Here is a 57671-nt window from a genome sequence, read left to right on the forward strand (position 1 = left end):
TTTTCCTGTCATTTCTGTGATAATAAAACCCGGAGCAATTGCATTGGAACGAATTCCACGGGAACCCAATTCTTTAGCTACTGATTTTGTAAAGCCAATAATACCTGCTTTAGATGCAGAATAATTTGCCTGACCGGCATTTCCGCTAACACCTACAACAGAACTCATGTTGATGATAGAACCGCTGCGTTGCTTCAACATGGTTTTTTGAGCTGCTTTGGTAAAGTTGAATACAGATTTCAAGTTCACGTTGATTACCATATCCCACTGCTCTTCGGTCATACGCATTAACAAAGTATCTTTAGTGATACCAGCGTTGTTAACCAAGATATCAATTGCACCAAATTCTGCTACAATTTCATTAACTACTCTGTCGGTATCAGCAAAATTACTTGCATCCGATGCATATCCTTTGGCTTTTACGCCGTAAGAAGCAATTTCTTTTTCAGTTTCGATTGCCTGCTCATTGTAGAACAAATCAGTAAAAGCAACATTAGCACCTTGCTTTGCAAATTCGATTGCAACTGCTTTACCAATACCACGGGATGCACCGGTAATAATCGCTGTTTTTCCTTCTAATAACTTCATGAAATTCTATTTTGATTTTTTACTTTCAATACAACAACCGGATTATCCGGTTTTTAAAACTAAGATTTCCAACAACTTAAACTGTGATTAATCACACTTGTATTCAAAAATCGAAAACAAATATAAAATATTTTCCCCTATTTTACTTTATGAATTTGGATTTTGAAACTGGCGCAGGTGCTTTTCAACCAATTTTTAATCTTAATTCATCACTTACAAAACTCAACTAATCAAATGGGTAACTTATTAATTCCGCTGAATCAAGTCTTCTAATTCCAACAATATCTCACTGGCTTTTATTGGAAGAAATATTTCCTTATTCCTTATCACAAGATCCCAATTCTATTTTTTTGTGCGATTCTTCCGCTAAATCAATACCTCCAACTCCAGCAACACTTCACTCGCCTTACCCTCCAAATAAATATCCGTAATACGATGGGTATAATTGGATGGTTCGGTATTAATTTCGATAATTGTTGCCCCTGCCCGCTTTGCTTCGGTTGGAATCATTGCTGCAGGCATCACCTCACCTGTGGTTCCAATCACCAAAACAAGATCTGTCATTCTTGCTGCTAAAAGCGATTTACGATAAGCATTTTCAGGTATGCCTTCCCCGAAAAAAACAAAATCGGGTTTTAAAACTTCACCATCATGAATACACCGGGGAGGCAATTTATTCAAATCGACTTCATTGGGTAAGTACAATCGATCACAGACAGGACAAATCATTTTTTGCGAATTCCCATGAAATTCAAGCACATTTTTAGATCCTGCCATCTGATGCAAATTATCGATATTCTGAGTTACAAGAGCCTTTAGCAGTCCTTTTGCCTCAAAATCGGCTAATACTCTGTGAGCCTGATTGAATTCTGCCTTTCCAAAAAAATCATAAAAAATTGCTTTAATGGCTGTCCACGATTCTTTGGGGTGGGAATGAAAGAAATCCAAATCCAGACATTGCGGATCGTATCGGCTCCATAAGCCTTCCGGTCCCCGAAAAGGTGGAATTCCACTCTCTACAGAAATACCGGCTCCGGTAAATGCAATCATCGATCCCGAATTCCGGATTAATTCAGCAGCCTGCCGCACATCAACTTTACTATTTAATTTATTTTTCATTTAAAATGTGAATTTAAAATTGATATAATTTTGCATACTAATCTGTATTGCAACAATTAACCCTTAATATCCCCTAAAGGGGACTTTACCACAATGCATAAAGTTCAGTATTCGTTACTTCATTTCCACCCTCACAAAAAAACTTCTCGTGTAATTATTTAATCCCCTTTAGGAGTTTGGGGTAATCAAACAATACTCTTTTCTGAAACAAAAAAACACCCTGCAAATACCTGTAAACATGCAAATTAAAAGAAGTAACATTTATTTAACATTCTTGTAACATTCCTGTAATGTTAGCTTCATAACATTGTAGTACCAAAAGATGAGGAGTTTGCTTCTCTTCTGTTGTTAAGAGTGAAATATAAATAATTTAATAAATACAAGAACAATAGTTCTAAACTAAAATCTTAAAAAGATGAAAAAATTTCAACTGCTTCTAACCGCTGTTATTGCTGTTGCCCTTATGGCTAGTTGTGGAGGCTCAGGAAAAGAAAAAGCAAAAACTGCTGAGAAAGCGGAAACCATTACCGGTGCCGGTGCAACTTTTCCACAACCATTTTACAACAAAATTTTCAAAAACTACTCATCAGAAAAAGGTTTGCTGGTTACTTATGGAGGAATCGGATCAGGCGGAGGAATTCGCAGTCTGAAAGATGAAATTGTTGATTTTGGTGCAAGTGATGCATTTCTAAACGATGCTAAATTAGCTGAAATGCCGGGTGAAGTTCTTCATATCCCAACTTGTTTAGGTGCTGTTGTTGCAGCATACAACCTTCCTGAAAAACCAGAACTGAAATTCACTCCTGAACTAATGGAAGGTATTTTCATGGGTAAAATTACAAACTGGAAGGATGCTAAAATTGCAGCTGTAAATCCTGGTATTAACTTACCCGATTTAGCCATTACTGTAGTTTATCGTTCTGATGGAAGTGGAACAACTTTCATTTTCAGCGATTACATGAGCAAAGTTAGTGCTGATTGGAAAGAAAAAATTGGTACAGGAAAAGCATTGCAATGGCCTGTTGGAATAGGTGCAAAAGGAAATCCAGGAGTTGCCGGAACCATCAGCCAAACTGTTGGTGCAATTGGTTATATCGGATCGGAATATGCATTTGCTCAAGACATTCCTGTTGCAAGCATTCAAAATTTAGCAGGTAACTTTATTAAGCCTTCTGTTGAATCGGTAAGTGCTTCGGCAAAAGGTGAAATGCCGGCCGATACACGTGTTAGTTTAACAAACACCGATGCTGTTGATGGATATCCTATCTCAAGTTTTACCTGGTTGATCATCTACAAAGAGCAGAATTACAAGAACAGAAGTCTTGATCAGGCTGTTCAAACCATAAAATTGATTGATTGGGCAATTAGTGCTGATGCGCAAAAAGAAACTACAAAAGTTCATTATGCACCACTTCCTGAAACTGCGGTTGCGAAAGCAAAAGCTGTTTTGAGTACTGTTACCTACAATGGCAAGTCTTTAAAATAACAAACTGATTAATTTCAATATTGAACTTGCTTCCAGTTTATTTGTATTCATACAATAAAAAAGTTCTCCAGACTTAACCGGAAGCAAGTTCTTCATTTAACAGGAACCGTTCAAAGCTTATGAACAGCGAAAAAATATTTCGATATCTTTTAATTGGTAGTGGTGTTTTGATAGTACTGATTGCTATAGGAATTGTAACTACCTTATTTATTGGATCAATCCCCTCATTTAAAGAATTTGGTTTTGGTTTTATTTATTCAACAGACTGGAATCCAACCCAAGGAAGAGAATCCTATGGTGCTCTCCCCTTTATTATTGGAACGCTGGTCACTTCAATTCTGGCATTATTAATAACATTTCCATTCGCCTTTTCCATTTCACTGTTTTTAGGCGAATATTTCAAGAATGGTAAATTACCATCTTTTTTACGATCTGTGATCGATCTGTTGGCAGGTATCCCATCCGTTGTATACGGTTTATGGGGATTTTATGCTTTACGACCCATAATTACCGACTTGGGACTAAACGCTCAGGGATTTGGTATTTTCACATCATCCATAGTTCTTGCAATCATGATAATCCCTTACGCATCCTCTCTCGGATCGGAAGTGATCTCAATGGTTCCCGGCAGTTTAAAAGAAGCAGCATATTCTCTTGGTGCTACCCGGTTTGAAGTTGTAAAAACGGTTATCATTCCCAATGCAGGATCAGGAATATTTGCAGGATATATTCTTGCATTAGGAAGAGCAATTGGAGAAACAATGGCAGTAACCATGCTGATTGGTAACTCCAACAAAATTCCAACAGGAATTTTCGATTTAGGAAACACTATGGCAAGTTTAATCGCCAATCAATTTGGCGAAGCCGATGGTTTAAAATACACCTCATTGGTAGAAATAGGATTGCTCTTATTTGTAATCACAGGTATTGTAAACTACATCGGCAAATTAATCATGAAAAAATTATCGGCTTAGCCGTAATAAGATATATAGAATGAATACATCTGCTCAAATATCGAATGCTAAGCTAAACAGGCGGTTGCTTAAGGATAAGCTATTTACCTACGCAATTATATTTTTGGCATTCCTCTCAAGTGTCCCTCTTTTTCTTATACTTTTCGAGTTGATAAAAAAGGGATACAGGCAAATTAACATCAGCTTTTTTTATAAAGTTGCGCCAGATACCATGGAGGCAATGGTTGCTGTTAAAAACAATGAAATTATTCCCGGCGGTATAGCCAACGGAATAGTCGGCACGTTAATTATAGTTGGAATGGCTTCATTGATTGCTATTCCTGTAGGAATTATTTGCGGCATGTATCTGGCCGAAAATTCGAAAGGCAAATTTGCCGGAGTGGTTCGTTTTATAGTAGATATGTTACAAGGAGTTCCATCTATTGTTCTTGGAGTAATTGGGTACATCTGGATTGTAAAACCAATTACCGGCGGTTTTTCAGGCCTGGCTGGTAGTGTTGCCCTTTCTATCATGATGTTGCCCTCCATTGTACGCTCAACAGAGGAAACTTTAAAAATGATACCCGAAACCTTAAAGGAAGCCGCTCTTTCTTTAGGCGTTCCCTATCACAAAACCATGCTAAGAGTCGTGCTTCCATCAGGTATCAGCGGAATTCTTACGGGCGTAATTCTTGGTATATCAAGAATTGCGGGAGAAACGGCTCCATTAATGCTGACAGCTCTGGGAAGTGCTGCAATCAGCACAGATATTACAGAACCATCAAGTGCTATTCCCCTATTGGTTTGGGAGTTTTACAACGATCCAAACCTTGTAGATATGATTTGGAGCGCCTCTTTGTTCCTGTTAATTTTGATTTTATGTTTAAATCTTACCGCTAAAGCAATCGCAAAAAGATGGAAAGTACAGTATTAGAAAAAAAAGAAGTAGAAGCTGAAGTAAAAGCACAACCTTATAAAGTCAACAACATGATGCAAAACCCAATTGAAAAAATAGAATCTCCTATTTTAAACATCGATAAACTTTCCGTTTCCTACGGTGGAGACAAGTATTCGATTAATGAAGTTTCTGCGGGAATTGCAAAAAATAAAATTACAGCAATTATGGGACCTTCGGGTTGTGGTAAAAGCACATTGCTTAGAGCCATTAACCGAATGCACGAATTGTATCCTGATACGCACAACAAAGGTTCTGTTTATCTTGCCGAAGAAGATATTTATAAGATGAATCCTATTTTACTGAGAAGAAAGATTGGAATGGTTTTTCAACGTCCAAACCCTTTCCCGACTATGAGTATTTACGACAATGTAATTGCAGGTTATCTTTTAAACGGAATTAAACTGAAGCGCTCAGAAAAAGACGCAATTGTTGAAAAATCTTTACGTGAAGTAGGTTTGTGGAGCGAGGTAAAAGATTCTCTTCACAACAAGGGAACTTTTTTATCGGGAGGACAGCAGCAACGCCTTTGTATAGCGCGGGCACTTGCCTACACTCCTGAAATTATCCTATTGGATGAACCCACATCTGCATTGGATCCTATTGCAACAGCAAAAATTGAAGATTTGCTGGTAAAACTGAAGAAGGATTTTACCATTGTATTGGTTACGCACAACATGTCGCAGGCTGCAAGAATATCCGACTATTCCATGTTTATGTATTTGGGCGAATTGGTTGAGTATGGTAAAACCAAACAAATGTTTACCATGCCTAAAGACAAGCGAACCGAAGAATACCTAACCGGAAAATTTGGTTGATTTTTCAGCAAAACAGGAATTCTTATACTAACAACACAAATTCGCATACTATGTCAATTAAAAAAGATAAAAAATTCGATAAGCTTGATAATGATTTCGCTAAAATGCAAACACTGCTTTTTCAACAGTTTGATATTTTAGAAGAGGTGGTCAATCATGGCTTGGATCAAATAGAAAAAGGACTGATAGACACGTTTAAAAAAAACGAAAATAAAATTGATCAGTTCGAAATAAAAATGAGTGACAACATTATTGAAACAATTGGTTTGCAGCATCCTATGGCAAGCGATTTGCGCCTTTTAATCTCTTACTTTAGAATGATTGGCCATATTGAAAGAATTGGTGATCAGCTGAATAACATCATGCGCTTTTTTCATAAAATGGAGCCGCCTACAATTCATGAGAATCATAAAGATTCGGTTTTAAACATGCTGTCGATAAGCGCCGAAATGGTTAAAAAAGCATTAATCTCCTTTGAGGACGGGGATCGTGAATATGCTATCTGGACCATTAAAAATGATGAGATCGTTGACGAAATGCAATCGAAAATTTTGAAGCGAATGATTCGAAAAAATTCACCCAAAAGCAGTGATCCCACCGAAATATTCAATCTGCTGAATTTCAACAGCATATTAGGTAATATCGAACGAATAGCAGACAATGCAACAAATATTGCTGAAGCAGCAATTTATTACCAGCAAGGCATTGATTTGCGCCATATGGAATTGCCTGAAGAGGATCAATAAAAAACGATAAAAGTTGGCGAACTACTATTACCAAATTAACATCAAAACATGCCTTATAAAATGTTTCTTTTCAGCTATATCTTCGTTAAAAAAGATGCATCGTAACATGGCTATGCTTTACTTTTTTGCCTCGATACAGCTAAAAATTAATTCATTTTTATTAAAGTCTGTTTTGAAATTAAATTGGTATAAAACTTGAAACTCAACTTTTTTAATTAAAAACCATGAAGGATTTAAAAATATTAGTAGTTGATGACGAAGAGGATTTATGCGAAATCCTCCAGTTCAACCTTAAACAGGAAGGATTTGATGTAGATGTTGCCTATTCTGCAGAACAAGCCTTGAAATTGGAGCTTCAAACGTACGATTTCTTCCTTTTAGACATTATGATGGGTGAAATTTCAGGACTCGATTTGGCAAAAATAATTCGAAGAAATCCTGATCTGGCAGAAAAACCAATACTTTTTATTACAGCAAAAACAAGCGAGGCAGATAAACTTATTGGTTTTAATGCAGGAGCAGATGATTATGTATCCAAACCTTTCTCGGTAAAAGAAATTATTGCAAGAATTAATGTAATTTGCAAACGCGTTTTTTCTGATTCAAAAGAAGATGCTGTTTTCGAATTCGAAGATTTGAAAATGATATCGGAATCGAAAAAAGTGTGTATCGATGGAAAAGACATCGGTTTAACAAAAACCGAGTACGAAATACTTCGATTGCTCATCAGTCATACGGGAAGAATATATTCCAGAGACGAAATAATGAGTATTATCTGGGCGAATGACAGCTCGATTGGCGACAGAACAGTGGATGTTAATGTAAGACGAATAAGAAAAAAAATTGGTGAATATCATAAATTCATTAAAACAAAATCTGGCTATGGTTACTATTTTGAACCTAGAACAAATTGATGACCCTAATCTATAATTTCATGCAAAAACTCATTCAAAAATCCGGTTCAAAATACAAAAAGAGATTGTTCTTCTTCTTCTTTCTTATTGTTTTGATATTCTCTGTGTTAATTGGAGGATTTCAATACAGTCAGGAACGTTTGTATCGAAGAGAGAAACTGGAATATGCTCTTAATATTTATACACAACAGGTACATGAGCTAATTCAAAAAAAAGGACTGAATAAAACTCTTAATTTTTCGGAAGTTGACACATTACGTGCCTTAATGCCTGATAAAGACATAAGAATATCGGTTATCACCGCAAAAGGTAAGGTCGTTTACGACTCGTATGTGGAAAACATTGAAAGACTGGATAACCACATCAACCGACCTGAAGTACAGAAATCATTGCATTCCCAAAAAGGAAGTAATATCCGCTTATCTGGTTCTACCGGACAATCCTATTACTACTATTCCAAAAACTATTACGAATATTTTGTTCGTACTGCTCTTCCAATCAACGAAAGTGTACTCAGCTTTTTAAAGGCCAACACTCTATTTTTCTATTTTCTGTTTGGTTTGTTTGGTGTTACCGTAATTTTTCTGATTTACGCTACAGAGCATTTTGGAAATTCGATTTCAAAACTTCGAAAATTTGCCATTAATGCCGCCCATAACAGAGAAATTGACCCAAATGAGGATTTTGGAAAAACAGAATTGGGTGAAATTAGTCACCAAATTGTAAAAATCTACCGCAAACTAACAAAAACAACCGAGGCTCTTAGTCTGGAGAAAGAAAAGTTGATTATGCACCTTCAGATTGCACAGGAAGGCGTTGCCATATTTGATAAAAAAAAGAACCTGATTCTCTGGAACAGTCATTTTATCGATTACATCAATTATTTGGCTCACATTTCAAGTCATAACTATCAGGAACTGTTCGAGCTTCCGGAATTAAAAGAAATCACTGATTTTATCGATACAAACATCAAAAAACTGGGAACAAACTACATCCCGAACGTTGATATAATCAGTACGAAAAAAACCATTACAATCGGACATAAAGTGTTTCTTTTCCAAGTAGTTGTTTTTACCGACGGTAATTTCGAAATCTCGGTAAACGACATCACCAAAATGGAAAACGAGAAAACCATTAAACAGGAAATGACTTTGAACATAGCGCACGAGCTAAAAACTCCTGTAACTGCCGTTTCCGGATTTTTGGAAACCATTAAGGATAATCCAACTATGGATGAAGACAAAAAAGTACAATTTATTGAACGTTCCTGTCTGCAGATTAATCGTTTATCGAATTTAATTCAGGATATTTCTTTTCTCACAAAAATTGAAGAAGCCAATGAATTGTTTGCCATTGAAGAGGTGAACGTAAAAGAAATGGTTCAGGAGATGCTCACCGATTTTGAATTAAAACTGGCAGAAACAAAAATGGAAATTGAACTGAACTTCCCTTCGGATCTTAAAGTAAAAGGGAATTCGGAATTGTTGGATTCTATTTTCAGAAATTTAATAGACAACTCGATAAAATATGCCGGAGAAGGATGTAAAATTAAACTCACACATTATTTCGAAGATACAAATTACCATTACTTCTCGGTTACCGATAATGGAATTGGAATAAAAGAAGAGCATCTGCCACGTATTTTTGAACGGTTTTACCGCGGAGATCATGGCCGGTCAAGAAAAATGGGTGGTACGGGTTTAGGTTTATCGATCGTGAAAAATGCGGTTGCCTATCACAAAGGGAGAATATTTGTTAAAAAACGAAAAGAAAAGGGGATTGAGTTCTTTTTCTCCTTGAAAAAGACTTTATAAAATACCTATACTATATTTTAAACCACAGAAATTTCTGTGGTTTTTTTTTTGTTTTTGCTTGTTCTCATTGAAATATTCGATTCTGATTCGCTCACATTCGAACATGTTTAAACATTTCTTACTATCTTCACTTTTCGTATAAAATTTAAATAACTATGTACAAAGCATCTGAAAACAGATATGATGATATGCCCTACCGAAGATGTGGGCAAAGTGGTTTATTACTGCCTGCAATTTCTTTGGGATTATGGCATAATTTCGGACATGTAGATGTCTGTAACGAGTTCAGAAAGATTATTTTTCATGCCTTTGACCGGGGAATTACCCATTTCGATTTGGCCAACAATTATGGACCACCTCCAGGTTCTGCTGAAGAAAATTTTGGAAAAATTCTGAAAGAAGATTTAAAGTTATATCGTGACGAAATGATTATTTCGACTAAAGCAGGATATAAAATGTGGTCCGGGCCATATGGTGATTGGGGATCACGAAAATATTTGGTTTCAAGTCTGGATCAAAGCTTGAAAAGAATGGGACTCGATTATGTCGATATCTTCTATTCTCATCGTCCCGATCCCAATACACCTATAGAGGAAACCATGAAGGCACTGGATCATGTTGTCCGTCAGGGTAAGGCATTGTATGCTGGTATTTCAAATTACAGTGCCGATCAAACACGCGAAGCCTCAAGAATATTACGGGAACTGGGAACTCCCTGCCTTATTCATCAGCCAAAATATTCGATGTTCGAGCGTTGGGTTGAAAATGGCTTGTTAGATGTTTTGGAAGAAGATGGAATTGGTGGCATCGCCTTCTCTCCATTGGCACAAGGAATGTTGACCAATAAATATTTGAAAGGAATTCCTGAAGGCTCGAGAGCCGCCAAATCGCATGGTTTTTTGCAAAAAGAGCAGATTACTGAAAAAGTAATAGATAAAGTAAAGGCTCTGAATGTAATTGCCGAAAAACGAGGACAAAGTTTAGCTCAAATGGCAATTGCCTGGCTGCTAAAAGATAAACGAATTACTTCGGTTTTGGTTGGCGCAAGTTCGGTGAATCAACTCGACCAAAACATAAATTCTGTTGCAAATTTACATTTTGAAGCAAGGGAATTGGAAGCTATTCAGAGAATATTGAATTAAATTTAATTGAATACTAACATTTTTTCTTAATGCTCGTAAATGCTTACTTTAAACTAATAATCACAAACGAACATTTACTTATGAAACGTCCATGCCAAGGATATTCTGACACACAGGGAGATGATTATTCCAGCATGGTAAGTTCTCCCGAAACAAGTTCGGGACAGGCTATATGGCAAAAACTTAAAATTAAAAACATATGAAATTATTTAAACCCTTCGTAAACCTTACAAAATCAGCATCAACCGGAGTTTACACTCTGAACTCTGTAGTTTCTTTACCAAAAGACTATGCACTTAGTTCTATAGAACAAGGACTTATAGAAATAGACGGAAAAAAAGTATGGTCAGTAACAGCTACTGTAACCACAAACGGTTCGTTAGAAACGGATATTGTTGAATTTGCCGTTCCTATAAAACAAGGACCTACAGATGAAATCAAGAAAGTGAATATGATGGTTAAGCAAGCTTTATCTGGGGATTCTTCAGTAGGAAATCCTGTTGAAGAAAACAGAACCGATGTTGATTATGATGATGCAGAGGTAGATGTTTAACGATTATCTTAAAAATTGAGTGACACTAAGTAATTGCTATTTATTTGTCACTCATTTTTCATATAATAGATGATTATCATTAATTTATATAAATGCAGAATATTTTACTTTGGATTCCAATTTTGTTTTTAAGTTTTTCTTCAACAGCTCAAATAAATACTGCTTTGGAAGGTAAACTTGATTCCATTTCCGTTTCCACGGAAAAAGTTGATCTAATTGTAGAATGGGCTAACAATAATTACAAAAAATACCCTGACCAAGCATTTGAGTATCTACAAAAATCTCTTCATCTCTCAACAAAAATAAAATACCATAAAGGTATTGGTCTCTCATTAATGAGAATGGGAGTTATTGAAAAGAATAAAGAAAATTTCACCAATGCCAATAAACTTTATTCTGAAGCAATTAAAAACTTTAATTTCATTAACGATTCCCTCGGCACATGTAAAGCTATATTAAATAGAGGGAATGTATATTTGAAGGAAGATCAGTTTAATCTTGCAATAAATGATTTTTTTATTTGCCTAAAATACTTTGAAAAAATTAATGATCAAAAACTCTTATTCGCTATATACAATAACATAGGACTTGTATATAAAAACCTAAAGGATTACGAGAAATCTTATTATTACTATAGTAAATCATTAAACATAGCCCTCAAATCAAATTCATCCCTTTATTATTGTTATAATAATCTTGCAAATATATTTTCCCTGCAAAATAATTACGGTGAAGCTTTATCTTACTACAAAAAGAATCTTGAAATTTTAAACGAGGAACCCAATAAGTACCAGCTTGCCCAAACCTATCACAACATAGGCTCTTGTTTTTTTGAAATGAGGCAATATTCAATGGCCTTGGAATACTTAAATCAGAGCTTATTGCTAAAGAAAGAAATAGGAAATAAAAATTTGACTATCTCAACACTAAACAGTCTTGCTCATGTATTTTATGCGCAAAACAATTATAAAGATGCATTGGAGTATCGCAAAAAGGCTCTTGCTCTTGCAATAGAGACAAAAAATATTGAATATCAAAAAAATTGTAATGAAGAACTTTTCAAGATTTTCACACATTTAAATATGGCTGATAGTGCATTGCACTATTTCTCTGATTATGAACTACTAAAAGACAGTATTTTCAACCTTAAAAACCTGAAACAGATTGCAGAGATTCAGGAAAAATATGAATCGGAAAAAAAAGAAACGCAAATTACTTTATTGGAAAAAGTAAACAAAAGTAGAATGTGGCAACGAAACAGTTTAATAGTATTGTTGATTTTACTAATTGGCTACGCTATTTTTATTGTCCGCTCGTATTATATAAATAAAAAAACGCATCGATTACTTCAATTGCAAAATGAGAGGATTCAATGGCATAAAACTCTTTTAGACCAAAAAAACGTGGCTTTATCAGATTCCAACAAAACCAAAAACAGGTTGTTTCAGATCATTTCGCACGATCTGCGCTCTCCTTTAGCATCTGTATATAATATTGCTCAGTTGATCAAAATTTTTATTCAGCAAAGAAAATATCAATTACTCGAGGAAAGTTGCCACGACATGGAAGAATCCATAAGTAATGTATTGAGTCTAACCGACAATCTTCTATCCTGGTCTTTAAATCAATCAGGTAAACTGCCCTACAAACCTGCTATTCTATCTCTTAAACCACTTTTAGAAAATAATCTTCGAACCTATTCGAGTGTAGCAAAACAAAAAAACATCCATCTACAATTACTACTTGAAGAAACTGTTATGGTTTTTGCCGATCGCCAAATGCTGGATACAGTAATTCGTAACCTAATTAACAACTCACTAAAATTCACGAAGTCAGGAGGAGTTATTGCGATCGGCCTAAATCAAAGTGATAACTTCGTTGAATTGTGGATAAAAGATAGCGGAATAGGAATTTCTGAAGATCAAATTGCGCATCTTTTTGAAATAGACCATTCTCAATCTTATAACGGAACCAATGGCGAAAAAGGAAATGGATTAGGTTTACTCCTTTGTAAGCAATTTATTGAACAAAACAAAGGAGAAATACGGGTTGAGAGCACTTTAAATTTGGGAACAACCTTCCGGATTACAATTCCTGCTGCCGAAAATACAAATGAAATTTCAACCATTCTTTCTTCAAACGCAAATGCAAATTAATCCTGTTTTTTTGCCCAGGTTTCCCTTCTTTAAAAATTACTTAAAAGTTAATCATACAATCGGATTAGATCTAAAATAAAAATCACTAATTTTGCAGCCTTAATAATTAAAGGAAATAAGTGTATGATTTCAGTTTCAAATTTATCTATTCAATTTGGTAAAAAACCTCTTTTTCAGGATGTTAATATAAAATTCACTCCTGGAAACTGCTACGGAGTTATTGGTGCAAATGGTGCCGGTAAGTCTACCCTAATAAAAATCATTTCTGGTGAGTTGGATTCTACAACAGGATCAATATCGATGGAACCTGGTGAAAGAATGGCGGTTTTAAAGCAGAATCACTTTGAATTTGATGAATTTACAGTTCTGGATACTGTAATTATGGGTCACTCAGAATTGTGGGCTGTATTGCAGGAAAAAAATGACATTTACGCAAAACCTGATTTTTCGGAAGCTGATGGAATTAAAGCATCGGAACTGGAAGAACAATTCGCCGAAATGGATGGTTGGAATGCTGAAAGCGGAGCTGCAGAATTATTAAGCGGTTTGGGCATTAAAGAAGCTCTTCATTACAAGCTAATGAAAGAACTGAGTGGTAAGGAAAAAGTTCGTGTATTATTGGCACAGGCACTTTTTGGTAACCCGGACAACCTGCTTCTCGATGAGCCTACCAATGACCTTGACCTTGAAACAGTAATGTGGTTGGAAAATTATCTGGCCAACTTCGAAAATACAGTTATTGTGGTATCGCATGACCGTCACTTTTTAGATTCGGTATGTACCGATATTGTTGATATCGATTTTGGAAAAGTGAAAATGTTCTCTGGTAACTACACCTTCTGGTACGAATCCAGTCAGTTAGCTGCCCGTCAGCAGGCAAATCAGAATAAAAAGGCCGAAGAAAAAAAGAAAGAACTTCAGGAATTTATTGCCCGATTCAGTGCCAATGTAGCCAAATCGAAGCAAACAACTTCCCGAAAAAAGATGATCGAAAAATTGGATATTTCGGATATTCAAGCCTCTACCCGCCGCTATCCTGGTATTATTTTTCAGCAGGAACGTGAGGCCGGAGATAAAATTTTCTCTTGCTCAGGCCTAAGCAAAAGCTTAGATGGAGAAGTTTTGTTTAAAGATGTTGAATTTACAATCGAAAAAGGTGAAAAAGTAGTTTTCCTTTCCAAAGACCCTCGCGCAATGTCTGCTCTTTTCGATATTATTAACGGAATAGAAAAAGCAGACAGTGGTAATTATGAATGGGGAGTTACGATTACACCAGCATATTTACCTCTTGACAATAATGAATTCTTTCAGGAACCAATTACCTTAATCGATTGGTTAGCTCAATATTCAAGCGATACCAGCGAAGTTTATCTGCGGGGATATCTTGGCAAAATGCTTTTCTCTGGTGAAGATATTTACAAAAAAGCAAATGTTCTTTCGGGAGGTGAAAAAGTTCGTTGTATGGTTTCCAGAATGATGTTAAAAAATGCCAACTTGTTGGTTTTGGATACTCCAACCAATCACCTGGATCTGGAATCGATTCAATCATTCAATAATTCATTGATCAACTTTGGTGGTACCGTGTTGATGTCGTCTCATGACCACGAATTTATTCAAACAATTTCTACTCGTGTTATTGAATTAACTCCGAATGGAATCATTGATAAATTAATGGATTACGATGATTATATTTCCAGCGAGAAAATTAAAGAGCAAAGAGAAAACTTATACAATTAAGTCTAAATTAAACCTATATATCTCATCCCCCGGACATTTATTTGTTTGGGGGATTCTTTTATTCTTGAGTTAAGGGAAACTCATCAAGTTACAGTACTAATAAGATCTCCGCACAAAAGATCATCACAAAATATTTTTTAACTTCTTCATAATCCCATCAAGAACATTTATTATAATTATTAATTGCTAATTTATAATTGTTCTACTAACTTTGCCTCACTACCTAAACAACCCTTCATCAGTATATTTTATACACTTTAAACACAAGTTTATGATTCCTAAAATAGAACGCGCTACAATTGTGGTGCTGGATAGCGCTGGCGTTGGTTATTTACCAGATGCTGAAGAATTTGGAGATGTTGGCTCCAATACATTTGGAAATATTGCCAAACACTGTAATGGTATTAATTTACCAAATATGCAGAAACTAGGTCTTGGTAACCTTACTGACATTGCCGGTGTTGCATCATGCAACAACACAAACGGAGCCTACGGAAAGGCTGCCGAAGCTTCCAAGGGAAAAGATACAACAACCGGTCACTGGGAGATTGCCGGAGTTAAGCTGGAACGTGCTTTTCCTACTTATGCCAATGGATTTTCAGAAAAAACCATTCAATTGTTTGAAGAAAGAACCGGCAGAAAAGTTATGGCTAACAAGCCTGCATCTGGAACTGCTATTCTTGACGAATACGGAGAAGAGCAAATGAAAACTGGTAACTGGATTGTTTATACTTCTGCCGATCCTGTTTTTCAGATTGCTGCTCACGAAGAAATTATTCCTTTGGACGAATTGTACCGGGCCTGTGAGATTGCTTTGGAAATTTGCTCCGAACACGAACCTGTAGCCCGTGTAATTGCACGTCCGTATCTGGGAAGCGGGGAAGGAAATTTTGCCAGAACAGCAAATCGTCACGATTATTCTGTTACACCACCCGCTCCTACAGTTCTCGATCGTCTGAGCGAAAGCGGATTGGATGTTATCGGTATTGGTAAAACAAAAGATATTTTCGCCGGACAAGGAATTACCGACTCCCGCGGAACCAATAAGGATAATGTTGATGGAATCAACAAAACACTGATCGCTTTGAAAGAAGATTCAAAAGGTTTGATCTTCACGAATCTGGTCGATTTTGATATGATGTTCGGTCATCGTAGAAATCCGGAAGGATACAAAGCTGCTTTGGAAGAATTTGATCGCTATTTGCCTCAAATTCAGGCAAATTTAAAGGACGGTGAAATTTTAATTCTGACTGCCGATCACGGATGTGATCCCACTTACCTTGGAACTGATCACACAAGAGAGTACATTCCAATAATGGTGTATGGTAAAAATATCAAGCAGAATGTTGATTTGGGAACCAGAACATCTTTTACAGATATTGCCGCTACTATTGAAGAACTTTTATTGGGGAATAAGGTAGAAGGCAGTTTTGCAAAAGAACTTTACAATTAGACCTTTACGACAAAAAGTAAAACAATATTAAAATAAAAATGCCGCCTCAAATAATTGAAGCGGCATTTTTTTATTCCATCAAGAGATTTCTGTTTTAGATTATTTTTCCAAAACTTTAAGTAAATGCTCATGAATCCCAATTTTATATCCGCGGGAAGCGAACTGAATATTGCCATTGGAATGTAAAACCAATAGTAATGGCTTCTCAACTTTACCTGTAATGCCCAACTCCTTTTTAGCCTGTATAATCAACTCATTGTTTTTATCTTTATACAGCTTATAATTTGATGGCATATTAGCAAAAAAAGCATCTGTTAAGTTTTCATCAGAAATTTCTTCCGCCTGCAATACAACAATATTACCATTCCATTCCTGATATCTCTTTCTGATATCTTTAAATTCTTCCATTAAATGTCGGGTTGGTTCTTTTCCTGGTTCCAGCCACATCAAAACAATCGCATCCTGCTTCTCTAATGATTTAAGGCTTACTCCTTCCCCATTATCATTGAAAACCTTCAGTTTAGTATCCAAATGACCCAATATCTTACTCTCAACCTTTGGATCTCTGAATATCAAATCAATTTTAGTGGTCTGATTCTTTAAAACTTCAAAATGATTCAAATGTGCATAAACAGTTCCGTCAGCGCCGCGTTTGCCTGTAACCAACCTATATTTTCCGACTTCCAATTCCAATTTTGAAGGCAAATCGGATAATTTAGAATCCCAGCCATAATCAAGACTTTCATAAACACCATCAATCATTTTCCCGATTGTAAAATGCATATAATAAGCCGGATCAAAATCCTTTGCGGTATTATTCAACATCATAAAACCAGTAACTGGCTGATTAACTATTTGTTTTTCAAAATAAATATTCAACCATTCTTTACCATCGAAATACTGCGGTGTTTTTTCTGCTGGCTCCAAACGCGAAGGAATCCCTAAACTTCGGCAAAGAGCCACAAAAAATACATCACGCGACTCAGCATTCGAGATTCTTAGCTCATAAACACCCTTTGGAGTAATTGGCAGATTGTAATAATTCTCCTCTTCGGTAATTTGTATTTCCTTTAATATCCATTGCTTAATTTGCTCAATTCTCTCCGCTCGATTACCTGTAAATTTACCCTCAAAAGCATTCTGTAAATATCCTCGGTAAGCAATTAACCACTCATTGCTGATTCTTGGATTCAAAACACATTTCAAATAAAGCTCCTTGGAACTGTAATCTTCCAACTTGTATTTTCCGATCGTATTACTCAAATGATCTTCCAGTATTTCAGATCGCGTATCACGCAGATCTTTATCAGCAATTAAATTAAGAAGCTCAACTGCAATTGGACCATTTCCTTCAGATATTGATTCAATAAATTTCCGAATCTCTTTCCAATTTCCCTGACTTTTATTGAAGCAGTTCCAGATCATTCCTGCATCCAAAGATTTTTTATCAGCTAATTTACAGGCAGTAATGGAATCTATAAAAGTGGTTCTATATTGCATTCGAATACTGTCTTCATAGGACAGACGAATATCATTTTGTTTCTTTTTGCTCTCATCAACCGAATAAGGATCTTGCTCAACCGGAGGAACCATATTTAAATCGGTAATCTGCTCTCCATAAAAACCACGACCCAATTCCAAACAAAGCGTATCGGTTTGCTTTACGCTGATTTTCCTGCCAGCATACTCCCCCTCTTTACCAGCCCAGATAAGCAGATCACCCAAACCTGTAGTGAGGAAAGATATTCCATCAGAATCAGTATTCTTACTCGCAATTGGATAAAACTCAGCATAGTTATACAATCCAAAATCTACTCTTGCATTTTCAACTGAATTACCCGATTGATCAACGACCTGCACGTAAATTTTCTTCACATCAGCATAATTCTCCACTACATTAATCTCAGTGAAATTATCTGAACGCTTTACAACTTCATAATCTCCCTCAAAATCACCGAACACTTTGGTATGCACCAGCATAGCTCTGCGGGCAGGTTCGGTAAACCAACCCATATTCAAATCGGGTTCAGGCTCACAAGCTCCCAAATAAGACCATTTCCCATCCGTCCAAACTTCCACCCAAGCATGATTGTCGTCGCTGTGAGCCCAGCGTGGAGTATAAACCTGACGGGCAGGAATACCTACAGAACGTAAGGCAGTAACGGTAAATGTTGATTCTTCACCGCATCTTCCCCACGAAGTTCTCACAATGCTTAGCGGTCCGCTTGTGCGAATATCTGTTGGAGCATAATTTACTTTTTCGTGACACCAATGATTCACTTCCAGCACTGCCTCTTTCATCGACATGCCTTTTAATCTTGGTTTCAACTCTTTCAGAAAAACCCATCGGGCCGAATCCAAATTTTCATTGTTTACACGGTATGGCAGCACAAAATGGCGAAATAATTCATCCGGCACTTTTTGACCCCACTCAAAACTTTCTCTGGCCTCAAACGAAGATCGAACTTGTTTTAAGAAGAAATCGCCATTGTAATCGGCCAAATCGCACAAAGGCATGTACCCATATAAAAACTGCAATGCTTCTTTTTCTTCAGTCGTTATATTTTCTTGGAATACCGAGAAAAGTTCATTTGATCTATTGGATGCAAATTCTTTTCGTTTTTCGAATCGGTTGGAAACTTTTGCACGAACGGCATTGTCTTGAATAAAATGTGCATCGGAACAGCCCCAAAAGAAAATGAGACCAAGCAGAAGGATAGAAATCTTCCTCATTAGTAGAATAATTAGTTATTTGTCCTCGGCTTTTAGGATGCTTACAATTTTACGAATTTTCTTGGAGTCTGCCTCATAAAATTCAAATTCAGGCACATTTTCTTCGCCTCCCATTGCAATTTTCGGATTCTGATATTCCATTTTCCCTCTCACCAAAGACTTTGCCGAACAATGAAACTCTTTAGCTCCGGTATTTTGTTTTAAACCCAAAATATTTTCATGATTGATACCACTTCCCGGCATGATCACTATTCGTCCACTTGCCTTTTCAACTAAGCCTTTAAGTAAATCTGTGCCCATTACAGCAGTTTGTTCTCCTCCGGATGTGAGAATTCGAGCGGTTCCAATCTCTATCAATTGTTCCAAGGCTTTAAAATGATCATTCACCATATCAAAAGCTCTGTGAAAAGTAAAACTCATTGGTTTTGCCAAATCGATCAATTCCTTGGTTCTTTCCACATCAACATTACCATCAGGTAACAGAACACCAGATACAATCCCATTCACACCAATTTCTTTGCAGTGAATTACATCCAGCTTCATACACTCAAACTCAATATCAGAGTAACAAAAATCGGCTCCACGGGGACGGATAATTACATGTAAAGGTATACGTACTAACTCTTTCGTTAATTTGATACAAGAAGCACTGGGAGTAGTTCCTCCTTCATGAACGCCAGCACACAATTCAATTCGATCAGCCCCGGATTGTTCTGCTGTAATCGCTGACTGAACAGAGTAACAACATATTTCGAGTAGAGATGTTTTCATTGGTTTCTATTTTTCATATAATTATAATTTTAGGTTTTTGTAATATAGCCTGTCCCGAACTAGTTTCGGGAGAACTTACCATATAATCATTTCCCTGTATGCCAAAATATCTTGGAATATACCTTACATGCTTATGTGTTTAAGGCTTGACCGGTTGAAACATCAATACTATGGATTTTTAGTTTGATAAAAAAGAACCTTTGTTAGGAATTTTTTGTTTTAATCCCGATCCTATCTCTTTTTTCCTTGTTCCTTGTTCCTTTTACCTTGTTCCTTTTACCTTAAACCTATTCCCCGGTCTAAATAAGTAGTTTAAAACTCTAAACATGTTGCTATGATTTGAATTTCGCGATAATTTAAGGATATTTGCACTCGTATTCACCTAACGAGAGACTAAGAAAATATATACTTAATGAGAGATAAGGTTCTTCAATTAGCAAAAGAAAAGAATGCAGTTATTCTTGCCCATTACTATCAAACGCCTGACATTCAGGAAATAGCCGATTTTAAAGGTGATAGTCTGGCTCTGGCGAAAAAGGCTTCAGAAGTAGATGCTGACATTATTTTGTTTGCCGGCGTTCATTTCATGGCTGAAACAGCCAAAATATTAAATCCTACAAGAAAAGTACTCCTGCCCGATTTAGAGGCTGGTTGTTCTCTTGCTGATTCGTGCCCAGCGGATGATTTTCGTAAATTTAAAGCACTTCACCCCGACCATATTGTTATTTCATATATCAATTGTACAGCCGAAATTAAGACTTTATCTGATGTGATTTGTACGTCAGGAAATGCAGTTCAAATTGTAGAATCCTTTCCTAAAGATCAGAAAATAATTTTTGCTCCTGATAAAAACCTTGGACGATACATAAATGAAGTAACCGGCCGACAAATGGTTCTTTGGGATGGAACCTGTGAAGTTCATGATATCCTTTCTTCGGAGAGAATCATGAAAATGAAAATTGAAAATCCTGATGCTGTACTTATTGCTCACCCGGAATGCGCGCATCCGGTATTGTTACTTGCCGATTTTGTTGGCTCAACAACAGCCATGCTGGACTACACTAAAAACAGCGAATCTAAAAAATTCATTGTTGCAACAGAAACGGGAATTCTTCATCAGATGCAAAAAGATTCTCCTGACAAAGAATTTTTAATTGTTCCTGCAGATGAAACATGTTCTTGCAATGATTGTGCTTATATGAAGCTGAACACAATGGAGAAGTTATACTTGGCACTAAAAAACGAACAACCTGAAATCATCTTACCCGATGATGTTATGGAAAAGGCAAAAGCACCAATTGTTCGAATGCTTGATTTATCGAGACACTTGATTAAATAGATTTAAAACATACAATAATAAAAGGGAGATCAAAATGGTCTCCCTTTCTTATAATGTAAATATTGAAATTTTAGTTTCTTATACTTTCAGGAGAAATACCTGCTAATTCACAAGCCTCCTCAAAATGCAGATCGTCTAACGCTTTGTAAAGAACAGCAAAAGCTGAGTGTATCCAAACTATCGAGACCAATACTCCTGCAAACAGACAAATAAGTCCTAAAATAATGACTAGGAATGATAATATTCCCATTCCAAAAATTGTCCAAAAGTAGCCTTTACTCAAATAAAAGCTAAGCTTAACAGCCTGTATTGGATCTACCTTTTTATCCATTATTAAAAAGGGAACAAAAATCAACTTGCAAACCAAATAAATTCCAGGAATAATAAGAAACAGGAAGCCTACTCCGACTATTCCAATCACCAATAAATGACTTAAAATTACAAATAGAAACTTCTTGAACCCATTCAAAATTTCTTCAAACTGAGGTTCCGTTTTTCGTGATGCTTTCAAAAACATCCAATCTACACCATAACTAAACGGAGTAACAACCAGTAGGTAATAGATAAATCCGAGAAATTTGAACGATGCCAAACCGATCTTAAATGAATCGCTGTCATCCCATCCCATTTGATTAAATCCCATGGGCATATCAATAACTCCGGAAACAATGATTGCAAGTAATAAGATTAAAAAGTGTTTTTTCAGAACACTCCACCCTTCTTCAAAACAGCCCCCTACAGTCGGGAATACTTTTAAAATAAGATTCTCTTTACAATAATCTACTCTCATAAACCAAGCCTGCTAATATTGATTAAATTATATTCTTCACATTCATCTATAAATAATAACCCTTGCCAGAGAGAAATTATTTATGCCATTTTAGATAAATATAGAACATATAAGGCTTGTAAAAAAACACGAACAAAAAAAAATAAAAAAAATGATAGGGTATTTTATACATAAAGCATCATAGTAGTAGAAGCAAGAAAATACACGATCGGTTTTCTCCTAATTTTAAAATTATTATCACATAAAATAAATCGCCATGAAAACAAAAATTAGATTTTATTTCGCAATCATTCTTTCTGCCTTTTTGTTTTTCTCTTTCAGCAATGCAATGGCAGCGGAGGGAAATAATGTTAAGAAAGAAAAAACTAAAGTACAACAGGTTATTGACACCTTAAAATACGATGTATACAAAGGGAAAGTTCAGGATTCCAAAACAAATGAACCTCTTATGTTTGCAACAATTGCTGTTAAAGGTGTTAATGTTGCTACAGTATCGAACAGCGATGGTGAATTTCTATTGAAAATTGCTAAAGACCTTCCTGTTAGCAAAATTGAAATCACCTATATCGGATACAAAAATCTCGAAGTTTCTATTTCTTCATTAAAGGATAAGAAAAATATATTAAAGCTGGAATCAGTTACTATTCCTTTGGACCAAATTAACATTTACCCATTAGATCCTCTGTTTTTAGTAAAAAGTATTTTGGCTAAAATCGGTCAGAATTACCCTAAAGACCCAAATATGATGAAGGGTTTTTACCGCGAGACAATTAAGAAAAACAGAACCTACGTTGCCATTTCTGAAGCTATTGTAAACATTCACAAAGCGGGATACAGACAATTAAAAGATGATCAGGTACAAATTTACAAAGGACGCAAAAGTCAGGATGTAAAGAAAATGGATACATTATTGTTCAAATTACAGGGCGGACCGAACACATCATTGCTTTTAGATGTTGTGAAAAACCCTTACAATCTGCTTTCCGATGATTTTATCGAAAACTATAATTTTTCAATCAAATCAATTACTAAAATTAATGACAAGATTCATTACGTAATTGAGTTTAAACAAAAAGAAAATATAGATATTCCGTTGTATTACGGATTACTTTACATCGAATCAACAAATTTGGCTCTGTCAAGTGCAAAATTTAGCTTGAACCTAAGCAATGAAGAGGAAGCCAGTCGAATGTTTATTAAACGCAAACCTGCAGGAGTAAAAGTAACTCCTACCTCAGCCGATTACTTAGTTAACTATACTGAAAAAGATGGCAAATGGTATTTCAATTATGCCAGAGGTGAGATCAATTTTAAATGCAACTGGAAACGTAAATTATTCAACACCAACTATAGCGCAATGACTGAAATTGCGATTACCGACCGTGACGAACAGAATATTGTTCGCTTTAGAGGAGATGATAAATTTAGAGCAAATCAAATAATGGCTGAGGAAGTAAACAACTTTGCGGATGCTAATTTCTGGGGAGAATACAATACAATTGAGCCAGACCAATCCATCGAGTCGGCAATTCGGAAATTGAAAAGAAAAGCCAGATAATGAAATTTTGAATTCAAAATATACTTGAGTTAGTTATCCTGCAACCTTTAGCAACTGAATTCAAAACAAGAAAAAGAACCGTTCACTCATGCTTGGGGAAACATGAGAATATTCAGAACGGTTCTTTTCATCCATAAAAATAAATCGGTTATGGATAAAGAAATATCAACAATAATATTGCAGATCTTTCCTCTAATGATTGAAAAATCCTAACTTAGAAAGTATTACAAGCTTTTTAAAATACGGGAAGAGATACGAAAATGCCGGAAGATACAGATACTATACTTAAACACATACAAAAAGGTAATTTACAAGAGTTTGAAAAATTATTCAGAGCATATTACCCTTTACTATGTCATTACGCGCTGCGTTTTGTGAAAGACACAAATCAGGCTGAAGAAATTGTTCAGGAATTGTTTTGTCAGTTATGGGAAAACAGAAAAGATTTAAAAATACACACCTCACTAAAAGCATACCTTTACAAAGCAACTTATTTTAATAGCTTGCAGGTTTTGCGTAAAAGAGGCGTTAAAACACAGTATGAAAAATACATTAAAAATAACAAGCCGGAAAGCTCATTACCAATAGATTCGGTTGAAGAAAAAGAAATTTACAACATTGTTCAAAAAACTCTTTCAAACTTACCCGATCGTTGCAGTAAAATATTTAAAATGAGTAGGTTTGAAGGCTTAAAATATCAGGAAATTGCCGATAAGTTATCTATTTCGGTTAAAACTGTTGAAGCAAATATGGGAAAGGCATTAAAAGCCTTCCGAAAAAATTTAAAAGATTACGTTGGAATTATTGTGCTATAAACAAAATGAAAGAAAATACATCACATAAAATTGAGTGGGAAATCATTTCAAAATACCTTAGTGGAGAGATGAGTGCAGAGGAAAAATTGGCATTTGAAAAGTTGATTGATTCCAATCCTGAGTATGCAGAAATTGTTTCTGCATCCGATAAAGATTTGGGTCTAATTCAAGAGGTTAACGAAATTCAACAACAATTTAATGTTGACGCAGCCTGGTTGGAAGTAAAATCCAATTTAAGCGATCTTAAAAAGGCAAATACCGCCAAGGTTATTCCTTTATTTTCGCTCCAAAACACAAAAAAACTCATACAGATTGCTGCCATGCTAATTATTGCCATTGGCCTTGGACTTGCATCATATCATATTTACAATGACAAACTTGCTCCTTATCAAAGTATTTCATCGGAATTGAATGAAAGTGGTAAATCCATTACATTGGCTGATGGTTCTATTGTAACACTTAATGGCAAATCGGAATTGGTTTACGAAAGATTATTTGCAGGAAAAGAAAGAAGGGTAAAATTAACCGGGGAAGCTTTTTTCTCAATTGCTAAAAATCCTGCCAAACCATTCATCATTTCAGTGGGCAATGCTGAAATTAAAGTTTTGGGCACCTCATTCAACGTGAATGCTTCCAATAAGCATGTTGAAGTTTTGGTTGAATCGGGTAAGGTTCAATTCTCACTTGCAAAAGAACCTGATAATAAAATTATTCTGGAAAAGGGCGATTTTGGCGTTTTACAGGAAGATTTTCTGGAAAAAAGAACACAAAACGATGAAAACTATCTTTCCTGGAAAACTCAGTTGATGGTTTTTAAAGCGATGAGTTTACAGGATGTAGCTAAGGTTATTAACCGAACCTATCAGGTTAATATTCAATTTAACGACACAGCAATTCAAAATTTACCGATCACCACATCATTCAATAAAACACCTCTTAATGACGTTCTGGAAAACTTATGCCGGCCACATAACCTGACATATGAGAAGAGTGGTTCTCAAATTACGATAAAAAAAGAGCTGAAATAATTTATTTCTAAAATGAAAAGAAGAAAAATATATCAGAATTTAGTGCAAAGCATCCTTTTAAATGCTCTGCTTGTACTTGTGATATGTTTCTCTCAAAAAGTCAACGCACAGAGTTCGCTCTTACAAAACAAGATTTCAGTTGATCTTTCAGAACTAAGCATTAATGATGCCTTGGATTCTATTGCGGCAAAAAACAACTGCTATTTTACCTACAATTCTGATTTATTTACAAATAAAAAGAAACTTAGTCTTAAAGCTGATGAAGTTGAATTTGAAATTTTACTGAGGAAAATAGTGCAGGATACCAGCCTTACGTTTCAAGTGGTAAACAGGCATATTATTATTGTTCCCGCGAAATACAAAACAGATAAACCTCTTACTTCAAGTATGATTCCTTACATTTCGTACCGAAACATTAATGGTAAAGTAACGAATCAATCAGCTAAAATATCTCTGCCATACGCCAGTATTGGTATTAGAGGCAAACATATTGGCACAATTAGTAATCTAGATGGGGAATTTGCCCTTACTCTTTCATCGGAAAATAGTAAAGACACACTGGTTGTTTCCTATGTTGGATTTAAAAATTTCGAAATCCCTGTTTCCGATATCTCAAATACCAAACTTCAAATTAAACTAAAAGAGGATTTTATTTCGCTTCAGGAAGTGGTGATTCGAAACAACGATCCAAAATCAATAATAAAGGCTGCTGTCAATAGAATAGAAATCAATTATCCGCAAAACGCCACCAATCTAACCTCTTTCTACAGGGAATCTGTACTCAAAAACAACAAGTATATGATTTACCTCGAATCTGTTTTGGATATTTACAAATATCCTTATTCGGAGAACGAACTAACTGATAAGGTGAAAATATTTAAGAGCCGCAAAATTTATGACGTATCCCGACTGGATACCATATCTTTTCGATTAAAAGGAGGCATTCAAGGATGTTTACTATTGGATATTGTCCAAAATCAACCCGAATTTTTGAATCCTGAATTTATGGATCTATACACCTATCGTTTATCCGATATCAGCACATTCGACAACAAACCTGTTTATATTATTGATTTTAAGCCGAAAGAAAATATCACCACACCTCTGCTGGAAGGTAAACTAATAATTGAAACCCGAAGTCTGGCAATTATTGGTGCAGATTTTGGCTATAATCAAAGTAGGCTGCCCGAATTAACCAATCGGTTTATTAGCAAGGCAAATGCTAAAACCAAAGTTAGACCAGCGCTAATTCAATATTCCGTAAACTACCGAAATATTGATGGTAAGTATTATTTAAATCACACTTTAGGAAATTTAAAATTTAAGGTGAAAAATAAAAAAAAGTTGTTTTCACAGACCTTCTCCACAACTTTCGAAATGGCAACTACAAAATTAGACACCATCAATGTTAGAAAATTTAAACATCACGAAATAATTGCTCCAACAACAATTCTTTCCACTGAAAACCTAAGCTACGATAACAAATTCTGGGGCAACCAGACATTTATTAAGCCCGAAGACAATATTAAAGAAGCCATTAAAAGAATCAGCAGCAGCATGCAGCAGGTTGCAATGGATACGAGTAAAACGGAATAGAATTTAAAGTATCCATGACTTACATTTGTCCTAACTGCAAAAGAAAATTATCGGGGCCAAATCAATATCACTCGTGCTTTATTACCGATAAAGAAACTCATTTGCAGAAAATGAATGTTGATATATCGGAACTGTTTGAAACTCTTCTATCCTATCTGGCTACTTTTGAGAATCTTGAAATTATTTATTTAAAGACCTGTGTTCAATGTAAGATAGGTGCAACTTTTTTATCCATATACACAAAAAGAAATCATCTGATATTGGAGTTTCAACTGCAACGGGAAGAAGATCAATTTCCAATTTACCTGTGCAAACGAATATCTAAAAACCGGGTACTGCACCGCATTGCCGTTGGCGGATTATCCGAGTTTGATCAACAACTAAAAAACTGGCTGAAGGAAGCTTATCAAACCATCAGGAAATAACCGCATCATGTTATAATACTTCCTATGGAAACAAAATATTCTAAAAGTCTTCCTATTTTTGTATTTCTTTACAAAAAATTAATAAATCAGTAACTTCATTAAATGGGAAGTCGAATAAAAAAAATAATACAAAATTCAATTGGAATACTAATTGGTTCTGTATTCCTGTTTCTCACTTTGCGTGAAAAACCAATGGCTCCGGTATGGGAAAGCTTAGCAAATTCTGACTATTTTTTTATACTGCTTAGCTTCGTATGTTTATTCATCATTTTTTACCTGCGGGCCTTGCGTTGGAAGCTGCTTATTGAAGAATCCGGAGAAAAACCAAAATCGGATAAAGTACTAACCTCGGTACTGCTAGGCTACTTCGTGAATAGTTTTACTCCAAAATTCGGAGAAATAATTCGCTGCACATCTCTGCAAAAAACAACTAAAGTTCCGGTTTCAGTATCAATGGGAAGCGTTATGGCCGAACGGGCTTACGATTTACTGATTTTGGGTCTTGGTGTGTTTGCTGTATTTTGGATTGAACTGGATCGTTTACAGGGAATTATGGACTCTACTATTGGTGGAATTTCTCATATTTACGGCTACCGCTATTTGTATGTAATTCCAATTGCCATACTTGTTCTTTTTATCCTTTTCTTAGTTAGCTTACGCAGAATAAAAAAATCAGAACGGCGTCCGGTAAAAAAGATCGTTGAATTCTTACAAAGTATGTTTCTATCGCTTAAGCAAGGCTTGCTTCTTAAAAAAAGATTCCAATTTATTGTATTAACATTACTAATCTGGACAATGCTCGTTGTCTTAAATTACATCTATCTGCTTTGTTTGCCTGAAACATCAGGATACTCATTCAGTTTTGCCATTGTGATTCTGTTTATTGGCGGAATCGGCTGGGCTTTACCTAGTCCGGGAGGAATTGGAACAACTCATTTTCTGCTCCTTCAATTGTTCCTTGCCTTTCAGTTGGATCCAAATGCGGGAATCAGCTTTGGAATTCTTTCCAATGGTTTAACTTTTATTGGTACCATTGTAATTGGTGGTTACGGCTATTTCAGATATTGGACAGAAACAAAAACTTTGGAAAAAGCGGCAAAAGCATAAATGATATTCCCTTTTAGCAACAAGCATCCTAGGAATTCAACAAAACCATATTTTACACCTATCTTTGCACGATAAAATCATCTGAATACAAAAAATGAAATTTAGTCAATATAGTTTTTCCCCCGATATTAAAAGAAATTTAGAAAGTTTAGGTTTTAACAGACCTACCGACATTCAATTTAAAGCCATTCCTCCAATTGTACGGGGAGAAGATGTGCTTGCCATTGCACAAACCGGAACAGGAAAAACAGCAGCATTTGCGATTCCTATTATTGATAAACTGCACAAAGCTAAGAATAACAAAAGCAGCAACGGCATTAAATGTGTTGTAATGGTGCCTACCCGCGAGCTGGCCATTCAAATTACCGAAGTTTTTCAAAAAATTGGAAAGCATACCAAAGTAACAAGCTTTTGTGTATTCGGCGGTGTTGAACAAGCTCCTCAGATTGCAAGTTTACAAGGTGGAATCGACGTATTAATAACCACGCCCGGCAGAATGTTCGATTTAACCAGTCAGGGATTTATTCAGCTTGATAAAGTAGAAACCCTGGTTTTGGATGAAGCCGATCATATGTTGGATTTAGGTTTTATAAAAGACATTCAGGATTTGATTCGTTTTCTTCCAAAGAATCGTCAAACCTTGTTTTTTTCGGCGACAATCACGCCTAAAATAAAAAAACTGGCTTATTCGCTGGTTCGAAGTGCAATCCGCATTCAAATTTCGCCTAAAGATCCTGTATCCAAGAACGTAGAGCATGGAGTTGCCTTTGTGAAAATGGATGATAAACGTTTCTTCCTGGAACGTATGATTAAGGAACATCAGGAAAGTAAAATATTGGTTTTTGTAAGAACCAAAGTAAGAGCGGAACGCGTTCACAAAGCCATGGAACGTGTAGGAATAGAAACACAAACCATTCATGGAGACCGCGAACAGGATGATCGTTTAATAGCCTTAAATGCTTTTAAAACAGGAAAGGTAAAAATCTTGATCGCAACAGATGTTAGTGCCCGTGGTATCGACATTCCCAATGTTGATTATGTGGTAAACTACGACATGCCGGATGTTGCCGAAAATTACGTTCACCGTGTGGGCAGAACCGGACGTGGTGTTCAAAAAGGTTTGGCCATTTCTTTCTGCGACCCAACGGATGAAAAAAAATTATTAGCTGAAATTGAAGAGTTTACCGGCACCGAAATTCAGGTAATGGACATATCGAAAGGAGAATACACTGCAACGATCGATTTTTCTGAAGATTACTCGAAAAGTTTGAAAGAGCTAATGGACGAAGCAGAAGATTTTCTGCAAAATCCGAAAAAGAAAAGTGTAAAAAAGAAAACTCCTGCGAAAAAGGCAGCGAAAAAGAAAAAAAAGTAAGCAATACAAAATAAATAAAACCTCAAAACCAAAATGGATTTGAGGTTCTTTTTTTAAGGATAACTCTATACCTGCCGACAATAAATAGGCCTGATTCTTTGCATTTCGGCAAAAATCGAAATATATTCGTTCCTCTTAATCTAAATCAATCAACTATGCAATCACTAATATCTCCCGAAAGCAATTTAACCTTGTTTTTCGTGATAGCCGGAGCTGCGGCTTTTGGTCTCTATTCCGAACACAAAAAATGGTTTGGCAAACTATCCGGAATTTTAGTTACCATGATATCCATGTCGTTGCTTGCAATGGCTGGCGTGGTACCGGTAGCATCCAACCCAACCATTAAAGTAGATGTATACGATATGGTATTCTCCTATTTTATCCCCATTTCTATTCCCATGCTGCTGTTCAGTTCCAACATCCTTAAAATTGTGAAAGAGAGCGGAAAGTTATTGGTGGCCTATATTTTAGGTGCCATTGGAATTGTACTGGGATGCTTTATTGCATTTTGGCTGATTGATTTAGGTGCAGATTCAGGAAACACAGCTGGTGTAATTGCCGCCACACTTATTGGAGGAAGTGTAAATTTTATTGCTGCTGCCGAAATCTTAAATTTCAGCACCAATCCATTATTTACGGCAACCATAGCTGTTGATAATTTTGTATCGAATTTATATACACTATTTCTGTTCCTTACTCCTTCTCTCCTGTTCTTATCCCGCTTTTTTGTAAAACCAAAGAAAGAAAACGAAGAGGAATCTGCCACATCATCCGACAAAGCACAATTCCCAATGAGTTTGGAGCGGGTAGCCGTTTCGGTATTTATTGCAGCCTTAATTGCCGGATTGGGAAACCTTCTGTCTCCCTATCTTCAAGACTTAATGCATACCAAATTAAACCTTAGCATATTGGTGATTACAGTTTTAGCAGTGCTTGCCGCTAACCTGTTCCCAAAGAGACTAAAACCATTGGAAGACACAGCCTTTTCGCTTGGTTTGTGGATGATGTACATCTTTTTGGCGGTAATTGGTGCTGCCACCAACATGACACAAATATTTAGCATTGGCCCTGCTGTATTGGGATTTTACCTAACCATTATGCTCTTCCATTTCCTGTTTATGCTCGCCGTGGCCAAACTATTCAAACTGGATGTTTACGAGGTGGTAATTTCATCGGCGGCAAACATTATGGGGCCATCAGTTGCTGCTCCAATGGCAGCATCTATGGGACAAAAGAAGCTGGTGACACCCGGAATTCTGGTTGGTATTTTGGGTTACATCATCGGTACCTTTATTGGTGTTTCCATTGCCTTGTATTTAAGCTAGATCGAATCAAAAAAATAAACAAAATGGCTTTGCACAATTGCAAAGCCATTTTTATTGATTAAATACAAGCACAAAACCAGCACCGAAGCCCTCCAGTTTCGGTGTTTTTATATCTCGCTCACAGCAGAATATATCCGAGCAAAGAATTACTTCCAGTTCACTTCCTTTTATTGTTCCAAATTGCACATGGAATCTACTTCACACTAAAGCGAAGAGAACATTTTGATATCCAAAGTCCTTCCGCTTCTTGCGGATGGTGCTCTAAGCTGCGTGCTAATACCTTCGCAGTAATGCAAACAAGGTTAATGATAAGAATAATACCTTAACATTGATGTGAAACAAGTGTTTTGATGAGAAAAAGACCTTCGCATTAAAGCGAAAGGAGTTTTACGTAGGAAAAATAGCCTTCGCATTGATGCAGAAGGAGTTTAAGAAGGAAAAAACAGGCTTCTCTCGCGGACGAAGGACATTCTGAAATAAAAATAAAGCCTTCGCTCCTAACAAGTTCCTATTTCATGTTGGGGAAACCTCTCTAATTTATTAAAAACTGAAGTCCCCACTATCAGTGAGGCTTTCAGTAAAAAACAAAAGCGAAAGCACCATGTCTATTCAAAGTAAAACAAACTTTTTTCATTTTATGATACGTGTCCACCCCTATTTAATTGTCTATTGTTTAGAAAGAGGTTAAATTCCCCTTCTAAAAAAAGTATTGCATGCACAAATCAGTCTAGTAGTAAAAATGGAACACGCGCTAAAAACCCAACAGTTCGAAAACCTGACGGAAACAAGAATAGAACAACTTTTTAAAGAACATTATTCTGTTTTAACGGCTTATGCCAATAAATTCCTGTCCGATTTAGATGATTCAAGGGAAATTGTTCAGGATGTTTTTGTTCATCTGTTCGATAATCGGGAATCTGTAAAAATTCACACTTCAGCCAAGGCACATTTGTTTACTTCGGTCCGAAATGCCTGCCTAAATACCATCAAACAAAGAAAAAACCATGCCACTCATCATGAGAACATCAAATATTTAAATTCTGGTTTTAGCTTGGAAGCTGATAAAATATTAGAACAGACAGAATTAGAATACGCCCTCTTTAAAGCAATTGATGAATTGCCTGAGCAATGTCAGCGAATTTTTAAACTGAACCGAATAGAGGGTTTCACCAATCAGGAGATTGCTGATCAGTTAGGAATTTCGAAACGCACAGTCGAAACGCAAATCTCGAAAGCTCTAAAAAGCTTACGGATAACAATTGGCCCCATGCTGGCATCACTGCTTATTGTTTACCTATTGAACGCATTGAAATAATTTTTTTTTGAATTCAAGTACGTGTGCGGTCATTCTTATTTGTCATACCATTAGAAACAGCAAAATGAAACAAAACAATCAACATATCGACGAGCAGCTTTTAAAGGCCATTTTAGAGGAAACTTCTTCTGATCAGGACAAGCAGGAATTCCAAAAGTGGATACAAGCTGATTCTGCAAACAAAGATACCTTTCTTAAAATGCAGAAAATCTGGAAATCGAGTAAAGGAATTGAAGTGTTCCAAAAAATTGATGAAGCTGCTGATTGGAAAATTATAAAAGCAAAATCAGGAAAAACAGTTCAACTGAAAAAGGTAAATCTGTTTATGCAATATGCAGCCACTGTTCTTGTTTTGCTCTCACTTAGTTTGGTTTACCTGTATCAGACAACACCAGGCTTTGGTAAATACGCAGAATACAAAAGTCTGCAGACAAAAAATCAAATTGTATTGGCTGACGGAACCGAAGTGTTTTTAAATAAGGAAAGTAAAATCGTTTATCCAAAATATTTCAATTCAAAAGTAAGAAATGTAGAGATGGAAGGAGAAGCCTACTTTCAAGTGAAGCCCGATCCAACCAAACCATTTATAATCAAATCCGGAAATGCAATTATTGAAGTGCTTGGTACCAGCTTCAATGTTAAAAATGAAATGGATGGAACAACTATTGTAAGTGTGAATTCTGGAAAAGTAAGTCTGAAAAATCAGAAAACGCAGGAAATAGTTTATCTAACCAAAGGAGAAAAAGGAATCATTCAAAAACGTAAGGTAAGCGAATCGAAGAACGAAGAATTAAATTTCAATTCATGGAAAACCAATGTTCTTACATTCAAGGACACGCCAATTGCGAAAGTTTTCAGTGATCTTGAGAATTATTACGGTGTAAAAATCACAAACAGGAGTGCTAAATTAGATACACTCACCTACACCAATTCTTTTTCGAATGCGCCTATCAACAAAGTAATTGACGAATTGGAACTTGTTTTAAAAGTTCATATTACGAAAAAGGGAAATCATCTCTCCATTACTGATGATAAAAACTAATTCTAAAATTTAAACCAATGAGAAACAGAATCGTTTTATTCGCTTTTATCATGCTTGCAGGCATAAGTATATCAAAAGCACAAAATACAGTAATTAAAGCCAATTTATTAAGTCCGTTGGTGCGCACAGGATCATTTTTTATAGAACACAAACTGAACGACAACAGCAGTATTCAATTGGGACTTTTGTACACCGGCAATACCTGGGACGACACCAAAATAAGAGGTTGGGGAATTACTCCTGAATACCGCTTTTATCTTTCAGATTCGCCGGCACCAAAAGGATTTTTCGTAGCGCCTTACGCTCGTTATCTTCATTACAATTTGGAGAATGAAGTAAATGATGAAGCCACCTTAAACGGATTGGGTGCCGGTTTAATTATTGGTCAGCAGTATATTTTTAAGAAAAGAGTAAGCTTCGAATGGTTTTTTGGACCGGGTTACACAAGCGCTGATGTTGATGCAAAATCAGGCACCGAAGAAGACTTTGATACCGGCAACTGGGATGGCTTTACGTTAAGAGCCGGACTTACCTTGGGAATTGCTTTCTAGAGCCTGAATTCAAAAAGGAGAATCAAAAAAAAAATTATATCAGAAAACGAATTTGTCTTTATGAATAATTCGATAAAAAATATAAATTAGCATATTAATAATTATTAAAATAGAAAAATGAAGAAGTTTTTATTTATTGCGATTATCGCATTAGGATTTGGATTCGAATCACATGCTCAGACAGTGCAATACAAAGTTATTACATCGGTAGAATCAATTGTTCCTATGGGAATTGGACGTTCCCGGTTAATTGAAGAGAAAGACGCTATTGATGCAGAAGCGTTTACAACAGAAAGAACCGATGGTAAAAAAAGTGATCAAGGTGATGTAAAACGTTCTGATGCAAAAGTGTCTAAATTTGCTGAAACAAAATTATTGAACTTTTATAGTATAGCCGGTATCAATTTCCAAAACATTGCTTCAAACGATGCATTAACATCATCGAAAATAAACAAGCTTAGTGCTGAAGGTTGGGAACTTGCTTTTGTAACCAGTGGTGTTGAGAGTGACAGCGGTAAAGGAGATGGAAAAGGAATTTATATTACCAGATATATTTTTAAGAAAGTAAATTAATTTTCAACAATAAATTTACGCAGCTCTCTAAATTAGAGCAATACAGAAATTTAAAAGGAAGCCTTCGGGCTTCCCTTTGTCGTTTATGATAACATATTGTAAATTTGACAAATATTCATTTTGAACCAACACTCTTCATGAGAAAATTATTAATTCTATTTTCTTGCCTTCTTTTCTCCTCATCAGTATTCGGTCAGGAGCATTTAATGTCTAAACAATTAGAGTTTCCAAACGTTGCCTATCCTCTACATGAATTATTGAACGAAATAAGTAAACAAACCGGTGCTGAATTTAGTTATACCAGCGAACTAAATACAAATCAATACATTGAACTTCCCGCCTTAACAGGAAGCCTTAAATATTTCCTGAACGAAATTATTGATGCAAAAGCATTTAAAATTATCACCCGCGAGAATAAAATCTTTTTAATTGGCATTCCTCCATCAGAACGAAAATACAGCATCAGCGGATTCATAACCGATTCCGAAACAGGCGAATCTCTTATCAACGCAAGTGTAGTTAATGTAGAAAATTACACAGGTACAATTAGCAACAACTTTGGCTTTTATAGCTTTTCACTCAATCAAAAAGTCTACAAACTACAAATCTCCTATGTTGGCTATCAGGATGCTGTCATCAGCATATTCCCCAAACAAGACACCAGTATTAACATAGCCTTAGAGCCCAAAACCATTCTTAATGAAATTAAAGTCGTTGCTGATAAAAAAGGCAATAACATCAATCATCAATTTGTAAGCAGTAATACGATAACTTCCGACAAATTCTGTAATTCAGGAATTTTAGGCGAAAATGATCTGTTTCAGAATCTAATCCAATTTCCTGGTGTTCAGTCCGCAAATGAAGGCCTTGGCGGATTTATCGTACGAAACGGTTCGCCTGCTCAGAATTTAATTCTTCTCGATGATGTTCCTGTTTACTATTCCTCTCATTTGTTCGGCTTATTTTCCGTTTTCAATCCTGATGCCATAAACCATGTAAAACTGATAAAAGGAGGTTTCCCCGCACATTACGGCGGTCGTGTTTCTTCCGTTCTCGATATTCGCATGAAAGACGGGAATTCGAAAAAACTGGGCGGCGATTTTAGTATTGGACTTTTAACGGCCAAATTTAACCTTCATGGTCCAATTAAAAAGGACAAAACAACATTCAACCTTTCGGTTCGGCGATCCTATCTCGATTTACTGCTAAAAGGCATTTTAGCACTAGCAGACAGCGATGTGACCGGCGGCTACTATTATGGCGATTTAAATTTTAAGCTCACACATAAATTCTCTCAACGCGATAAGATTTTCTTCAGTACCTATTGGGGCGGCGATTTAATTAATTTAAAAAATACGGAACAGGCAACAACCACATCAAAAGAGAAAACCGAAAATAAAGTTGGATGGGGTAATTTTACAAATTCTCTTCGCTGGAACCATATATACAGCAACCACCTTTTCGGAAATACTTCTTTGATACTAAGCAGATATACCTTTTTAGTCAAGGATAAGAAATCCGTGCAAAATGAAGGCGAAAGTTTTAAAGAAAACTACAATTATCAATTTAGATCAGGCATTCGTGATTTCACACTTAAATCGGAATTCGATTGGATTCCCGACTCGAAACATTATCTGAAATTTGGAATGGAAAGCTCACTGCATCACACCAAACCTGGCAGCGAACTGTACCGAAACAGCAATCAAAACGAACAAAACACATACAACGATCAAATTATCAGTTCAAAAGAATTAATCCTGTTTGGTGAATGTCAAATTCAGTTCGGAAAAAAATTCCTTGTAAATATGGGATCACGATGGAGTAGCTTTATTGTAGAAGGAACCTACTACTCTACCATAGAACCGAGGTTTAGTGCTCAATATTATCTGCATCCCAAATGGACTGTAACAGGAAGCTTTTCGCAGATGACTCAATACCTCCATCTGGTTACAACCAGTTCACTTAGTCTGCCAACCGATCTATGGCTGCCTGTAACAAGTAAAATTAAACCTATCGATTCCTTTCAATATACCGGAGGAACCAATTATTCTTTCTCTAAATCAATAAAGTTAACCGCTGAATATTACCACAAATTATCCCGTAATGTTTTGGAATTCAGCGATGCATATTTTTTTCAGAATGTGAGTGCCGACTGGGAAAATATAGTAGAAGCTGGAAAATCGTGGAGCAATGGTTTAGAGCTTAATCTGAGCAAAACCAATGGTAAAACTACAGGAAATATGGCGTACACATTTTCCAAATCTTTTGTGAAATATCCGGAAATAAATAGTGGCAAAACATTTGCTTCTCCTTACGACCGCCGTCACGATTTCTCAGTCTTGCTAAATCAAAAATTAAGCAAGAAAGTCGATTTTTCCGTTGCCTGGGTTTATGGAAGCGGTTTGCCTGCGACACTTTCTTCAACAAATATAAGTTCGGTTTCACCCTATTATCCCGGAAAAATTTCCTCAACGCCTATTTTTTCACACAGAAATGGGTTTAGATTACCGGATTATCATAGAATGGATTTCTCAATCAATTTTAGAAAATTCAAGAAACATGGAATAAGAACATGGAATATCAGTATTAATAACGTGTACAACAGGAAAAATGCCAACTACGTTTCCATAAGTGAAACAAAAAACGAATTTGGCACCACCAGTTACAGCTTGAAGCAAATTAGTCTGTTCGCATTTCTTCCAAGTGTAAGTTATTCCTATAAATTTTAAGAAGAGTTATTATGAAATATCAATTACTTTTTCTCAATATTTGCCTGCTGTTTTTTCATTTTTCCTGCGAGGAAGAGCTGCAGGTTCCCATTCCCGATGAAGAACCGAAATTGGTTATCAATTCGCTGCTTGGGGTGGATAGTTTACTCCGCGTTCATGTAAGTAAAAGTTCAGTTTTTCAGGAGCAGTCCAACAACACTTTTTTACCCGATGCCAACATCATCATAAAAGAAAACAATCAGCTGTTAGGGAAAATGATACATGAAAACGATGGATGGTACTCCCTAAACTCATATACAGTAAAAGCTGGTAATTCCTACCAAATTGAAGTTTCGTACCCTGATTTAGGAACGGCTGAATCTGAAACCAAAACATTACAAAAAGCTGCAATAACAAATCTTTCCTATCAGATTAAGGAAGAAAACAAACTGGAATTTACCTTTCAATTTGATGATGAAGCATTGCAGGAAAATTACTACATGATTTTGTTGAAAGCATACAATGGAACTTCTTTCTCAGATATAGATTTCTATAGCGATAACATTATTTTCAATGGCAATCTATCCGGGAATTCAATTGGAATACAGCAAAATATGCTTCGTGGAAGCCACACATTCTCCGATGAAAATATTGACGGAGAGACCAACAGCATTTCAATATACGCTTTCAATGAATTATTTAATGATTCGGAAGTAAATCAGGAATATAAATTGGAATTGTACCACATTACATCCGATTACTTCAAGTATGAACGATCATTAACCGCTTATTACAATCGTGATGACTCACCTTTTTACAAGAAGGTAAATCTTCATTCCAATGTTAGTTGCGGCTATGGAATCTTCACCTCTTATGCTATTGATTCAAAAACAATTACTATTCAATAAATCCATTAAGCTGTAATTGGTGACAAATAATTATTTTAAGAACAAGATTTACTGAAAAACTTGTATTTTTATTTTTTCACAAAAATACCCCTAAAAATGATTCGTTATATCCTTATCCTTTTTACTGTTTTTCTTTTAAGTATTGCTTCTTCATTCGCTCAGGAAAACTACGAATGGAGTACCGCGAAAAATGGTGAAGGTTTCAACTCTTTTCTGCTGCGAAACCACATATCTCCCATTAACGATTTAGAAAAATTTAAGGATTTGAATCAAGGACGGTTTACCAAAAATGGTGATTTAATTGCCGGTGAAAAATATAAGCTGCCACTTCTTTATTCAACGCATTTAGCTTCCCTATTAGGCGAAGATCATGAAAATATAAAACAGGTTGATAATTCATTGAGCGGAGCTGTTCTTTACTTAGTGGCCGGACATGGAGGTCCTGATCCGGGAGCAGTAGGCTCAATTTCGGGCCACAAAATTACAGAAGACGAATATGCATATGATATTGTACTAAGAATGGGTGAAGAATTCTGTCGCATGGTGCCAAAGTGCATTTCATCATTCAAGACCCTGATGATGGTATTAGAGATGCAGCTTACCTAAAACCCGATAAAGATGAACTTTGCTACCCTTCGCAGACAATACCCCGAAAACATACTCCACGATTAAAACAAAGAGCCGCAGCCATCAATTTATTAGCGCGAAATGAAAATAAATCGGCTTACCAACGATTAATTATCCTCCATCTTGACTCAAGAAGTAAAGGCAACAGTACTGACGTGTATTTTTATCATCATGCAGTAAGCAGTAAAGGAAAAGATTTAGCCCTTACTTTACAGCAAAAAATGAAAGATAAGTATGACGAATTTCAACCTAACCGGGGTTATGAAGGAACCGTTGGCACAAGAAGATTATACATGCTGCAAACAACAACTCCGCCTTCGGTATTTATTGAATTAGGCAATATTAATAACCGCAACGATCAAATGCGATTTATAAAAGCAGAAAACCGACAAGCCTTAGCCAGTTGGTTGTGTGAAGGAATACAAGAGAACTATCTTAAATTAAAAATGAAGTAAGAACAGAAAAAGAATCAATTATTTGTTTCATGTGTCTAGATTTGTTTTTTATTGCCACATGGAACTAATCATGCTTGTTTGTATACTGATGATAATTTACTCATGGGCGTTTAATTTTACTTAATTACGCATAACTCTTATGTGTAAACTTTAAGGTAACAGGTTCAACTAAATTATGAAAATCTTCATATGAAAGCATAAGAAGCTCTGTATGAGTTCCTGCATTAAACACGATATCATCGTCTTCAACTAAACTTTCAGCCACATAAACCTCCAAATTGTATAAATTACCAAATGGAGGCATAGCTCCCACTTCACATTGTGGAAATATATTTTTAAAATCTTGCTCATGCGCCAGCTCTACTTTTTTACACCCCAGCATTTGTTTTAATAAATCAAAGTCAATCAAATAAGATGCTGGCAGTACAGCCATACACATCCTTCCATCTACCTTAATCATTACTGTTTTTGCAAGCATTTTACCCGGAATATGGGCCGATGCTGCAATTTGCTGGGCGGTGTAGGCTGATGAATGCCGAATTGTTACATATTTAATATGTCGCTCATCTAAAAACTCTTTTAATTTACGAATAGGCATAATCTTTGGATCTAACGGTTAAAAATGTACACTCTGCAGAAAGGTCTTTATAACCTTTAATTGGCAATGCCAATTGGGTTTTGATTTCCGGTTCTTACTTCCACCCCACATATTTGAGAACAATAAGGAGTACTACTCAATTTACGAAAAAAAAAGCGGTAAGTAAAGAGATATAGCATTCTGATTAAGTATTTATAATCATTTTTCATTGCTGTTACAGGTTCTAAATTGCTGAACTACGAAAAATATCGTATTAAAATTTTGTAATACGACAAGTTTCGTATATCTTTATCTACGAAATTAATCGTATAACGGAAATCACCACAATAATATGCCACAGAAGATTAAGCCAACCGAAGCAGAATTAGAAATTTTACAAGTACTATGGACCTATGGGCCATCGAATGTCCGGTTTGTAAATGACAAATTAAAATCGGAAAGAAATGTAGGTTACACTACAACACTTAAGGTTATGCAAATAATGACTGAGAAAGGGATACTCGAACGCGATGTGAATTCAAGAACCCACATTTACAAGGCCGTTGTAGAAGAAAGAGAAACTAAAAATCAGTTAATCGATAAGTTTATATCCACTCTTTTTGGTGGATCTACTTCTGGAATGGTTCTGCAGGCTTTGGGCAATCAAAAATGCTCAACGAAGGAATTAAATGAGATAAAAAAATTAATTGATAACATCGAAAATCCGGATCAAAATGGAACTGATAAATAATTTCGATTTATACGAATTGAGTCATGCTATTGGCTGGACTTTGATTCATTCCGTATGGCAGACTACAGTAATTGGAGGTATTATTTGGTTGATATTTCGATTTATCTCAAAAGACAATGCAAGAATTCGATATGCTTTGTCGGGCTTAGGACTCCTACTAATTTGTGTTGCATCAGCAATTACATTCTGCCGGTACATACCATCAAATACCAGTACCACTTTAGATGATTTCACGGCTCTACTGGGAACTTCAGACATCATTCCGCAAGAAGAATCATTCTTTACCAAACAGTGGACACAAATCCAAATTCAATTGGAAAGCTCATTTCTCTATCTGGTTCAAATCTGGATGATTGGAATGCTCTTTCTCTCTATTAATCTTATTTTAAAATACATTCATACCTTAAAACTGAAAAAACACTTAACCTATCCTTTGCGATCTAACTATAAGTCGATTGCTGATAGATTAGTAAAAAAATACAATCTCAAACAAAACATTTTATTTAAGGAGTCGGGTCTGCTCGACATTCCTTCTGTAATTGGGTATTTTAAACCAATTGTTCTAATTCCGGTTTCCATGCTAAGTGGAATTCCCGAAAATCAATTGGAAATTATCATAGCACATGAATTGGCACATATTCGCAGACACGATTATCTGCTGCAATTCATTCAAGGAATTATTGAATTGATATTCTTTTATCATCCTGTAGTTTGGTGGCTATCTTCTGTGGTAAATGCCGAAAGAGAGCACATTTGTGACGATCTGGCGGTTAAGGTTTGTGGTGAATCCTTAACTCTTATTAAAGCATTAAATAATATGGAAGCAATCAGAAAAAAACAGTATGAATTGGTTTTAGGTTTTTCCGGTAAAAAGGGAAAAGTATTGAATCGGATTAAACGTATTCTTAGACCTAAAGCCTCAACCAATCCAAGAAGAGAACGATTTATGCTTAGCGGTGTATTTACGCTTCTATTTGCCGGCTTGTTCTTAATCTCGAATTTTGCAATTTCAGGGAATACAGATTATCAAAAAGCATTTTTTTCGAAGATCAACATTCTGGACAAAACTACAAATCAATCTGATAAGTCAATTCAGAATGAAGAACTTCCGCTTGATCTAATCAATGCAAAATCCGATCAGAAAAAGAAAAAAGAGGTAAAAAAACAAACGGAAATAGCTGCAACTGAGATTGAGCCTGAAGAAGTAACTGAGGTAGAAGAAATGGAACTATCGGAAATGCCTCCGATGCCTGTTATGACAACTATGCCTACACTACCTCCAATTGTAGAAATGCCTTTTAATTCTTTTGATGCTCCTGAATTTAGTTTCCCAAAAGATTCTGTAAAATCAGACAGATGGGTAAAAATGAAGGCCGATAAGATCATAAAAGAGCAGTTGGAAGCAATGAAGTCAGCAGAAAGAGAAATGAAGGACATGAAAGTTGACCTTGATGTTGACCAAATGCGCAAAGAGCTTCAGGAAGGATTAAAAGATCTTGATTTTAATACCGTTGAATTCCAAAATGAAATGAAACAACAGCAAATTGAAATCGACAGGCAATTAAAAGAATTATCCGATGGAAATTTCATCAGGGAACAAGAATTACAAAAAAAGGAACTTGAAAATCGCTTGAAAGAAATTGAAGAAAACTCCGAACTAAATAGAAAGGAAAAAGAACAACTTAAATCAGAGCTTAAAGAAACAGTTGAACGAATGAATTCGAAGGAGTTTCAAGATCAACTTAAAAAACAGCTTACAGACGCTAAAGAATCTTTGCAGGAACATAAGGCAAAAATCGAGTCGGGAGAATTTGAGAACAGATTGAAAGAACAACGTGAAAATATTCAGCAACAACTAAAAAAAATTGAGTCTCCTGAGTTTCAGGAAAAAATGAATCAACAAATTAAAGAAAGTAAGACGAGAATTCAGGAAGATATTAAGAGAGTTAATTCTGATGAATATCGCAAAGAATTGGAAGAGACTATAAGAAGATCACCTAAAGCCAGAAGAGGTTTAATTATAGACCACGCCAGAATCAGTGATCCAGATGAACAACCGCTTATTATTTTAGATGGGAAAGAAATCACTCGTTCTCAAATGGATCAAATTTCACCAAACGAAATTGCTTCAATAAGTGTTCTAAAAGATGATTCGACAATTAAATTGTATGGCAAGGAAGCAAAAAATGGTGTAATTCTAATCACCAGTAAATCAAATGATCCAAAAAACGCTTCTGCGGTCAAGCTTAATTCTGGAAATACTGAGAATCCTCCATTATATATTCTTGATGGAAACAAAATTTCTTCAGAAGCAGCCACAAGAGTTCATCCCAATGATATTGAAAGCATTAACGTATTAAAAGACAAAGAAGCTGTAAAAAAATATGGAGAAAGTGCTAAAAACGGGGCTATTGAAATCGCCAGCAAATCACCCGATTCAAAAAACAAACCTGTTATAAAAATTAAGGGAGCATCAATCAGCAATCCTATTTACATTGTTGATGGGAAAAAGGTATCAGCAAAAAAAGCAAATAAAATAAACCCTGATGATATTGAAAGCATTAATGTGCTGAAAGGTGAGAATGCCATTGAAAAATATGGTGAAAAAGCTAAAAATGGTGTTGTGATAATTACAAGTAAAGTGAAAAGCTAATAATAAGACGAATAATTAGAAAACAAGTATAAAAGACTGCATTTCATAAATGTGGTCTTTTGCCTTTAACACGATAGAGTTTTATAAACAGCCACTTGCAGACAAAATATCAAATTCGTATATTAACTGAAAACCATGTAATTATAAATACTCAGCCGATGCTTTTTTTACTTGTTATATTCATTTCATATGTTTTGGTGTGGGTCACCTCCCAATTCAGCAAATACCTCATGAAATTTTCCAAAAATGATCGTTTGCGTTTTGCTTATGGAATCGGCTTCATTACTGTTGGGGCAATGCACATACTTGTTCCGCATCTTTTTGAACATATATTCGCAGCCATTTCCAACTCAACTTACGAAATAATTAATATTTTAGGATTTGTCCTGATTATTTGTGGTGTTAGTCTTTTAATCAGAAGAGTTCATAAAGAAGCAGCGATACTTCTTATTGTATTGATGATTATTTTCATCCCTCTAAGTATAATTATGCTTACCCGTTATGTTCCGGGTCCATTGGGCATAGAATATGAGCCGGTATTGGGATATTTAAGGATTCTCGCTTTCTCGCTCTTAATATGGTTTTTAATTAAAGCGTGTGAACTCTCGCCAAGAAGAAAATACAACAAAACAAAATACGACCAGAATATCTAGTTGTCGTTTTTATTTTTTACTGTTCACGCATTTTTTCATAACTTGATTGTTGCCTAAAAATAATATAGTACTATTAATTTATACCTAAACAAATAAAACGATGAGCTATTTTATCCGTTTAAGTACGCATTTTAAATTTGACGATGCCATTGACCGTGTGACCAGAGCTCTTCAAACCGAAGGGTTCGGCATATTAACTGACATTGATGTAAAAGCTACTTTAAAAGAAAAACTGGATGTCAATTTCAAAAAATACAGGATTCTAGGTGCCTGTAACCCATCTTTTGCCTACAAAGCTTTTCAGGTAGAAGATCAAATCGGTATAATGATGCCTTGTAATGTAACTGTTATTGAACAAGATAATGGTCATGTTGATATTTCAATTATGGATCCAACAACTGCTTTTAATGTAATTGAAAATGAAGCATTACAACCTTTTGCACAAGAACTAAAAAGCAGACTGGAACGCTGTTTAACTTATCTTGAAGAATAAACTCCAAATAAATTTTTGACTTTATTATTTGTTTCACTTTCAAAAATTGCCTCATGAAACGCTTGGTTTTTCTCATTTTTATTCTTTCGCATTTAACCTCCTTTTCGCAAAATGCAAATACAAAAAATACTATTTCTACGCATCGTTTATTCGATTTTTGGGTGGGAGAATGGGATGTGTTCACCAATGACGAACTTGTAGGTCACAACACCATTAGTCTGCAGCAAAATGGCAACCTGCTTCAGGAAAACTGGGTATCGGAAAAAGAAAGTTTTACAGGTACAAGCTATAGTTTTTACAATGAGAAAATTGATAAATGGCAGCAAATTTGGATTGATAAAAATGGAAACAATCTATTATTAAAAGGAAATTTTGAAAATGGAAAAATGGTATTGACAAGCGGTACCGACTCCAACATGGGAGAAGATCAATCTCTTCATCGAATTAGCTGGATATTATTGCCAAACGGCGATGTAAAGCAGATTTGGGAATCGACCATTGACGAAGGTAAAATTTGGAGTATTCAGTTTGAAGGGGTTTATAAAAAGAAGAAATAAACTTAATAAAATTTCCCTTTTTCATCAACCATGGGAACAAATCGAACTGGTAAATCAATCTGTTTGCTTACTTTCCCATTTTCTTTTTTTAGAAGAACCAACTTCTTCACATTCTTCTTACCCACAGGAATTACCAATCGGCCTCCTTCTGCCAGTTGAGCAATTAAAGCTTCGGGAATTGCTGCAGGTGAACAAGTCACAATAATTCCATCGAATGGAGCTTTATCAGCCAAGCCCTGATAACCATCTCCATAAAAAGTCTTTACATTTTCATATTTTAAAGAATCCAGAATGAAAGAAGCTCTTTTCTGCAAAGATTCAACAATTTCAATGGAATAAACTTCAGAACAGATCTCTCCCAATATAGCCGCCTGATACCCGGAGCCTGTGCCAATTTCCAAAACCCGGCTTTTCGAACTCAATTCGAGCAGTTGAGTCATATACGCAACAATATACGGTTGTGAAATGGTTTGTCCTTCCCCAATAGGCAAAGGACGATCCTGATACGCAAAACGCCTTAAGCCTGCCGGAACAAATAAATGCCTTTCCACTTTTTCCATCGCGCCGATAACAAGAGCATTATTCACACCTCTTTTAATTATTTGTTCGATGACCATGTTTTCCCGAAGTTTCTCAAATTCCATCTTTTGCCGATTAGCAATTTCACTATATCTTCCTAGTGAAACAATCAATAGTATAACAAGGCTGAAGGTTTTCATGATTCAAATTCCTTATTTAGTTTAAGTTACGATATTAGATCTAAAAATGAGAAATAAAAATGCCTTGCTTAAAAAGTAAATAAATAAAAGCCAAATGCGAATCGGAAAACAAATTTTAGTAATTTAATTTCCCTATTTCATTATTAAAGTATTTCCCATGCGATCAATCATCATTATCCTTTTCCTATCAGTAAGTAATTTATTTCATTTAAGTGCACAAGACAGTATCGCCTTGTACTATTCAAAATCGCTATCGACCAATAAAATACAAAACGATATTGTAACACTATCCTCTGATAGTATGGAAGGAAGAGACACTGGTAGTAAAGGACAAAAGCTTGCCGCCCAATACATTTGTCAGCAATTCATAAATGCAGGTGTAAACAATCCTAAAGGAAACCAAGACCGTTCGGGATACTTTCAGAATTTCGCGATCTACAAAAAGGAGCAGGCTGATGCTGAAATTCAGACTATAAATAAGGTATTTATAAATTACGAAGACATTCTTATATCAGGATTCACCAATTATTCAAATAACAGCATGGATCTTGTTTTTTTGGGAACTGCTCCTGACACGAGTTATATAAACAAAGATTATTCTAACAAGGCTGTTCTCTTTCTGAGCACAAACCTGTATGCTGCGGCCATAAAATCGAATGATATTGCAGAGGCTTCCAAAGCCAGGTTGGTGCTGTTTTGCAATCCCAATAAGAACAGCCAATACAAAGAACTACTTGAAAAAAGAAAAACAATATCCCCAAAAGGAATGATTTTAAAATCGGAGATGAATAACAATTTTAACCCTTTTGATTCTATAAGTTCTGCTGCATCCTTTACCAAATATAAAAACAGAATGCACACTTATCAGGGTGCCATCTCAAATTTGGCAGCCTGTGCGCTTCTTCAGATAAAACCAAAAAGATTAAAACAGATTCTTGAGACAAATAAAATGAATAAAACAGAACAGAAAATCTGTAAATTCACCTTTAATTTTGACTTGAAATACAAGGAAGTAAGTACTGAAAATGTGTTCGCTTTTTTACCGGGGACCAATAAAAAGGAAGAAGTTTTAGTTATTTCTGCCCATTACGACCACATTGGAAAAAAAGATGGTGAAATATTTAATGGAGCGAATGATAATGCATCAGGAACTGCAGCAATTATAGAAATTGCACGAAAATTTCAGGAAGCCAGCGATGAGGGACATAAAATAAAACGCAGCATCCTTTTTACTGCATTTACCGGAGAAGAAAAAGGTTTGTGCGGATCGAAATATTTTGCAGACAACCCTCCGTTTCCCCTATCGAATATCGTTGGAAATTTAAATTTGGATATGCTGGGCCGACACGACGAATTTAATGATACCACAGATTATATTTACCTTTTGGGAACCAATCATCTCGAACCCAAATTAAAAGTTATATCCGATAGTATCAATCAGATCAGTACAAAATTGCGTCTTGATTACAAATACGATATGCCCGATAATTTTCTGTATCAGGCCTCGGATCAAGCATCCTTTGTGAAGCATGGCATTCCCGCTGTTTTTTATTTTAATGGCTTACATGACGACTACCACAAAGCAAGCGACACCGCCGACAAGATTGATTTTCGGGCCATAAAACGAGTATCTGAACTTGTATTTTTAACCGCCTGGGAACTGGCAAATGAAAAATAGCCCAAATAATGAAATGTCATGAAGATTTGCCCATGAGCCCGCAAAACGGTTAGTGAAGCCATGGAGGTTTACCCATAAGTCCAAAAAGGATTTATTTGAGCTTGGAGGTTTACCCATGAGCCCGCAAAACAGTTTGTGAAGCCTTGGAGGTTTACCCATGACTCCAAACTGTATTTGTTCGAGGCCTGGAGGTTTACCCATGGCTCCACCAACATAAAACGCCTTAGTACATAAAAATTCATTAACTCTCATAAAAGACAATGAGATTTTTTATAATAGAATATCCGGGGCTATATGCCTGATAGTAGTACTGGTAATAAATCGGAACGGGAGTTTAATGAAATCGGAACACTTGTAAATTGATTATTTAATTTTAAACAAGACAGAACATAAAATCAATTTTTACGTATGTTTGTATTGTTACTATTGATTTACCAAATTACATCATTATGAGACGTCATTATTTTTTCATCATACTTTTCGTTATTGGAAGTTTTTCATGTGCAAAAGACAACAATCATTCCGGTTATATTGATGAAAACCAAGCATTACTGGAAAACTTAAATGAAGTTGATGGAAGACAACATACCTACAACTATGATTTTGAATTATTAGAATTCCGCGAAAAAGTGGACTATTATGCTCCGGTGAGTTTTTCGGAAGCTCTGGCCAGCATTCCTTCAGTAATGAGGGATAAACTAAACCTGATATCACAAAGCGATTTGCCGTTTGCTGCCCAGCAAGAAGCAAATATTGTGACTTCATGGAATGCCTTCAATAAGTTGGTATTTCAGGTTCAGTTTTCATATTTAGAGAATACAACTGGCTACCAAACCAATTTTAAGGATTTCTTTATTGTCTCTGTTACTCAATATCCTGAAGATCCATTTGCAGATGAACAAGCCACATTGGCAATGGAAGAAAATATTAAGGGGTATGAAAAATTAGTTCTGGAAGGAACTCATCCCATGTATTACAAACCTGCATCAGGAAGCTGGCCCAGAATGTTTGATTATTATAAATTTATTGAAGAGGACAAACTGATGGATAAGGAGTCGACAGGCTCATCACAATACTACACCTGGTACAATGGCTTGATTTATAAAATAGGATTTAATATGGATGTAAGCGCTACCGATCATGAAGCCTTAATTCGAAAAATAATATTAGGAAGTTAACATACAAAAGGACAGCCACCGCTGTCCTTTCTTATTTATTCAAATCTCTTTTACAGCTTGCAGCCAGTGCCGGATCAGATAATGCCTTTTCCAGTTTTAACTGATCTTTGGAGGATTCGTACAACAAATTGTACACTTCTCTTATCGATAAGCTTTCCTCCCGCCTTTCCAGCAAAATTAACTCATCCCCTTGCCTTACTTCTCCTTCCTCAATCACACGAATGTATACTCCTGGAAAACCAGCATCAATAAACCGGCGAACCATGCTGTTGCAATCAAACCGGTAATTTAGTTTGTAACATGGTTGCCGGGGCTGGGTAACCTGAACCCTGGCATTTCCTATTTGAAAAACATCCCCAATTTTAATGTCTCCTTCATCCAAATCCGAAATGGTTAAATTTTCACCAAACATTCCATAATTCCAATCCAAATTTGGGAATTTATCTTTCCAAAAAGTGTAGTGTTTTTCAGAATACCAGTAACAGGCTTTATCTGCACCTCCATGATACCTTCTGTCAATTACAGCATCCTTAACAACATCTTCTTTACCAAGAAAAATTGCCTGATCAACTGCATATTTATACATGCCGGTTTTTTCAATTTGTCCGTGATAATTGATTTCTACACTTTTACCAATATTTGTGGAAACGACTTTCATTGTTTGATTTTAAATTTAAGAATGTGATCCTCATCTACCATGTAGAATTCGACAGAGCTTTTGAAATGTTCAATAAATAATTAATTGCCCTTAACTCTGTATCGCTGTGGCAAATTACAGATCTTTTATTGGCCAGTACTTTTCACTATTCGTATTGTTCTGGTTTTACCGCAATGGTAAACAAATAAACGCCCCACTTGTCCTTATAATAGTACTTCATTTGTACTTTATTATCTCTCATACCTTGCATGTCGGGATTCGTTTTTACGGAGTTAATTATGGTCGGCTCCAAATAAGATTTTAATTCTTCAATGTTTACAGAATCCTTGCTCATACTAATAAGAGTGTAATTGTATTGAAAAACATTGTCGGGCAATGCAACTGCATTGTCAAGCCTGGTGGCATTATCGACCATAATCGGGCACGATTTATTAAGTTCACCTGCCATTTCCATTAATGCCTTATCGAATGTTGTTTTCCGAAATAATCCGGCTAAACTTTCACCTCCAATTTGTCCCACAGCATAAAAAATTGCAAATGCTACAGCAAATGCGATCCAATATTTAAGCCCTTTCCGCTGTTTCGATTTTGGTATTTCCTTCAACGATTCAATGGCTTCGGTAGTGCACACGACTTGTTTGTATTCATCAAATGATCGATCTGAATTACGATTTTTCCAATCGGAGTAATTGTTTTCGAGCTTTTTGCTGCACTTTGTACAAAAAGTCATGTACTCCGATTTAAGCTCATTTAAGTGTCCGCAATTGTTACATTTTAAATAATGCATGGCATTCTAATTTAATTATACTCTTGAATATTATTTAGTACCGCTTCGATATCAAAAATAGTTTGATTGGCATTATAATTTCTTAATCTGCACCTTCCGAAAATCAATCGGATACCCTTCATACTGCAATAAAATACGACCTTTCGAAACCGAAGATTCAACTCCCTCGTTTACCAGTTTACCATTCAGCTCCTGTTTTATTTTACCATTTACCACTGTAATAAGGGCGGTATTCCATTCTCCAATTGCATTGCCTGCATCTGTAAAACGTTTGGCAACCACACTTCGCCCAGGTTCTGTTTGCTCTCCATTAATTCGAAGTGTAACATTCTGAAGAAAAATAAAATCTCCTGTTGCACCTTCCTTTACCTGAAACTGCACCCCCTTAGGCCACAAGGTATCGCGGCTTTCTTTTGGAACCAAATAAGTGATTCCACTGTTTTTCTTATTGCTTTTTCTTACAAATGTTGAATCGGTATTCCAACGAAACTCAACGCATAATTGAAAATTATCAAATGATTGCTCAGACATTAGGTAACCTGCCTTGTTACCATACAAACGAATCATCTGCTGATCGACAGCAAAGAGCTCTGAAGCATTCTCATGTTTTCCCGATTCAGGTTCGTAGGCATACCATCCCGATAAATCCTTTTGGTTAAAAAGTTCGATGTTTGATTGTGCTTTGGTAAGATTCGGAATCAGTACCAAACTGAAAATTAATAGTCGATAAATACAAGTCATTAAAATAAATTTATAGTCTGATAAAAATATTTGTTTTTAGTGATATTCTTTGATAATTCCGGAATTAATTGCTGCATGGTCTTTTTACAGTTTTTTAATCAATCCCTCCATTTTCTATCCGATAAATTTTGCACCGGCAATTCCAATTCCCGCACCTAATAGCAACGAAAACAATACCATTGGAACAATTGCTTTTTTGTCTTTGGGATAAACAACAATCATAACCGGTATGGCGGTCAGTAAAGCGATAATCATTCCTGTCATCCACTGAGCCAACCCCCAATTCACAAATGGAATAATTAATCCGAGTGCGAAATAGTGTACAAAAGCGGAGATAATATCCCGCTTATCCAGTTTCTGAATTGTCATTGGAATAATGTCGATCAAACCGGCTGTAAGACCAATACCTATTGCTATTAAAAAATCATTCATTTCGTTATTTGTTTCGTTTTACTGTTTCTTAATTTCCAAAATAAATTACTGTCCAATTTTGCTTTTTAGGCGGCGATGGTTTTGCTTAGTTTCTCGGGCGATTTCATGCTATTGCCTCATCAATTCGCCAAGGAAAGAAGTCCGCTTATTCTTCTGAAGGCTTCAGTAGTTCGTTAATTTTCTTCACCAATTCATTCAGTTTCGCTTCGCTATACCCTACAGAAGTATAAACGACAGTGCCATTTTGGTCGACAAGGAAATTCCGAGGAATAAAGTTGCTGGCATATTGTTTATAAATATCCTTATTAAGATCTAATCCCACATTAAAAGCAATCCCTTTGGTCTTTAGCTTTTCCATTTTTTTGCTGACCACATCTTCTTTCTCTCCCCGCGAAATTGGAAGCAGAACAAAGTCTTTAGAAGCAAACGGATTTACTATTTTATCAGGGAATTCGTAAAATTCGCTCATACACGGAGCACACCAGGTAGCCCAAAAATTAATCAGAACAACTTTTCCTTTTAGTTCCGATAATTTAATTTTTTGCCCATCGAGCATTTCAACCACAAAATCCGGAGCCATATCGCCTGTTTTTATTACAGTAGACTCATTCAGCTTTTTTTCGTGTTCATCAGCATTCCTTTTATTAACTGCAGCAGCTTCTTCAGGAGTAATGGGTTTTACTTTCTTCATCTCGGCATCGGTGTACAGATCAAATAGAATAACTATACTTTCGTTCACTTTCTCCCCGTATTTCTTAATTAAGGCTTCTTTAACCTCACCGGAAACCCCCATTGTCATATTCTTAATTCGTTCGGGTTTTAAGCTGTAAGCATAATCTTGAGTCACCTCTTCCCCATTTATAACAAACATCTTTTGAGGTTCCTTCACTTTTTGATCCTGCGCTAAAGAGCCAAATGTGGAAAGCATACTAAACAATGCAACAAAAATTAATTTCATTCTCATCTCTTTTGTGTTTTAATTGGTTATTTTTTAGCTCATTCTGCACTTTTACTCCAGTCCTAATCTTCAACATCAATACATATTAATAATTTAGATTTTATTGCTGCCGGTTATCTCCCTACCTCAGAATAAATTTAATCGGAATTACGCGATAAGAATTTACTGGTTTTTTATTTATTGAAGCTGGTTTCCACTTCGACATCAATTTCACAAGTCTCAAAGCTTCTTCATTAAAGCCTCTACAATCATACCCTACAAAAAACCGCTTTTATATTTTTAACTCCCGAATCTACAAAACTCAAACTAGCGAACAAAACATTTATATCGCAAAATTTACAACCACTTTTCAAGCAACATAAAAAGACATAGATTCCCACAAATAAAAAACCCGGCTCTTTAAAAGAGTCGGGTAAACTTTACCTCTAGTTTTGTTGCATCTGCTTTATGCAGATATTTATTTTTTAAGCAACTTTCTTACCTTTAAAATATTCAGAAATAATATAATCTGATATTTCATTCCCCCGATGATCCCAGCCATAAATTCGGTTGTCGGTCATATGATGAGACAATATACATATCAGATAACCTTTTTCTACATCAAAAAAATATTCAAATCCCCAGGGAGAGAATTTATAATACTCATTGTTATACGGCTTGCTTGTTTTAAAACGCCCTTTTGTTTCTGATGACTGATGAGTTTCACCACACAAATTATAAAAATATTGTTTTTGTATTTCAGATAAGTTTGTATACATCTTATTGTTATTTAAAACGTTAGTGGTGATGGTTTTACGGAATACTTTGAGTAAGGTTTCCAATTTTACAGAAACACTACTAATTATTTCTTTTCCTTCTGTTGTATTATTTTTTCGTTTCCCCGATCAGCCCATGGAATTAAAGGCGATTGGTAATAGTTGATGTTCATATACCCAAAACGTTCTTTCTGTTTTCCCAAACGAATTTTATACTCGTCCCAGCTTTTGTTGGTGTTCTTCGACCATCCTAATTCGGCGTAGCCCGGCAATCGTGGAAAAACAAGGTATTCAATGTCATCCATTGTTTCAATCGTTTCGCCCCATAAGGGTGCTTCAATTCCCACAATATTTTCTTTACTGATGCCTTTTGCAAAGTTTTCAATGTTCCATCCGTAAGCCTTTTTTACATCCACATAACCTGCCCAATGCAAGCCCAACGGACAAATGGAATCGTACTGCATATCGAGGTAGGCACGGTTGGCCGGCGACATAATGATTTTTACATTTTGATTTACTGCCTTTATTGCATTGTCAGGCTTGGTTTGCCAAAACTGAGCCAGAGAGTTTTCTTCCAATTCGGCAGCAGCCACATCGGCCCATCCAATCATTTTTTTCTTGTGTCTGCTTACAATTTTCTGCACCCGATTCACAAAGCTGATGTAATCTTTCTTTTTGGTTGCATTCGACTCGTCGCCGCCAATGTGGATGTATTCACCCGGTGTAAGGGCTGCCAATTCTCCAATCACATCATCAATAAATTTGTAGGTGATTTCCTTATCAGTGTCCAACGTACTAAAACCTACTTTGGTGCCGGTATACAATTCGGTAACTTTGTTATTGGCATTTAAACAGGCGTAGGAAGCCAAAGCTGCATTGGTGTGCCCGGGCATATCAATTTCGGGGATAACGGTTATGAATCTTTCCTGCGCATAGTTTACAATTTCGCTGTACTGATTCTGAGTATAAAACCCACCTTTTTCGCCGCCTACCTGTGTGCTTCCGCCATGAGTTGTTAAATTGGGCCACGACTTGATTTCGATTCTCCAGCCCTGATCATCTGTAAGGTGCAGGTGAAGGACATTCATTTTGTATGCTGCAATCAAATCAATAAACCGCTTTACATCTTCCACTCCAAAAAAGTGACGTGCCACATCCAGCATTGCACCGCGATACTGGTAATTTGGTGCATCCTTAATAATACCGCTGGCCAGTTCCCAAGGACCTGTTTGTAAGCTATCCAATTCTATTTTTGCCGGCAGCAGTTGTCTGATAGTTTGCACTCCCCGAAACAATCCGGCTGGCTGATGCGCTTCCAGAACAACTCTTTTTTCAGTAATCTTTAAAGTGTACGCTTCATCACCGGAAATAGTATCATCCGACAGAATCAGAACAATTCCTTTTTTATCGGCCGGATTTGTTACTCTTTTCACTTCAGGAGTAAATCCCGTTGACGGAGCAATCAGCTTTGCCAAATAATTTGCCACTTGTTGACTGCCCTCCTGCTTTTCCTGCACATAAATTTTTGTTTTCGCAGTCCAGTCGAAAGAGCTGCCCGTTGCAGCAAGACTGTCAGGCTGAGGAATTAAATTTTCTTTTGCTAAATCTTTAGGTGTTGGCTTTTTGCATGAAAAAAGCAAGAGTGAAACAAGCAATGCTTGTATCAGGAGAATTCGTTTGTTCATAAAAATGATGCTTAAAGGTTTGTTTCGCTTGTAAAAATAAGCAGATACCAAATTAACATCAAAACTCATCATTTAAAATATATTTGAAATTTAATTGATTTTAAATTGCAATGCATTCTATTCCTCAGTGTTGTTTTTTGCAAAATCTTCGCGGGCATCTTCTACATTATCCATTTCGGGTCCTTGTTCAATCTTTCTCCAGTCGATAGTTTTGTGGTATTTCTTCATCGACAGCTCGGCATCATAAATCCGGTTATCGTGAAGTTCCAATGTATAGGGTGTAAAATCGGGTTTATCCGTAAAAAAATCCTGTAATAACGAACCGGTTAAATCGAAATGATTCACATAAGGTACATTTAAAATATTGTATATGGTTTTCAATATAGCTCCAAAATTGGCATGAGTATGCGAAACATATCCATGCTTTACATACGGACCTGCCATCATCAAAACAGAACGATGGGCATCAATATGATCGACTCCTCCCTGAGGATCATCTTCGGTGATAATTACAAGCATATCCTTCCAGTATTTTGTCCGCGATAAAAAGTGCAGTACACGGCCAACAGCCAAATCATTGTCGACCATGTACGACTGGCGGTACGGATATCCTTGTTCGGCATTGGGACTTGCACCATGATCATTGGGAATCATCATGGTGATGAAAGGAGGCATTTCGTCGTTGCTGTCTATCCATTTCTTCGTGAATTCCAATTCGAACTGATTCATTCGGTATTGATCGGGAATGGACGTATTGTAACCGGCATAATTATGGCTTGTTCTTGTAAACAAGGCATTTTGCATGGGAATCATTACGCCATGAGCAGCACCCGTATTGGTGTCGTACCATGCCTCGCGTTCGTGCCCGCTTTCGTTGGCCTGTCCGAAATTGTAGAATTCAATCTGCTGTCGCTCCAAGGCCTCCCAAAGTCCGCCTGTTTCGGCATAATCTTCCGGATCCACACTTCCGATTGTTTTGGGAAAGCGTCGTCCTTCGGCTTTCGAAAAAGGCATCGCTGTTTTGTCTGTACTGGCATTGGATTCGACCCATTCATTAGGGATTACCCCCACCAACCAATGATGACCATGTACGGATGCATCGCTGTCGCAATAGTAGTTGTCTGAAAAAGAAAATTGTTTGGCCGCTTTTATGTGATTGGGTGAAATACGCAGATTGGGAAACTGATTTTGAAGAGAGTCTGGCAATGTGTAAGTATTGTTAGTACCATACCGTGCCAATGTACTGTCGCCAGAAGCACCCTTTAACTGCCCGAAAATCTCATCGTAGGTTCTGTTTTCCTTGGTGATATACACCACATGCTTAATCGGACTTTGGCGCAGTCCGGGCAATTCAGGCAGAGGATTTTTTTCATCCTCTTCAATAGTTGTTTCAATAAATGTATTATCGATCGATTGTTTGGTATAGCGGGCCAGCTCATCAGCGTCGGGCACCTGCACTTTTTGAAAACTCCCCAACTGAATTTCACTCACCGAACTGCCCTGAACAGGCGGTACAAAACCGACCCCACCATTGGGACCTGCTCCCCACCCACGGCAGGTAATGATGTAAATATTTTTTTCGTCATTCGATAATTCCACTCTGGTTGGCCCCCAGCCTGAAGGAATTAAACCTTTGGTTGTTTTGCCCTGCACATCGATTACTGCAACGGCATTAAATCCCAAAAGGGCAACATACAGAGTCTTTTCATCTTTGGTCATTGTAATTCCAAATGGCAGCAAACCTCTAAGTTTATCAATACGTTGATCCACCTGAATAGGAATATGTCCGACTATCTTTTGACTTGTATGATCTATTATTGTAATGTTATCGTTGGTGGCATTGGTTACATAGGCAAATTGTTTTCCCACAGCAATTGAGTTCGGACTTGCACCACCAACAACTTCGGCATCTTCTACTGTTTCCCCAATTAAATATCCGGTTTTGAATTTATTAATTACCTTATTGTTATCAAGGTCAATCGTAAACACACTCATGGCATCGGGATGATTCGGACTTCCCAAACCTGGAATCTGTTTGCCTTCTACCAATGTTCCATGAACCGATTCGGGTGTATTGTTTCCGTAAGGATGATGCGAAATCAAAAGGTTTTGAATGTTTTCGGGTGTTGCTCCTGTAATAAGAGGGTAAGAATACATCCCTACGTTGGCAACCAAAGCTTGTTTTTTGTCGGGACTTAAAGCAATACCGAAAGGTTGTCGTCCAACCTTAACCGAAGCAGTTACCTTTTTAGTGGCCAAATCGACACGAACCATTCTGAAATTAGCCCTGTCCAATACCAGCAATTCGTTTTTATCGGGATTGATCATCAAATCGGATGTAAAACTATCCTGATAATCTGTGCCATTCACTTTCCCATTCAATGAAATATCATCTGTCTTTTTCAGTTTCTCAACATCATAAATAACTACATCACCTTTGTCTCCTCCGCTTAAATACACATATTTTGAATCGAGGGAAAAAGCAACTCCTAAAAATGAACCTTTGGATAAAGGAGAAGGTCTTTTTCCTTCGTAATCAGGTATTCGCTGTGCTGTTACCTGCGTTAAGCCGATAATAGTGATTACACCATTGTGCAGTGTTACCGCTTTTTTTCCATCTGGTGAGATCGCCATTCCATACGGATCGTTGGTGATGGGGATAACTTCACCTGCAGGAGTCACATAACGACCACTTGGAAGCACCGACACTCCTTCTTTGTCAATCTTACAAAATTGATCTTTCCCCGGCACTTGTAATATTTTTACTGTTTTTACAGAATTTTTACACCCAATAAACAGTACGATAAGAATTGCAGCCGTAAAAAATTTAAAATTCATGGAATTGTATTGAATGATGAAAAATGTTAGAAGTAGATTCAGCTATAAACCTATAGAATATATGCCTCACAATTCAAAAAACA

The 57671-nt window shown here is 36.2% G+C and carries 52 protein-coding genes (1 of these 52 running past the window's edge); 37 read left to right on the forward strand and 15 right to left on the reverse strand.

What is annotated here, in order from left to right; translation table 11 throughout:
- Window positions 1–588, reverse strand: the 5' portion of a protein-coding gene (fabG, locus tag ACHZAX_RS11880; protein WP_101307946.1) for a 3-oxoacyl-[acyl-carrier-protein] reductase. It extends 159 nt beyond the left edge of the window; 588 of the gene's 747 nt are visible here — the first part of the coding sequence; it begins with the start codon at window positions 586–588; its stop codon lies off the left edge, out of view.
- Between the two features lie 366 nt (window positions 589–954).
- Complete coding sequence (locus ACHZAX_RS11885) at window positions 955–1707, reverse strand: SIR2 family NAD-dependent protein deacylase (protein ID WP_320019271.1); 753 nt, start codon at window positions 1705–1707, stop codon at window positions 955–957.
- Between the two features lie 415 nt (window positions 1708–2122).
- On the opposite strand from ACHZAX_RS11885, the gene pstS reads away from it, so the two are divergent.
- The 13 genes from pstS (at window position 2123) to ACHZAX_RS11950 (ending at window position 16434) form a co-directional block, all read left to right on the forward strand.
- Window positions 2123–3193, forward strand: coding sequence for a phosphate ABC transporter substrate-binding protein PstS (pstS, locus tag ACHZAX_RS11890; RefSeq protein WP_101307951.1), 1071 nt, complete (start codon window positions 2123–2125; stop codon window positions 3191–3193).
- 119 nt (window positions 3194–3312) lie between these two features.
- Window positions 3313–4167, forward strand: a complete 855-nt coding sequence (gene pstC / locus ACHZAX_RS11895; RefSeq protein WP_101307952.1) for a phosphate ABC transporter permease subunit PstC — start codon at window positions 3313–3315, stop codon at window positions 4165–4167.
- Window positions 4168–4186: 19 nt separating this feature from the next.
- Entirely contained in the window at window positions 4187–5080 is an 894-nt protein-coding gene (pstA, locus tag ACHZAX_RS11900; protein ID WP_320019272.1) for a phosphate ABC transporter permease PstA, read from the forward strand.
- A complete protein-coding gene (gene pstB, locus ACHZAX_RS11905) occupies window positions 5062–5919 on the forward strand; it encodes a phosphate ABC transporter ATP-binding protein PstB (RefSeq protein ID WP_324292981.1) in 858 nt (285 codons plus the stop codon). The genes pstA and pstB overlap by 19 nt, the downstream gene beginning before the upstream one ends.
- 50 nt (window positions 5920–5969) lie before the next feature.
- A complete protein-coding gene (gene phoU, locus ACHZAX_RS11910) occupies window positions 5970–6665 on the forward strand; it encodes a phosphate signaling complex protein PhoU (RefSeq protein ID WP_101307954.1) in 696 nt (231 codons plus the stop codon).
- 224 nt (window positions 6666–6889) lie between these two features.
- Window positions 6890–7579: a response regulator transcription factor gene (locus tag ACHZAX_RS11915; protein ID WP_101307955.1), complete on the forward strand. Its 690-nt coding sequence runs from the start codon at window positions 6890–6892 to the stop codon at window positions 7577–7579.
- A gap of 20 nt (window positions 7580–7599) precedes the next feature.
- Window positions 7600–9393: a sensor histidine kinase gene (locus ACHZAX_RS11920; RefSeq protein ID WP_160463452.1), complete on the forward strand. Its 1794-nt coding sequence runs from the start codon at window positions 7600–7602 to the stop codon at window positions 9391–9393.
- A gap of 155 nt (window positions 9394–9548) precedes the next feature.
- A complete protein-coding gene (gene mgrA / locus ACHZAX_RS11925) occupies window positions 9549–10535 on the forward strand; it encodes an L-glyceraldehyde 3-phosphate reductase (protein WP_320019273.1) in 987 nt (328 codons plus the stop codon).
- A gap of 80 nt (window positions 10536–10615) precedes the next feature.
- Window positions 10616–10738 (forward strand): hypothetical protein, encoded by a 123-nt coding sequence (locus tag ACHZAX_RS11930; RefSeq protein ID WP_320019274.1) that lies wholly within the window; start codon window positions 10616–10618, stop codon window positions 10736–10738.
- Entirely contained in the window at window positions 10735–11088 is a 354-nt protein-coding gene (locus ACHZAX_RS11935) for a hypothetical protein (RefSeq protein ID WP_320019275.1), read from the forward strand. Before ACHZAX_RS11930 ends, ACHZAX_RS11935 begins: the two co-directional genes overlap by 4 nt.
- Window positions 11089–11180: 92 nt before the next feature.
- Entirely contained in the window at window positions 11181–13244 is a 2064-nt protein-coding gene (locus ACHZAX_RS11940) for a tetratricopeptide repeat-containing sensor histidine kinase (RefSeq protein ID WP_320019276.1), read from the forward strand.
- Between the two features lie 123 nt (window positions 13245–13367).
- Window positions 13368–14981, forward strand: a complete 1614-nt coding sequence (locus ACHZAX_RS11945; RefSeq protein WP_101307960.1) for an ABC-F family ATP-binding cassette domain-containing protein — start codon at window positions 13368–13370, stop codon at window positions 14979–14981.
- Between the two features lie 271 nt (window positions 14982–15252).
- Window positions 15253–16434, forward strand: coding sequence for a phosphopentomutase (locus tag ACHZAX_RS11950; RefSeq protein ID WP_320019277.1), 1182 nt, complete (start codon window positions 15253–15255; stop codon window positions 16432–16434).
- 99 nt (window positions 16435–16533) lie between these two features.
- Here the strand turns inward: ACHZAX_RS11950 and ACHZAX_RS11955 are convergent, their stop codons facing one another.
- Together ACHZAX_RS11955 and ACHZAX_RS11960 are read right to left on the reverse strand one after the other, a co-directional pair.
- Window positions 16534–19167 carry a transglutaminase domain-containing protein gene (locus ACHZAX_RS11955; RefSeq protein ID WP_320019278.1) on the reverse strand — a complete coding sequence of 878 codons (2634 nt, stop codon included), beginning with the start codon at window positions 19165–19167 and terminating at the stop codon, window positions 16534–16536.
- A 15-nt stretch (window positions 19168–19182) separates the two neighbouring features.
- Window positions 19183–19938, reverse strand: a complete 756-nt coding sequence (locus ACHZAX_RS11960; RefSeq protein WP_320019279.1) for a copper homeostasis protein CutC — start codon at window positions 19936–19938, stop codon at window positions 19183–19185.
- Window positions 19939–20350: 412 nt separating this feature from the next.
- Here ACHZAX_RS11960 and nadA point away from each other — a divergent pair, with 412 nt between their 5' ends.
- A complete protein-coding gene (nadA, locus tag ACHZAX_RS11965; protein WP_320019280.1) occupies window positions 20351–21277 on the forward strand; it encodes a quinolinate synthase NadA in 927 nt (308 codons plus the stop codon).
- Window positions 21278–21347: 70 nt separating this feature from the next.
- Here nadA and ACHZAX_RS11970 read toward each other — a convergent pair whose 3' ends face one another.
- Window positions 21348–22067, reverse strand: a complete 720-nt coding sequence (locus tag ACHZAX_RS11970; protein ID WP_320019281.1) for a hypothetical protein — start codon at window positions 22065–22067, stop codon at window positions 21348–21350.
- Between the two features lie 256 nt (window positions 22068–22323).
- On the opposite strand from ACHZAX_RS11970, the gene ACHZAX_RS11975 reads away from it, so the two are divergent.
- From ACHZAX_RS11975 to ACHZAX_RS12050, 16 genes are all read left to right on the forward strand, one after another.
- Window positions 22324–23625 carry a carboxypeptidase-like regulatory domain-containing protein gene (locus ACHZAX_RS11975; protein ID WP_320019282.1) on the forward strand — a complete coding sequence of 434 codons (1302 nt, stop codon included), beginning with the start codon at window positions 22324–22326 and terminating at the stop codon, window positions 23623–23625.
- Between the two features lie 260 nt (window positions 23626–23885).
- Entirely contained in the window at window positions 23886–24440 is a 555-nt protein-coding gene (locus tag ACHZAX_RS11980; RefSeq protein WP_101307967.1) for an RNA polymerase sigma-70 factor, read from the forward strand.
- A gap of 5 nt (window positions 24441–24445) precedes the next feature.
- Complete coding sequence (locus ACHZAX_RS11985) at window positions 24446–25468, forward strand: FecR family protein (RefSeq protein ID WP_101307968.1); 1023 nt, start codon at window positions 24446–24448, stop codon at window positions 25466–25468.
- A 12-nt stretch (window positions 25469–25480) separates the two neighbouring features.
- On the forward strand, window positions 25481–27064 hold the full coding sequence (locus ACHZAX_RS11990) for a carboxypeptidase-like regulatory domain-containing protein (RefSeq protein ID WP_320019283.1): 1584 nt from the start codon (window positions 25481–25483) through the stop codon (window positions 27062–27064).
- A 14-nt stretch (window positions 27065–27078) separates the two neighbouring features.
- Window positions 27079–27489, forward strand: a complete 411-nt coding sequence (locus ACHZAX_RS11995; protein WP_320019284.1) for a DUF5655 domain-containing protein — start codon at window positions 27079–27081, stop codon at window positions 27487–27489.
- Between the two features lie 102 nt (window positions 27490–27591).
- A complete protein-coding gene (locus ACHZAX_RS12000) occupies window positions 27592–28596 on the forward strand; it encodes a lysylphosphatidylglycerol synthase transmembrane domain-containing protein (protein WP_320019285.1) in 1005 nt (334 codons plus the stop codon).
- Window positions 28597–28690: 94 nt separating this feature from the next.
- Window positions 28691–29971 (forward strand): DEAD/DEAH box helicase, encoded by a 1281-nt coding sequence (locus ACHZAX_RS12005; RefSeq protein ID WP_101307972.1) that lies wholly within the window; start codon window positions 28691–28693, stop codon window positions 29969–29971.
- A gap of 155 nt (window positions 29972–30126) precedes the next feature.
- Window positions 30127–31296 carry a DUF819 family protein gene (locus ACHZAX_RS12010; RefSeq protein WP_320019286.1) on the forward strand — a complete coding sequence of 390 codons (1170 nt, stop codon included), beginning with the start codon at window positions 30127–30129 and terminating at the stop codon, window positions 31294–31296.
- A 739-nt stretch (window positions 31297–32035) separates the two neighbouring features.
- Window positions 32036–32611, forward strand: coding sequence for an RNA polymerase sigma-70 factor (locus ACHZAX_RS12015; RefSeq protein WP_320019287.1), 576 nt, complete (start codon window positions 32036–32038; stop codon window positions 32609–32611).
- Between the two features lie 64 nt (window positions 32612–32675).
- The gene (locus ACHZAX_RS12020; RefSeq protein WP_101307975.1) at window positions 32676–33653 is read left to right on the forward strand and encodes a FecR family protein; all 978 of its coding nucleotides are present in this window, start codon (window positions 32676–32678) and stop codon (window positions 33651–33653) included.
- A gap of 17 nt (window positions 33654–33670) precedes the next feature.
- Complete coding sequence (locus ACHZAX_RS12025; RefSeq protein WP_101307976.1) at window positions 33671–34204, forward strand: DUF3575 domain-containing protein; 534 nt, start codon at window positions 33671–33673, stop codon at window positions 34202–34204.
- Window positions 34205–34321: 117 nt separating this feature from the next.
- Window positions 34322–34777, forward strand: a complete 456-nt coding sequence (locus ACHZAX_RS12030) for a hypothetical protein (protein WP_320019288.1) — start codon at window positions 34322–34324, stop codon at window positions 34775–34777.
- 137 nt (window positions 34778–34914) lie between these two features.
- Window positions 34915–37506, forward strand: a complete 2592-nt coding sequence (locus tag ACHZAX_RS12035) for a TonB-dependent receptor (RefSeq protein WP_320019289.1) — start codon at window positions 34915–34917, stop codon at window positions 37504–37506.
- Between the two features lie 11 nt (window positions 37507–37517).
- Window positions 37518–38393: a DUF4249 domain-containing protein gene (locus ACHZAX_RS12040; protein ID WP_320019290.1), complete on the forward strand. Its 876-nt coding sequence runs from the start codon at window positions 37518–37520 to the stop codon at window positions 38391–38393.
- Between the two features lie 96 nt (window positions 38394–38489).
- A complete protein-coding gene (locus ACHZAX_RS12045) occupies window positions 38490–38999 on the forward strand; it encodes a hypothetical protein (RefSeq protein WP_320019291.1) in 510 nt (169 codons plus the stop codon).
- Window positions 38945–39475, forward strand: coding sequence for an N-acetylmuramoyl-L-alanine amidase family protein (locus tag ACHZAX_RS12050; protein ID WP_320019292.1), 531 nt, complete (start codon window positions 38945–38947; stop codon window positions 39473–39475). Before ACHZAX_RS12045 ends, ACHZAX_RS12050 begins: the two co-directional genes overlap by 55 nt.
- A gap of 124 nt (window positions 39476–39599) precedes the next feature.
- Here the strand turns inward: ACHZAX_RS12050 and ACHZAX_RS12055 are convergent, their stop codons facing one another.
- A complete protein-coding gene (locus ACHZAX_RS12055) occupies window positions 39600–40073 on the reverse strand; it encodes an aminoacyl-tRNA deacylase (RefSeq protein WP_101307981.1) in 474 nt (157 codons plus the stop codon).
- A gap of 331 nt (window positions 40074–40404) precedes the next feature.
- Here ACHZAX_RS12055 and ACHZAX_RS12060 point away from each other — a divergent pair, with 331 nt between their 5' ends.
- From ACHZAX_RS12060 to ACHZAX_RS12080, 5 genes are all read left to right on the forward strand, one after another.
- A complete protein-coding gene (locus tag ACHZAX_RS12060) occupies window positions 40405–40803 on the forward strand; it encodes a BlaI/MecI/CopY family transcriptional regulator (protein WP_101307982.1) in 399 nt (132 codons plus the stop codon).
- Window positions 40787–43456 (forward strand): M56 family metallopeptidase, encoded by a 2670-nt coding sequence (locus tag ACHZAX_RS12065; protein WP_320019293.1) that lies wholly within the window; start codon window positions 40787–40789, stop codon window positions 43454–43456. The genes ACHZAX_RS12060 and ACHZAX_RS12065 overlap by 17 nt, the downstream gene beginning before the upstream one ends.
- Before the next feature lie 230 nt (window positions 43457–43686).
- Window positions 43687–44109 carry a hypothetical protein gene (locus ACHZAX_RS12070; RefSeq protein ID WP_101307984.1) on the forward strand — a complete coding sequence of 141 codons (423 nt, stop codon included), beginning with the start codon at window positions 43687–43689 and terminating at the stop codon, window positions 44107–44109.
- Window positions 44110–44209: 100 nt separating this feature from the next.
- Entirely contained in the window at window positions 44210–44602 is a 393-nt protein-coding gene (locus ACHZAX_RS12075; RefSeq protein WP_320019294.1) for a DUF302 domain-containing protein, read from the forward strand.
- A gap of 53 nt (window positions 44603–44655) precedes the next feature.
- A complete protein-coding gene (locus ACHZAX_RS12080) occupies window positions 44656–45159 on the forward strand; it encodes a hypothetical protein (RefSeq protein WP_101307986.1) in 504 nt (167 codons plus the stop codon).
- Between the two features lie 2 nt (window positions 45160–45161).
- Here ACHZAX_RS12080 and ACHZAX_RS12085 read toward each other — a convergent pair whose 3' ends face one another.
- Window positions 45162–45803, reverse strand: a complete 642-nt coding sequence (locus ACHZAX_RS12085) for a protein-L-isoaspartate(D-aspartate) O-methyltransferase (RefSeq protein ID WP_320019295.1) — start codon at window positions 45801–45803, stop codon at window positions 45162–45164.
- Between the two features lie 232 nt (window positions 45804–46035).
- Between ACHZAX_RS12085 and ACHZAX_RS12090 the strand changes: the two genes are divergently transcribed.
- Both ACHZAX_RS12090 and ACHZAX_RS12095 read left to right on the forward strand, forming a co-directional pair.
- Window positions 46036–47556, forward strand: a complete 1521-nt coding sequence (locus ACHZAX_RS12090) for a M28 family metallopeptidase (RefSeq protein ID WP_320019296.1) — start codon at window positions 46036–46038, stop codon at window positions 47554–47556.
- 449 nt (window positions 47557–48005) lie between these two features.
- Complete coding sequence (locus tag ACHZAX_RS12095) at window positions 48006–48734, forward strand: hypothetical protein (RefSeq protein ID WP_320019297.1); 729 nt, start codon at window positions 48006–48008, stop codon at window positions 48732–48734.
- A gap of 31 nt (window positions 48735–48765) precedes the next feature.
- Here ACHZAX_RS12095 and ACHZAX_RS12100 read toward each other — a convergent pair whose 3' ends face one another.
- The 8 genes from ACHZAX_RS12100 to ACHZAX_RS12135 all read right to left on the reverse strand — a co-directional run bounded on the left by ACHZAX_RS12100 (window position 48766) and on the right by ACHZAX_RS12135 (window position 57588).
- Complete coding sequence (locus ACHZAX_RS12100) at window positions 48766–49392, reverse strand: MOSC domain-containing protein (RefSeq protein ID WP_320019298.1); 627 nt, start codon at window positions 49390–49392, stop codon at window positions 48766–48768.
- A gap of 145 nt (window positions 49393–49537) precedes the next feature.
- Window positions 49538–50179 (reverse strand): hypothetical protein, encoded by a 642-nt coding sequence (locus tag ACHZAX_RS12105; protein ID WP_320019299.1) that lies wholly within the window; start codon window positions 50177–50179, stop codon window positions 49538–49540.
- Between the two features lie 72 nt (window positions 50180–50251).
- A complete protein-coding gene (locus tag ACHZAX_RS12110) occupies window positions 50252–50920 on the reverse strand; it encodes a 3-keto-disaccharide hydrolase (protein ID WP_320019300.1) in 669 nt (222 codons plus the stop codon).
- Between the two features lie 114 nt (window positions 50921–51034).
- Entirely contained in the window at window positions 51035–51352 is a 318-nt protein-coding gene (locus tag ACHZAX_RS12115; protein ID WP_320019301.1) for a hypothetical protein, read from the reverse strand.
- 145 nt (window positions 51353–51497) lie between these two features.
- The gene (locus tag ACHZAX_RS12120) at window positions 51498–52310 is read right to left on the reverse strand and encodes a TlpA family protein disulfide reductase (protein ID WP_320019302.1); all 813 of its coding nucleotides are present in this window, start codon (window positions 52308–52310) and stop codon (window positions 51498–51500) included.
- Window positions 52311–52774: 464 nt separating this feature from the next.
- Entirely contained in the window at window positions 52775–53068 is a 294-nt protein-coding gene (locus ACHZAX_RS12125; RefSeq protein ID WP_101307995.1) for a hypothetical protein, read from the reverse strand.
- A gap of 83 nt (window positions 53069–53151) precedes the next feature.
- Complete coding sequence (locus tag ACHZAX_RS12130) at window positions 53152–54822, reverse strand: beta-N-acetylhexosaminidase (RefSeq protein ID WP_320019303.1); 1671 nt, start codon at window positions 54820–54822, stop codon at window positions 53152–53154.
- 45 nt (window positions 54823–54867) lie between these two features.
- On the reverse strand, window positions 54868–57588 hold the full coding sequence (locus ACHZAX_RS12135) for a bifunctional YncE family protein/alkaline phosphatase family protein (RefSeq protein ID WP_320019304.1): 2721 nt from the start codon (window positions 57586–57588) through the stop codon (window positions 54868–54870).
- Window positions 57589–57671 lie beyond the last annotated feature (83 nt).

This window comes from Labilibaculum manganireducens (assembly GCF_963665805.2).
GTDB lineage: Bacteria > Bacteroidota > Bacteroidia > Bacteroidales > Marinifilaceae > Labilibaculum > Labilibaculum manganireducens.

Bases quoted from the DNA above. Each gene is read 5' to 3' on its own strand.
- ACHZAX_RS11955 (WP_320019278.1), bottom strand. From the start codon at position 19,167: ATGAGGAAGATTTCTATCCTTCTGCTTGGTCTCATTTTCTTTTGGGGC.
- ACHZAX_RS12105 (WP_320019299.1), bottom strand. From the start codon at position 50,179: ATGCATTATTTAAAATGTAACAATTGCGGACACTTAAATGAGCTTAAA.
- ACHZAX_RS11960 (WP_320019279.1), bottom strand. From the start codon at position 19,938: ATGAAAACATCTCTACTCGAAATATGTTGTTACTCTGTTCAGTCAGCG.
- ACHZAX_RS12025 (WP_101307976.1), top strand. From the start codon at position 33,671: ATGAGAAACAGAATCGTTTTATTCGCTTTTATCATGCTTGCAGGCATA.
- ACHZAX_RS12070 (WP_101307984.1), top strand. From the start codon at position 43,687: ATGAAATTTTCCAAAAATGATCGTTTGCGTTTTGCTTATGGAATCGGC.
- ACHZAX_RS12030 (WP_320019288.1), top strand. From the start codon at position 34,322: ATGAAGAAGTTTTTATTTATTGCGATTATCGCATTAGGATTTGGATTC.
- ACHZAX_RS12085 (WP_320019295.1), bottom strand. From the start codon at position 45,803: ATGGAATTTGAGAAACTTCGGGAAAACATGGTCATCGAACAAATAATT.
- ACHZAX_RS12055 (WP_101307981.1), bottom strand. From the start codon at position 40,073: ATGCCTATTCGTAAATTAAAAGAGTTTTTAGATGAGCGACATATTAAA.
- ACHZAX_RS12095 (WP_320019297.1), top strand. From the start codon at position 48,006: ATGAGACGTCATTATTTTTTCATCATACTTTTCGTTATTGGAAGTTTT.
- ACHZAX_RS12005 (WP_101307972.1), top strand. From the start codon at position 28,691: ATGAAATTTAGTCAATATAGTTTTTCCCCCGATATTAAAAGAAATTTA.
- ACHZAX_RS12110 (WP_320019300.1), bottom strand. From the start codon at position 50,920: ATGACTTGTATTTATCGACTATTAATTTTCAGTTTGGTACTGATTCCG.
- ACHZAX_RS12060 (WP_101307982.1), top strand. From the start codon at position 40,405: ATGCCACAGAAGATTAAGCCAACCGAAGCAGAATTAGAAATTTTACAA.
- ACHZAX_RS11930 (WP_320019274.1), top strand. From the start codon at position 10,616: ATGAAACGTCCATGCCAAGGATATTCTGACACACAGGGAGATGATTAT.
- ACHZAX_RS12075 (WP_320019294.1), top strand. From the start codon at position 44,210: ATGAGCTATTTTATCCGTTTAAGTACGCATTTTAAATTTGACGATGCC.
- ACHZAX_RS12010 (WP_320019286.1), top strand. From the start codon at position 30,127: ATGCAATCACTAATATCTCCCGAAAGCAATTTAACCTTGTTTTTCGTG.
- ACHZAX_RS12120 (WP_320019302.1), bottom strand. From the start codon at position 52,310: ATGAAATTAATTTTTGTTGCATTGTTTAGTATGCTTTCCACATTTGGC.
- ACHZAX_RS11885 (WP_320019271.1), bottom strand. From the start codon at position 1,707: ATGAAAAATAAATTAAATAGTAAAGTTGATGTGCGGCAGGCTGCTGAA.
- ACHZAX_RS11950 (WP_320019277.1), top strand. From the start codon at position 15,253: ATGATTCCTAAAATAGAACGCGCTACAATTGTGGTGCTGGATAGCGCT.
- pstA (WP_320019272.1), top strand. From the start codon at position 4,187: ATGAATACATCTGCTCAAATATCGAATGCTAAGCTAAACAGGCGGTTG.
- nadA (WP_320019280.1), top strand. From the start codon at position 20,351: ATGAGAGATAAGGTTCTTCAATTAGCAAAAGAAAAGAATGCAGTTATT.
- ACHZAX_RS11995 (WP_320019284.1), top strand. From the start codon at position 27,079: ATGACTTACATTTGTCCTAACTGCAAAAGAAAATTATCGGGGCCAAAT.
- ACHZAX_RS11985 (WP_101307968.1), top strand. From the start codon at position 24,446: ATGAAAGAAAATACATCACATAAAATTGAGTGGGAAATCATTTCAAAA.
- ACHZAX_RS11975 (WP_320019282.1), top strand. From the start codon at position 22,324: ATGAAAACAAAAATTAGATTTTATTTCGCAATCATTCTTTCTGCCTTT.
- pstB (WP_324292981.1), top strand. From the start codon at position 5,062: ATGGAAAGTACAGTATTAGAAAAAAAAGAAGTAGAAGCTGAAGTAAAA.
- phoU (WP_101307954.1), top strand. From the start codon at position 5,970: ATGTCAATTAAAAAAGATAAAAAATTCGATAAGCTTGATAATGATTTC.
- ACHZAX_RS12130 (WP_320019303.1), bottom strand. From the start codon at position 54,822: ATGATGAGTTTTGATGTTAATTTGGTATCTGCTTATTTTTACAAGCGA.
- ACHZAX_RS11970 (WP_320019281.1), bottom strand. From the start codon at position 22,067: ATGAGAGTAGATTATTGTAAAGAGAATCTTATTTTAAAAGTATTCCCG.
- ACHZAX_RS12125 (WP_101307995.1), bottom strand. From the start codon at position 53,068: ATGTATACAAACTTATCTGAAATACAAAAACAATATTTTTATAATTTG.
- ACHZAX_RS11945 (WP_101307960.1), top strand. From the start codon at position 13,368: ATGATTTCAGTTTCAAATTTATCTATTCAATTTGGTAAAAAACCTCTT.
- ACHZAX_RS12090 (WP_320019296.1), top strand. From the start codon at position 46,036: ATGCGATCAATCATCATTATCCTTTTCCTATCAGTAAGTAATTTATTT.
- ACHZAX_RS12035 (WP_320019289.1), top strand. From the start codon at position 34,915: ATGAGAAAATTATTAATTCTATTTTCTTGCCTTCTTTTCTCCTCATCA.
- ACHZAX_RS11935 (WP_320019275.1), top strand. From the start codon at position 10,735: ATGAAATTATTTAAACCCTTCGTAAACCTTACAAAATCAGCATCAACC.
- ACHZAX_RS12040 (WP_320019290.1), top strand. From the start codon at position 37,518: ATGAAATATCAATTACTTTTTCTCAATATTTGCCTGCTGTTTTTTCAT.
- pstC (WP_101307952.1), top strand. From the start codon at position 3,313: ATGAACAGCGAAAAAATATTTCGATATCTTTTAATTGGTAGTGGTGTT.
- ACHZAX_RS11920 (WP_160463452.1), top strand. From the start codon at position 7,600: ATGCAAAAACTCATTCAAAAATCCGGTTCAAAATACAAAAAGAGATTG.
- ACHZAX_RS12080 (WP_101307986.1), top strand. From the start codon at position 44,656: ATGAAACGCTTGGTTTTTCTCATTTTTATTCTTTCGCATTTAACCTCC.
- ACHZAX_RS11940 (WP_320019276.1), top strand. From the start codon at position 11,181: ATGCAGAATATTTTACTTTGGATTCCAATTTTGTTTTTAAGTTTTTCT.
- ACHZAX_RS12135 (WP_320019304.1), bottom strand. From the start codon at position 57,588: ATGAATTTTAAATTTTTTACGGCTGCAATTCTTATCGTACTGTTTATT.
- ACHZAX_RS12015 (WP_320019287.1), top strand. From the start codon at position 32,036: ATGGAACACGCGCTAAAAACCCAACAGTTCGAAAACCTGACGGAAACA.
- ACHZAX_RS11990 (WP_320019283.1), top strand. From the start codon at position 25,481: ATGAAAAGAAGAAAAATATATCAGAATTTAGTGCAAAGCATCCTTTTA.
- mgrA (WP_320019273.1), top strand. From the start codon at position 9,549: ATGTACAAAGCATCTGAAAACAGATATGATGATATGCCCTACCGAAGA.
- ACHZAX_RS12045 (WP_320019291.1), top strand. From the start codon at position 38,490: ATGATTCGTTATATCCTTATCCTTTTTACTGTTTTTCTTTTAAGTATT.
- ACHZAX_RS12065 (WP_320019293.1), top strand. From the start codon at position 40,787: ATGGAACTGATAAATAATTTCGATTTATACGAATTGAGTCATGCTATT.
- ACHZAX_RS11915 (WP_101307955.1), top strand. From the start codon at position 6,890: ATGAAGGATTTAAAAATATTAGTAGTTGATGACGAAGAGGATTTATGC.
- pstS (WP_101307951.1), top strand. From the start codon at position 2,123: ATGAAAAAATTTCAACTGCTTCTAACCGCTGTTATTGCTGTTGCCCTT.
- ACHZAX_RS11980 (WP_101307967.1), top strand. From the start codon at position 23,886: ATGCCGGAAGATACAGATACTATACTTAAACACATACAAAAAGGTAAT.
- ACHZAX_RS12100 (WP_320019298.1), bottom strand. From the start codon at position 49,392: ATGAAAGTCGTTTCCACAAATATTGGTAAAAGTGTAGAAATCAATTAT.
- ACHZAX_RS12020 (WP_101307975.1), top strand. From the start codon at position 32,676: ATGAAACAAAACAATCAACATATCGACGAGCAGCTTTTAAAGGCCATT.
- ACHZAX_RS12115 (WP_320019301.1), bottom strand. From the start codon at position 51,352: ATGAATGATTTTTTAATAGCAATAGGTATTGGTCTTACAGCCGGTTTG.
- ACHZAX_RS12000 (WP_320019285.1), top strand. From the start codon at position 27,592: ATGGGAAGTCGAATAAAAAAAATAATACAAAATTCAATTGGAATACTA.